54 protein-coding genes and 3 tRNA genes are annotated in these 55,869 nt (G+C 62.3%); 26 read left to right on the top strand and 31 right to left on the bottom strand.

Features of this window, described 5'->3' with window-relative positions; translation table 11 throughout:
- Nucleotides 1–484 precede the first annotated feature (484 nt).
- Together AB7I51_RS07175 and AB7I51_RS07170 are read right to left on the bottom strand one after the other, a co-directional pair.
- Nucleotides 485–907: a type II toxin-antitoxin system VapC family toxin gene (locus AB7I51_RS07175; RefSeq protein WP_428403592.1), complete on the bottom strand. Its 423-nt coding sequence runs from the start codon at nt 905–907 to the stop codon at nt 485–487.
- Nucleotides 904–1,158 carry a FitA-like ribbon-helix-helix domain-containing protein gene (locus tag AB7I51_RS07170; RefSeq protein ID WP_428403591.1) on the bottom strand — a complete coding sequence of 85 codons (255 nt, stop codon included), beginning with the start codon at nt 1,156–1,158 and terminating at the stop codon, nt 904–906. Before AB7I51_RS07170 ends, AB7I51_RS07175 begins: the two co-directional genes overlap by 4 nt.
- 503 nt (nt 1,159–1,661) lie before the next feature.
- On the opposite strand from AB7I51_RS07170, the gene AB7I51_RS07165 reads away from it, so the two are divergent.
- Together AB7I51_RS07165 and AB7I51_RS07160 are read left to right on the top strand one after the other, a co-directional pair.
- A complete protein-coding gene (locus AB7I51_RS07165) occupies nt 1,662–4,193 on the top strand; it encodes a TOTE conflict system archaeo-eukaryotic primase domain-containing protein (protein WP_428403590.1) in 2,532 nt (843 codons plus the stop codon).
- A 6-nt stretch (nt 4,194–4,199) separates the two neighbouring features.
- The gene (locus tag AB7I51_RS07160; RefSeq protein WP_428403589.1) at nt 4,200–6,698 is read left to right on the top strand and encodes a DEAD/DEAH box helicase; all 2,499 of its coding nucleotides are present in this window, start codon (nt 4,200–4,202) and stop codon (nt 6,696–6,698) included.
- Between the two features lie 588 nt (nt 6,699–7,286).
- Here the strand turns inward: AB7I51_RS07160 and AB7I51_RS07155 are convergent.
- The 5 genes from AB7I51_RS07155 to AB7I51_RS07135 all read right to left on the bottom strand — a co-directional run bounded on the left by AB7I51_RS07155 (nt 7,287) and on the right by AB7I51_RS07135 (nt 9,542).
- Nucleotides 7,287–7,362 (bottom strand) — tRNA-Thr (locus tag AB7I51_RS07155).
- Between the two features lie 80 nt (nt 7,363–7,442).
- Nucleotides 7,443–8,255 (bottom strand): TrmH family RNA methyltransferase, encoded by an 813-nt coding sequence (locus AB7I51_RS07150; protein WP_428403588.1) that lies wholly within the window; start codon nt 8,253–8,255, stop codon nt 7,443–7,445.
- Nucleotides 8,252–9,118: a 4-(cytidine 5'-diphospho)-2-C-methyl-D-erythritol kinase gene (locus AB7I51_RS07145; RefSeq protein WP_428403587.1), complete on the bottom strand. Its 867-nt coding sequence runs from the start codon at nt 9,116–9,118 to the stop codon at nt 8,252–8,254. Before AB7I51_RS07145 ends, AB7I51_RS07150 begins: the two co-directional genes overlap by 4 nt.
- 50 nt (nt 9,119–9,168) lie before the next feature.
- A tRNA-Gly gene (locus AB7I51_RS07140) sits at nt 9,169–9,243 on the bottom strand.
- Between the two features lie 134 nt (nt 9,244–9,377).
- Nucleotides 9,378–9,542, bottom strand: coding sequence for a hypothetical protein (locus tag AB7I51_RS07135; protein WP_428403586.1), 165 nt, complete (start codon nt 9,540–9,542; stop codon nt 9,378–9,380).
- Between the two features lie 226 nt (nt 9,543–9,768).
- Between AB7I51_RS07135 and AB7I51_RS07130 the strand changes: the two genes are divergently transcribed.
- On the top strand, nt 9,769–10,314 hold the full coding sequence (locus AB7I51_RS07130) for a cupin domain-containing protein (protein WP_428403585.1): 546 nt from the start codon (nt 9,769–9,771) through the stop codon (nt 10,312–10,314).
- A 3-nt stretch (nt 10,315–10,317) separates the two neighbouring features.
- Here the strand turns inward: AB7I51_RS07130 and AB7I51_RS07125 are convergent, their stop codons facing one another.
- The gene (locus AB7I51_RS07125; RefSeq protein WP_428403584.1) at nt 10,318–10,917 is read right to left on the bottom strand and encodes an invasion associated locus B family protein; all 600 of its coding nucleotides are present in this window, start codon (nt 10,915–10,917) and stop codon (nt 10,318–10,320) included.
- Between the two features lie 215 nt (nt 10,918–11,132).
- Here AB7I51_RS07125 and AB7I51_RS07120 point away from each other — a divergent pair, with 215 nt between their 5' ends.
- Nucleotides 11,133–14,618, top strand: a complete 3,486-nt coding sequence (locus AB7I51_RS07120; protein WP_428403583.1) for an autotransporter domain-containing protein — start codon at nt 11,133–11,135, stop codon at nt 14,616–14,618.
- 58 nt (nt 14,619–14,676) lie between these two features.
- On the opposite strand, the gene ubiG is transcribed toward AB7I51_RS07120, so the two are convergent.
- Nucleotides 14,677–15,462 carry a bifunctional 2-polyprenyl-6-hydroxyphenol methylase/3-demethylubiquinol 3-O-methyltransferase UbiG gene (ubiG, locus tag AB7I51_RS07115; protein ID WP_428403582.1) on the bottom strand — a complete coding sequence of 262 codons (786 nt, stop codon included), beginning with the start codon at nt 15,460–15,462 and terminating at the stop codon, nt 14,677–14,679.
- 146 nt (nt 15,463–15,608) lie between these two features.
- On the opposite strand from ubiG, the gene AB7I51_RS07110 reads away from it, so the two are divergent.
- From AB7I51_RS07110 to AB7I51_RS07100, 3 genes are all read left to right on the top strand, one after another.
- Nucleotides 15,609–16,841 carry an aspartate kinase gene (locus tag AB7I51_RS07110; protein ID WP_428403581.1) on the top strand — a complete coding sequence of 411 codons (1,233 nt, stop codon included), beginning with the start codon at nt 15,609–15,611 and terminating at the stop codon, nt 16,839–16,841.
- An 82-nt stretch (nt 16,842–16,923) separates the two neighbouring features.
- Nucleotides 16,924–17,355, top strand: a complete 432-nt coding sequence (locus tag AB7I51_RS07105; RefSeq protein WP_428403580.1) for a hypothetical protein — start codon at nt 16,924–16,926, stop codon at nt 17,353–17,355.
- Between the two features lie 140 nt (nt 17,356–17,495).
- Entirely contained in the window at nt 17,496–17,876 is a 381-nt protein-coding gene (locus tag AB7I51_RS07100; protein ID WP_428403579.1) for a DUF2267 domain-containing protein, read from the top strand.
- On the opposite strand, the gene murJ is transcribed toward AB7I51_RS07100, so the two are convergent.
- From murJ to AB7I51_RS07085, 3 genes are all read right to left on the bottom strand, one after another.
- On the bottom strand, nt 17,873–19,402 hold the full coding sequence (murJ, locus tag AB7I51_RS07095) for a murein biosynthesis integral membrane protein MurJ (RefSeq protein WP_428403578.1): 1,530 nt from the start codon (nt 19,400–19,402) through the stop codon (nt 17,873–17,875). The genes AB7I51_RS07100 and murJ overlap by 4 nt on opposite strands.
- Nucleotides 19,403–19,443: 41 nt before the next feature.
- Nucleotides 19,444–19,860 carry a hypothetical protein gene (locus AB7I51_RS07090; RefSeq protein WP_428403577.1) on the bottom strand — a complete coding sequence of 139 codons (417 nt, stop codon included), beginning with the start codon at nt 19,858–19,860 and terminating at the stop codon, nt 19,444–19,446.
- A 223-nt stretch (nt 19,861–20,083) separates the two neighbouring features.
- Nucleotides 20,084–21,052 carry a glycosyltransferase family 2 protein gene (locus tag AB7I51_RS07085; RefSeq protein WP_428403576.1) on the bottom strand — a complete coding sequence of 323 codons (969 nt, stop codon included), beginning with the start codon at nt 21,050–21,052 and terminating at the stop codon, nt 20,084–20,086.
- Nucleotides 21,053–21,119: 67 nt separating this feature from the next.
- Here AB7I51_RS07085 and AB7I51_RS07080 point away from each other — a divergent pair, with 67 nt between their 5' ends.
- The gene (locus tag AB7I51_RS07080) at nt 21,120–22,007 is read left to right on the top strand and encodes a ChbG/HpnK family deacetylase (protein ID WP_428403575.1); all 888 of its coding nucleotides are present in this window, start codon (nt 21,120–21,122) and stop codon (nt 22,005–22,007) included.
- Here the strand turns inward: AB7I51_RS07080 and AB7I51_RS07075 are convergent.
- From AB7I51_RS07075 to nadA, 5 genes are all read right to left on the bottom strand, one after another.
- A complete protein-coding gene (locus tag AB7I51_RS07075; RefSeq protein ID WP_428403574.1) occupies nt 22,001–22,711 on the bottom strand; it encodes a class I SAM-dependent methyltransferase in 711 nt (236 codons plus the stop codon). The two genes, AB7I51_RS07080 and AB7I51_RS07075, sit on opposite strands and share 7 nt — an antisense overlap.
- Before the next feature lie 177 nt (nt 22,712–22,888).
- Entirely contained in the window at nt 22,889–23,740 is an 852-nt protein-coding gene (nadC, locus tag AB7I51_RS07070) for a carboxylating nicotinate-nucleotide diphosphorylase (RefSeq protein WP_428403573.1), read from the bottom strand.
- Nucleotides 23,737–25,281: an L-aspartate oxidase gene (locus tag AB7I51_RS07065; RefSeq protein ID WP_428403572.1), complete on the bottom strand. Its 1,545-nt coding sequence runs from the start codon at nt 25,279–25,281 to the stop codon at nt 23,737–23,739. Before AB7I51_RS07065 ends, nadC begins: the two co-directional genes overlap by 4 nt.
- A 6-nt stretch (nt 25,282–25,287) precedes the next feature.
- A complete protein-coding gene (locus AB7I51_RS07060; RefSeq protein WP_428403571.1) occupies nt 25,288–25,908 on the bottom strand; it encodes a DUF4202 domain-containing protein in 621 nt (206 codons plus the stop codon).
- 39 nt (nt 25,909–25,947) lie between these two features.
- Nucleotides 25,948–27,048 carry a quinolinate synthase NadA gene (gene nadA / locus AB7I51_RS07055; protein WP_428403596.1) on the bottom strand — a complete coding sequence of 367 codons (1,101 nt, stop codon included), beginning with the start codon at nt 27,046–27,048 and terminating at the stop codon, nt 25,948–25,950.
- Between the two features lie 245 nt (nt 27,049–27,293).
- On the opposite strand from nadA, the gene AB7I51_RS07050 reads away from it, so the two are divergent.
- Both AB7I51_RS07050 and AB7I51_RS07045 read left to right on the top strand, forming a co-directional pair.
- Nucleotides 27,294–28,244, top strand: a complete 951-nt coding sequence (locus AB7I51_RS07050; RefSeq protein WP_428403595.1) for an aspartate carbamoyltransferase catalytic subunit — start codon at nt 27,294–27,296, stop codon at nt 28,242–28,244.
- Nucleotides 28,245–28,278: 34 nt separating this feature from the next.
- On the top strand, nt 28,279–28,692 hold the full coding sequence (locus AB7I51_RS07045) for a hypothetical protein (RefSeq protein ID WP_428403570.1): 414 nt from the start codon (nt 28,279–28,281) through the stop codon (nt 28,690–28,692).
- 31 nt (nt 28,693–28,723) lie between these two features.
- Here AB7I51_RS07045 and cysK read toward each other — a convergent pair whose 3' ends face one another.
- Together cysK and AB7I51_RS07035 are read right to left on the bottom strand one after the other, a co-directional pair.
- On the bottom strand, nt 28,724–29,707 hold the full coding sequence (gene cysK / locus AB7I51_RS07040; RefSeq protein WP_428403569.1) for a cysteine synthase A: 984 nt from the start codon (nt 29,705–29,707) through the stop codon (nt 28,724–28,726).
- A 25-nt stretch (nt 29,708–29,732) separates the two neighbouring features.
- Nucleotides 29,733–30,536, bottom strand: a complete 804-nt coding sequence (locus AB7I51_RS07035; protein WP_428403568.1) for a sulfite exporter TauE/SafE family protein — start codon at nt 30,534–30,536, stop codon at nt 29,733–29,735.
- Nucleotides 30,537–30,705: 169 nt separating this feature from the next.
- Between AB7I51_RS07035 and AB7I51_RS07030 the strand changes: the two genes are divergently transcribed.
- The 5 genes from AB7I51_RS07030 to AB7I51_RS07010 all read left to right on the top strand — a co-directional run bounded on the left by AB7I51_RS07030 (nt 30,706) and on the right by AB7I51_RS07010 (nt 34,724).
- Complete coding sequence (locus tag AB7I51_RS07030; RefSeq protein ID WP_428403566.1) at nt 30,706–31,164, top strand: RrF2 family transcriptional regulator; 459 nt, start codon at nt 30,706–30,708, stop codon at nt 31,162–31,164.
- A 105-nt stretch (nt 31,165–31,269) separates the two neighbouring features.
- Nucleotides 31,270–31,974 (top strand): protein-L-isoaspartate O-methyltransferase family protein, encoded by a 705-nt coding sequence (locus AB7I51_RS07025; protein ID WP_428403565.1) that lies wholly within the window; start codon nt 31,270–31,272, stop codon nt 31,972–31,974.
- Between the two features lie 99 nt (nt 31,975–32,073).
- Nucleotides 32,074–33,543 (top strand): TolC family outer membrane protein, encoded by a 1,470-nt coding sequence (locus AB7I51_RS07020; protein WP_428403564.1) that lies wholly within the window; start codon nt 32,074–32,076, stop codon nt 33,541–33,543.
- Between the two features lie 135 nt (nt 33,544–33,678).
- A complete protein-coding gene (locus AB7I51_RS07015) occupies nt 33,679–34,359 on the top strand; it encodes a PopZ family protein (RefSeq protein ID WP_428403563.1) in 681 nt (226 codons plus the stop codon).
- 35 nt (nt 34,360–34,394) lie between these two features.
- Entirely contained in the window at nt 34,395–34,724 is a 330-nt protein-coding gene (locus AB7I51_RS07010) for an FtsB family cell division protein (protein WP_428403562.1), read from the top strand.
- On the opposite strand, the gene AB7I51_RS07005 is transcribed toward AB7I51_RS07010, so the two are convergent.
- From AB7I51_RS07005 to AB7I51_RS06985, 5 genes are all read right to left on the bottom strand, one after another.
- On the bottom strand, nt 34,721–35,644 hold the full coding sequence (locus AB7I51_RS07005) for an MBL fold metallo-hydrolase (protein WP_428403561.1): 924 nt from the start codon (nt 35,642–35,644) through the stop codon (nt 34,721–34,723). The genes AB7I51_RS07010 and AB7I51_RS07005 overlap by 4 nt on opposite strands.
- Before the next feature lie 75 nt (nt 35,645–35,719).
- Complete coding sequence (locus AB7I51_RS07000; RefSeq protein ID WP_428403560.1) at nt 35,720–36,202, bottom strand: SH3 domain-containing protein; 483 nt, start codon at nt 36,200–36,202, stop codon at nt 35,720–35,722.
- Nucleotides 36,203–36,642: 440 nt separating this feature from the next.
- Entirely contained in the window at nt 36,643–36,843 is a 201-nt protein-coding gene (locus AB7I51_RS06995; protein ID WP_428403559.1) for a hypothetical protein, read from the bottom strand.
- Between the two features lie 189 nt (nt 36,844–37,032).
- Nucleotides 37,033–37,467, bottom strand: coding sequence for a universal stress protein (locus AB7I51_RS06990; protein WP_428403558.1), 435 nt, complete (start codon nt 37,465–37,467; stop codon nt 37,033–37,035).
- A 353-nt stretch (nt 37,468–37,820) separates the two neighbouring features.
- Nucleotides 37,821–37,896, bottom strand: a tRNA-Ala gene (locus AB7I51_RS06985).
- A gap of 149 nt (nt 37,897–38,045) precedes the next feature.
- On the opposite strand from AB7I51_RS06985, the gene AB7I51_RS06980 reads away from it, so the two are divergent.
- The 5 genes from AB7I51_RS06980 to AB7I51_RS06960 all read left to right on the top strand — a co-directional run bounded on the left by AB7I51_RS06980 (nt 38,046) and on the right by AB7I51_RS06960 (nt 40,693).
- Entirely contained in the window at nt 38,046–38,342 is a 297-nt protein-coding gene (locus AB7I51_RS06980) for a YggT family protein (protein ID WP_428403557.1), read from the top strand.
- A complete protein-coding gene (locus AB7I51_RS06975; RefSeq protein ID WP_428403556.1) occupies nt 38,335–38,679 on the top strand; it encodes a DUF167 family protein in 345 nt (114 codons plus the stop codon). Before AB7I51_RS06980 ends, AB7I51_RS06975 begins: the two co-directional genes overlap by 8 nt.
- A gap of 3 nt (nt 38,680–38,682) precedes the next feature.
- Nucleotides 38,683–39,741: a MaoC family dehydratase gene (locus tag AB7I51_RS06970; protein WP_428403555.1), complete on the top strand. Its 1,059-nt coding sequence runs from the start codon at nt 38,683–38,685 to the stop codon at nt 39,739–39,741.
- 48 nt (nt 39,742–39,789) lie between these two features.
- Entirely contained in the window at nt 39,790–40,206 is a 417-nt protein-coding gene (locus tag AB7I51_RS06965; RefSeq protein ID WP_428403554.1) for a PRC-barrel domain-containing protein, read from the top strand.
- A 67-nt stretch (nt 40,207–40,273) separates the two neighbouring features.
- Entirely contained in the window at nt 40,274–40,693 is a 420-nt protein-coding gene (locus AB7I51_RS06960; protein WP_428403553.1) for a PRC-barrel domain-containing protein, read from the top strand.
- 161 nt (nt 40,694–40,854) lie between these two features.
- Here the strand turns inward: AB7I51_RS06960 and AB7I51_RS06955 are convergent, their stop codons facing one another.
- From AB7I51_RS06955 to AB7I51_RS06945, 3 genes are all read right to left on the bottom strand, one after another.
- A complete protein-coding gene (locus AB7I51_RS06955) occupies nt 40,855–42,360 on the bottom strand; it encodes a replicative DNA helicase (protein WP_428403552.1) in 1,506 nt (501 codons plus the stop codon).
- A 456-nt stretch (nt 42,361–42,816) separates the two neighbouring features.
- Nucleotides 42,817–43,380, bottom strand: coding sequence for a 50S ribosomal protein L9 (gene rplI, locus AB7I51_RS06950; RefSeq protein WP_428403551.1), 564 nt, complete (start codon nt 43,378–43,380; stop codon nt 42,817–42,819).
- Between the two features lie 52 nt (nt 43,381–43,432).
- Nucleotides 43,433–44,419, bottom strand: a complete 987-nt coding sequence (locus tag AB7I51_RS06945) for a DUF2232 domain-containing protein (RefSeq protein ID WP_428403550.1) — start codon at nt 44,417–44,419, stop codon at nt 43,433–43,435.
- 250 nt (nt 44,420–44,669) lie between these two features.
- Here AB7I51_RS06945 and AB7I51_RS06940 point away from each other — a divergent pair, with 250 nt between their 5' ends.
- The 3 genes from AB7I51_RS06940 to AB7I51_RS06930 all read left to right on the top strand — a co-directional run bounded on the left by AB7I51_RS06940 (nt 44,670) and on the right by AB7I51_RS06930 (nt 47,118).
- The gene (locus AB7I51_RS06940; RefSeq protein ID WP_428403549.1) at nt 44,670–45,236 is read left to right on the top strand and encodes a Uma2 family endonuclease; all 567 of its coding nucleotides are present in this window, start codon (nt 44,670–44,672) and stop codon (nt 45,234–45,236) included.
- Nucleotides 45,229–45,429, top strand: coding sequence for a hypothetical protein (locus tag AB7I51_RS06935; protein ID WP_428403548.1), 201 nt, complete (start codon nt 45,229–45,231; stop codon nt 45,427–45,429). Before AB7I51_RS06940 ends, AB7I51_RS06935 begins: the two co-directional genes overlap by 8 nt.
- Before the next feature lie 144 nt (nt 45,430–45,573).
- Complete coding sequence (locus AB7I51_RS06930) at nt 45,574–47,118, top strand: outer membrane beta-barrel protein (RefSeq protein ID WP_428403594.1); 1,545 nt, start codon at nt 45,574–45,576, stop codon at nt 47,116–47,118.
- 85 nt (nt 47,119–47,203) lie between these two features.
- On the opposite strand, the gene AB7I51_RS06925 is transcribed toward AB7I51_RS06930, so the two are convergent.
- Complete coding sequence (locus AB7I51_RS06925; RefSeq protein ID WP_428403547.1) at nt 47,204–49,762, bottom strand: ABC transporter permease; 2,559 nt, start codon at nt 49,760–49,762, stop codon at nt 47,204–47,206.
- Nucleotides 49,759–50,448, bottom strand: a complete 690-nt coding sequence (locus tag AB7I51_RS06920) for an ABC transporter ATP-binding protein (RefSeq protein WP_428403546.1) — start codon at nt 50,446–50,448, stop codon at nt 49,759–49,761. Before AB7I51_RS06920 ends, AB7I51_RS06925 begins: the two co-directional genes overlap by 4 nt.
- Before the next feature lie 11 nt (nt 50,449–50,459).
- On the opposite strand from AB7I51_RS06920, the gene AB7I51_RS06915 reads away from it, so the two are divergent.
- Together AB7I51_RS06915 and thpR are read left to right on the top strand one after the other, a co-directional pair.
- Nucleotides 50,460–51,167, top strand: coding sequence for an arylesterase (locus AB7I51_RS06915; protein WP_428403545.1), 708 nt, complete (start codon nt 50,460–50,462; stop codon nt 51,165–51,167).
- Nucleotides 51,168–51,197: 30 nt separating this feature from the next.
- A complete protein-coding gene (thpR, locus tag AB7I51_RS06910) occupies nt 51,198–51,767 on the top strand; it encodes an RNA 2',3'-cyclic phosphodiesterase (RefSeq protein WP_428403544.1) in 570 nt (189 codons plus the stop codon).
- 15 nt (nt 51,768–51,782) lie between these two features.
- On the opposite strand, the gene AB7I51_RS06905 is transcribed toward thpR, so the two are convergent.
- Together AB7I51_RS06905 and AB7I51_RS06900 are read right to left on the bottom strand one after the other, a co-directional pair.
- Nucleotides 51,783–53,027 (bottom strand): class I SAM-dependent methyltransferase, encoded by a 1,245-nt coding sequence (locus AB7I51_RS06905; protein ID WP_428403543.1) that lies wholly within the window; start codon nt 53,025–53,027, stop codon nt 51,783–51,785.
- A gap of 85 nt (nt 53,028–53,112) precedes the next feature.
- Complete coding sequence (locus AB7I51_RS06900; protein WP_428403542.1) at nt 53,113–53,913, bottom strand: lysophospholipid acyltransferase family protein; 801 nt, start codon at nt 53,911–53,913, stop codon at nt 53,113–53,115.
- 243 nt (nt 53,914–54,156) lie between these two features.
- On the opposite strand from AB7I51_RS06900, the gene guaB reads away from it, so the two are divergent.
- Nucleotides 54,157–55,644, top strand: coding sequence for an IMP dehydrogenase (guaB, locus tag AB7I51_RS06895; protein WP_428403541.1), 1,488 nt, complete (start codon nt 54,157–54,159; stop codon nt 55,642–55,644).
- Nucleotides 55,645–55,869 lie beyond the last annotated feature (225 nt).

The raw sequence follows: 55,869 nt of genomic DNA, 5'->3' as shown, positions 1-55,869 counted from the left end.
GGTTGGAGTTATGACCGTCAACCGATTATCGCAGGTGTGTGCTGGATTTCGATATGTTCTTGAATGCTCTCGATATTTATTTTGAATTGGTTGACGGGGTAGCTTAGTAGAGAGAGTTGTTAACGGTATTTTTGACGGTTTTTTGTCGAGAGTAAATTGCGGCTGAAGCCTATGCCGTCAAATTGACTCGGCTCGCCTGACGGTATTTTGCGACCATCCTCCAGCCGCCATTCATGTGAATATAGGGGCAGCTTGGATCTTTACGGTCTTACTCGGTTGTCGAGCTCCGTCGTGTGTTACGGCAAGAAGCCACAAGGGCTTCAAATTTGATTGCGTGCCGGTCGGAACCGTCGGCTGGATTGCGTCGGAATTCGCGCGCCACTTTACGCCTCAAAAAGAATGGCCGATCCCACAAAAATCTGCCGGATTGGTGTTGTTTTGCGACGGATCGTTACACGATCGTCCTGATTTCGTGGGCTGCAGCTCAAATAGCCGTCGTCCATGGTTCGATGACAGTGAGACCAGCGGCCGCGAATGCGCTGGCGTCGCGCGAAGCGACCACGAAATCGTGCGAGGCGGCAATCGCGGCGATATAGCCATCAGGCGTCGGGAAGCCTTTTCCGGCGACGCGCGCCTTTACCGCAAGATCTGCATAGCGGCGCGCCGCGTTGGTATCGAACGGCAGTGTTCGATCCACAAACAAATCTAGCACTCCATTAAGCGCGGTGGTGAGCTTGTCCTTGCGCTTGCCCTTGGGAAGCGTGCCAATTCCGAACATCAGCTCAGCGATGGTAACGCTGGAGATATAGAGCGTCTCCGCGGCCTGTTCATCGAGCCACTGGCGAACCAGTGGATTCGGCTCGGGTTTCATTGCCTCGGAGACGACGTTGGTGTCGAGCAGGATCATTCGAAACGGAGTGGCTGAGCGGGGTTGGTGTCGCGGGCCTGCTCGAGGGCCGCGACATCGGCGTTGGTGAGTCCGATTTTCCGGCTTATCTCTGCAATCGCAGTGCCGAGACGCACCCGCCCCTCCGGTCTCACAGCGGCCTCCAGGATGGCGCGCATTTCGGCTTCAGCGCTGCGATTGTGCTGCGCAGCGCGGACCTTTAAGGCGCGATGGGCCTCCTCGGAAAGATTGCGAATGGTCACGGCGGCCATGATGGCGGCTCCAAAAAAACGATAGCGCTGATAGCAGCGTAGGAAATATGCTATCATTAGTCAAGGGAGAGATGCGGCGCTTTCTCGCTGTCGAATTTCCAGACGGGGGGAGGTTCTCTCCGTGTCGGCGAGGTTCGCCGGGGCCTGATGGCAAGGAAAAATCTGGCGGCGCCATTGGCAACACGTCCTGCCTCTTATTATTGCGCTTGAACGTGCGGCAGACCGCTTCTCGCCGCGTGGGCCCCAATGATGATCGGCGACACTCCGTGGTCGTCGGCTCAGCGGGAGCGTGGCTGCGCCCCGAAGTGATTCCGGATTTCCGTGAGTGAATTGACGAGCGATCAATGTCGACAGGAAAGGGGGCAGGCTCCCGGTAATCTAAAGCGAGAGTAGACAACAAATGAGCAGGTTTGCACAGGGCTAAGAAATGTATGGATGGTGGACGGGCTCTGGCAAGGATTGCCGTGGGGAAGCCCAAGGGTTTGTAGAAGGAGGACTCCGTGTTGGGCGAGAGCGCCAAAAGTAGGCGCGAATTCGAACTTCAGATCGAGCAAACCCGAACTCGCCTAGCCGCAAATGAGGTCGAGCGGATGGAGCTTGAGGCTCTGCTTGCCGATCTACTGAGCCGGCAGGCGAAGCAACCGCCCGAAACGCGTCAAGAAAACGTTTTTGCGGACAAGGTCATCATTAGCAGCGCATCCTCCAGCGTTGATAAGATTACGTTATTCCGGCGCCTGTTCGCCGGTCGCCCTGACGTATTCCCCGCTCGCTGGGAAAATCGGAAGACCGGTAAATCCGGCTATGCGCCGGCATGCGCCAACGAGTGGTTCAGAGGGATTTGCGGAAAGCCCCGGGTGAAATGCGGGGAGTGCCCCCATCAAGCCTTCATCCCGGTCACTGACGAAATCATCGAAAAGCATCTGCGCGGCGGCGACGGGTCACGCACTCTTGGCGGTGACTTCGTGGCGGGCGTTTATCCGCTGCTTCCCGACGAAACCTGTTGGTTTCTGGCCGCCGATTTCGATAAGGAAAATTGGGCGGCTGATGCGTTGGCTATGTTGGAGACGTGCCGCGCCAAAGGGGTGCCTGCCGCGCTTGAGCGTTCACGATCCGGCAATGGCGGTCATGTCTGGATTTTCTTCTCGGAGCCGGTTCCTGCACGCACAGCCAGGCAACTTGGCGCCGCAATGCTGACGGAGACGATGGAACGCCGCCCCGAGATAGGGTTTGGCTCGTACGATCGGTTCTTTCCAAGCCAGGACAACATGCCTGTCGGTGGCTTCGGCAACCTGATCGCGTTGCCTTTGCAGCGCAGGGCGCGCGAGCTTGACAACAGCGTTTTCATCGACGAGGACCTTCGCCCATATGAGGATCAATGGGCTTTCCTGGCGGCGATACCAAGACTATCTGCCAATGCCGCGGCGAAAATTGCTGGTGCCGCAGAGATGCGAGGCCGTGTCCTCGGGGTCCGCATGCCGGTCGAAGACGAGGATGCAGACGAACCGTGGCGCATGACGCCGTCGCGACGTCCGAAGGCTGGCCCGCTCGGCGTACCGCTTCCCAGCAAGATCACGATCGTCATGGCCGACCAGCTGTATATCGATCGGACCAATTTGCCGCAGGCGATGACGGCACGGCTTATACGCTTAGCAGCCTTTCAGAACCCCGAGTTCTATCGTGCGCAATCCATGCGGTTCCCGACCTTTGGCAAGCCGCGGATCATCTCTTGCGCTGAACTCCATCCGCGTCATGTGGGATTGCCACGAGGGTGTCTCGACGAAGTTGTCGAACTGATCCGCGGTGAGGGTGCCGAGGTTGAGTTAGACGATCAAAGAGCGATCGGTAACCCGCTTCCGAGCGGGGTGCAATTCCAGGGAACGCTGCACAGCCTGCAAATAAATGCATTCGACGCCTTGGCGCCGCATGACTATGGCGTGCTTGCGGCGACCACTGCATTCGGCAAAACGGTTGTGGCCGCTGCGCTCATTGCTCAACGGGCCCGTAATACGCTTGTTCTTGTGCATCGTCGAGAGTTGCTGAGCCAATGGGTGGAACGCCTCAAGGCATTTCTCGATATCGATCCGAAGGATATCGGCATCATCGGCGGCGGGCGCCGCAGGCCGACCGGAATCATTGACGTCGCGCTGATCCAGAGCCTCGTACGGCAAGGGGAAGTATCCGACCTGGTGGCGGACTATGGTCATCTTGTCGTTGACGAATGCCACCATCTGTCAGCGGCGAGCTTTGAGCTTGTGGCCCGTCGGGCAAAGGCGCGATTTGTCCTCGGCCTGTCCGCAACCGTGGCGCGTAAGGATGGCCACCACCCGATCATTTTCATGCAATGCGGTCCGGTTCGACATCGTGTTGACGCGCGCGCGCAGGCGGCCGGTCGAGGAGTCGCTCACCGCGCGAAACTTCAGTCGACCGAATTTCAGTTACCGCAGCCGCTGGCTGCCGCGGACCGTCCTTCCATGTCGGCGGTCTACGGTGCAATCGTCCAGGACGAGTCGCGCAACAATTTGATCTTCGACGATGTGCTGAAGGCATTGGAAGCCAAGCGTTCCCCGGTTGTGCTGACGGAGCGGAGGGACCATCTCGAATACCTCCAAAGGCGCTTCTCGCACTTCGTGCGCAATCTCGTTGTCCTTCGGGGTGGGATGTCTGCCGGCGAACGCAAGGCGGCTGAGGCTGCCCTACAAGTAGCCGATGGCCAGGAACGGCTTATTCTTGCTACAGGGCGGTATCTCGGTGAGGGTTTCGATGATCAAAGGCTCGACACGCTCTTCCTCACGATGCCCATATCCTGGAAGGGTACGCTGGCCCAGTATGTAGGTCGCCTCCACCGCCAACACGCCGGAAAGACCGAGGTTCTGGTCGTCGACTATGTCGACGAGCTGGTCCCAGTTCTGGCGCGCATGGCTACAAAGCGGCGACTTGGATATCGGGCGCTTGGCTACACCGTTGATCAGGTCGTGTCCAAATGGGACTCTAGATCTACGAATGTTGAAAATGATTTGCTGAACGGAACGGAATGAATTTCGATGAAATCTAAGCGCCGCACCATGAATTCCGCCACCAAGCGGAACAAGGAACCCAAACTCTCGCGGACCCATGCTCCCCCCAATCTTTCGCCGGTGGATTGGCAACGTGGCTTGCGCCGGCAGTTCGGCCGCGAGCAAGCCTTCGGCCTCGAAAATCTCTACAGCGAACCTTTTTTCTCGGAGTTTAGAGTCAGCAATCCTGTTTCCAAATCCAGCTATCGCGTGGTGATTCGGGGCTTGGGGGCAGGCGGCAATTTCTGTTCCTGCCGGGATTACGCCACGAGCGAGCTGGGAACTTGCAAGCATATTGAGTTCACGCTCGCCCGACTGGAGAAAAAGCGCGGTGCCAAGACGGCGTTTGCGCGGGGCTACCAGCCCGCCTTTTCCGAACTGTATCTGCGCAATGAAGGGAAACGCAGCTTGCATTTTAGGGCTGGAACGGATTGCCCGCCTGCATTGAGGAAGGCCGCTGCCGGTTTGTTCGACGCCGAACACAATGGGAGGCTGCCCGACGAGCGCCTTGGCGAACTCGAGCATTTCATGGCCATAGCATCTAAGGCCCGTCACGAGTTGCGCGCCTACGACGACGCTCTCGATTTCGTGGCCGGACGGCGAGATGCGGACCGACGAGTAGCCAAGCTCGCGCAATTGTTCCCGCGCGGTGCCGCCGATCCGAAGCTGCGGGCGCTATTGAAGGCGCCGCTGTATCCCTATCAGGCGGAGGGCGCGCTATTTGCGGCGAGAGCCGGGCGGGCGCTGATCGGCGACGATATGGGCCTAGGGAAGACGATACAGGCGATCGCCGCGGCAGAAATACTGGCAAGGCATTTTGGCGTCTCAAAAGTACTGGTGGTCTGCCCGACCTCGCTCAAATACCAGTGGCAAAGCGAGATCGTGCGTTTCACTGGCCGAAAAGGCGGAAATGCTGCGCGCGTGATCAGCGGCGGTCGAGGGCAGCGGCAGAAGGACTACGCCCTCGATGATTTCTGCAAGATCACGAACTACGAGAAGCTCAGTCCGGATCTTGACCTTATCGCCGCTTGGGCGCCCGAGCTGGTGATCGTCGATGAAGCACAAAGGGTGAAAAACTGGAACACGATCGCGGCGCGCGCTTTGAAACGGGTCGATAGCCCATATGCCATCGTGCTTACTGGTACGCCATTAGAAAACAAGCTGGAAGAGCTGATTTCAATTGTCCAGTTTGTCGATCAGCACCGGCTTGGACCAACCTGGAAGCTGCTGCATGAGCATCAGGTCAAGGACGAAGCCGGGCGCATCACCGGTTATACCGGCCTTGAGAAAATCGGTCAGACTTTGGCGCCAGTCATGATCCGCCGGCGCAAATCGGAGGTGTTGAAGCAGTTGCCCAGCCGGACCGATCAAAACCTACTGGTGCCGATGACCGAGATGCAAATGCTCTATCATCAGGAAAACGCCGACGTGGTGGCTAGGATCGTCAAGCGCTGGCATAAGACCGGATTCTTGTCCGACAAGGACCAGCGGCGGCTGACCTGTGCGCTGCAGAACATGCGGATGTCGTGCAACAGCACGTATCTGCTCGACCTGGAAACTGATCATGGTGTCAAGGCTGACGAATTGGCTGAGTTGTTCGAGGAGTTGTTAGTCGAGCCTGCGGCCAAGGTGGTGGTGTTTTCCCAGTGGACACGGACCCATGAAATTATCATCCGCCGACTCGAAAAACGTGATCTCGGCTACGTCAGCTTCCACGGGGGCGTGCCATCGGACAAACGGCCGGCATTAGTTGAGCGGTTCCGTGACGACCCCGCCTGCCGCGTGTTCCTATCTACCGACGCGGGTAGCACTGGCCTCAATCTGCAACATGCCTCCACACTGGTGAACATGGATTTGCCGTGGAACCCAGCCGTTCTCGAACAGCGCATCGCGCGCATCCATCGCATGGGTCAAATTCGGCCGGTCAGAGTCATCAATTTTGTGGCGAAGGGCACCATTGAGGAGGGTATGCTTTCGGTGCTGGCTTTCAAGCGTTCTTTATCAGCGGGCATTCTCGACGGCGGCAGCAGCGAGATTTCGCTCGGCGGATCGCGGCTCAACCGTTTCATGAAGGACGTGGAAAACGTCACCGGGCGCATGGGTGAGGGTGAGGCCGTGACGGCAGCTGAGGAAATAAGGAATATCGGCACTGCTGGAGACTCTGGATATGGGGAAGATGCAAATTCGGAAGCGAATATCGAAGCAAGTGAAATGGCGATCGCACGGGCTGATGAGGCTGGATCATCACCCCGCGAGGTAAGTCCCAATCCGTGGCAGGCCTTAGCGCAGGTGGGTGCGCAGTTTGTTGCTGCTCTCGCGGCCGCCAACGATCCCAGTGCTCCCGCACATCCATGGATTGAGCGGGATGCAGCCACCGGCGCACGAAGCCTCAAAATACCTCTGCCGCCGCCAGAGACCGCGAGACAACTCGCCGATGCGTTTTCCGCGCTCGCGGACCGATTGGGAGGCAAGACCGCGGGTACCTGAGCATCATCATCGGGACCCCGCAGTCTGGGTCAAGCCCCATGACCAATCCAGTCCAGCATCGGGAGCAAACAAGCGAATGAATCCTTCCAGCGAGATAGCGGATGACTTGTCAGGGTGCCCGTTCCAGTTGTTGCGAACACACTTGCCCGATTTCCATTCCAACTTGATGCACCCGTAGCGGCGTCTCGCATCACGTTTTGCTTGTCGCTGACGGTATTTTCATCTACCGGGTCTGGATGGTCGACGGTGAGCTGAAAGGACGAAATTCGTCCGGAAGATGCCGATAGATGCTGAAATCTCGGAAAATTTTTTCGGCCGGTTTTCCCTTTGAAATCAAGAGCGTTTCATTTTGACGGCACGTCTGCCAGTATTTATGGCGTATCCAGCAGAAATGTTCTATCTATATCAATTGCTTACAGACAATGTTAATGATTGAGTGGGGGATGTTCGCGGTGACCTCAATCGATCGGAAAATGAAAGGCATTTCTTGGACCGTTAGGCAGCAGACCCATCGCTTCTAATGAGCTTCTAATTTTTAAAACACTTGCTTTGGATAGGTGTGCGTCCATCATAACTTTTTGAATCTTATGGTGCCGATTGCAGGATTCGAACCCGCGACCTACTGATTACAAATCAGTTGCTCTACCAGCTGAGCTAAACCGGCCCTGGCGTCGATAAAGGCGCGTCGCGCGACTTCTCTATGCGTCCAAGCCGGCGCGAAGGTCAATCCCGTGCTCGGGCCCATCATCCGAGTCGCGTCGTCACGACGCTCAAGGCGGCGGCGCAAGCGTTCGACACGTTGAGGCTCTTGATCGGCCCCGGCAGATCGAGCCGCGCGACGGCGTCGCAGCGCTCGCGGGTGAGACGCCGCAAGCCCTTGCCCTCGGCGCCGAGCGCCAAAGCCAGCGGCTTAGACAGCGCGATGGTCGAGAGCGAATCAGCGCCTTCCGAGTCCAGCCCGATTCGGGCATAGCCGCGCTCAGCGAGTTCGTCGAGGGCGCGCGCGAGATTGACCACCGAGACGATCGTCACGAATTCCAGCGCGCCCGATGCGGCTTTGGCGAGCGCGCCGGAGAACTCCGGACTGTGACGCTCGGTGACGATCACCGCGTCGACGTTGAAGGCGCAGGCCGTGCGCAGAATGGCGCCGACATTATGCGGATCGGTGATCTGGTCGAGCGCCAGCACGATTCCGCTGTCGCTGACGATGTCGGAAATGTCCGCTTCCGGCAGCGGACGCGCCTCGAGCATCAGGCCTTGATGCACGGCCTCGGCGCCGAGCCTGCGTTCGAGATCGCGCGCGTCGACAAGGCGCGGCTCGAGTCCCGCCGCATTGGCGAGATCCTTGATGCGCGGCAGCGCCGTTTCGGTCGCGTAAAGCGTCAGCAGCTTGCGCCTTCGCGCCGTCAGCGCGGCGCGCACCGGATGGGCGCCGTAAAGCGCGACGACATCGGGCGAGGCGGGGCGGAACGGCCCACGCGCCTCGGCCGGCGGGGCAGGGGCGTGGCGGCGCTTCTCAGCCGCGCTGCGGTCTTTCGGCGGCGCCCGGCGAGTCATCGCAGCATGGCCGTCTTGACCCACCATCCGGGATGTTGGGCGCGGATGACTCGCGCCGCGCGGACGGCGTCGCGCCGCGTCGCAAACAGCGCGAAGCAGGTCGCGCCGGAGCCAGACATGCGCGCGAGCTTGCAGCCGCGCGCGGCGCGCAGAATCGCGAGCGCATCGACGATCACCGGCGCCTGAAGGCAGGCGGCGTCTTCGAGATCGTTGCGGCACTTTGCAAGTGCGGCGAGAAGCTCGGCTGCGCTTGGCTGCGCGTCGATCTCGATACGCGCGGCGCGCCCAAATGAAGCGCCAGGCTGCAGTCCGAGCGCGGCGAAGACCGGCGCCGTCGCGACCGGAACGCCGGGATTGATCAACACCGTCGGCAGCGGCGGCAAAACAATCGGAACGCCGAGACTTTCGCCAGCGCCGCGCATCATTCGGGCCTGCGGCTCAAGGCAGACCGGCACGTCAGAGCCGATCGCGCGCGCTGCTTCGTGAATGCGCGGGTCGTCGAGCGCGAGATCATTGGCTTTCGCCAAAAGGCGCATCGCGGCGGCGGCGTCCGACGAGCCGCCGCCGATGCCTGCCGCCACGGGCAGGCGCTTCTCAAGGCGAAATCGGCCGAGCCGCAGGCCAATTATTTCTTCTGAGAGCCTTAGCGCGGCGCGCAGCACGAGATTGTCGTCGCCGGCGCCGGCGGCCGAGGAGGTCGGTCCCGAAATGTCGAGCGACAGCGCTTCGTTCGGGACGAGGGACAGCATGTCGCCCGCGCCGGAGAAGGCCACAAGGCTTTCGAGCTCGTGGTAGCCGTCCTGCCGCCGGCCGAGCACATGAAGCGTAAGATTGATTTTCGCCGGGGCGCGAGTCGTCAGCATCTAACCCCGGTCTCCGCAAGTGGGGTGCGAATTCGCGGAGGCCGTCGAACTGGAGCGGGCGAAGGGATTCGAACCCTCGACCCCAACCTTGGCAAGGTTGTGCTCTACCCCTGAGCTACACCCGCATCCGTCGCGCCGGCAAAGCCTGTCGCCGAACCGTCGCGGGCGTCGTTATGCCGGAAACGAATTTGCTTTGCAACTGGGCGATGGGCCCGCCTTCGACGCTCCGGAAGGGACGGGCTCCCGGAGCGTCGCAGCTCTACTGGATCATGCGCGCCGTCCTGCCGGTGTGTCCTGTGATGTTTGCGCTGTCGGGCGAAATCCAATGCGGCGCCCAGGTGAGGCCGACGACGACGAAAGCTGTGATGCCGATCAGATACAGCAAGATTTTGCCGGTTTCGCGGTCGTGAACATTGACTGCCATTTGCTTCTCCCATTGTTCTCCGGCTGGCCGGAAGGAAGGGACGGCGACGGGCGATGCAGCGGTGACAGCCGCCGCCGTCCGCCAGGACAGCTACAGGGGGGACTGCCGTGGCTGACACGCAGTTTGCGGAGGCGGTTGTGAACAACAAGGACCACAGAGAGTATTTCATATAGTCAAATACTTGGTATCATCAGATTTATACTTCTTGGACCCAGGAGCCTCCGACATGTCTCACGCTTTGAGCGATCAAGACATCATCGATCTGCTCGCGCTCGAGCCGAACGCGACATGCGGCTTCGTCCGCATCACCTATATGAGCAAGCTCTCTATCGGCGCCGACGCGCTGCCGCCGCCTTTCGCACGCAGAGGACCAGCGGGTTCGGCGCTCTATTTTCTGGTGACGCCACATGCGCCGGTGCGGCTGCACCGGATTCGCAATGATCAACTCTATCATTATTACCTCGGCGACCCGCTGGAGCTATTTCTGCTCCACAACGACGGCGCCGCTGAGCGCGTCGTGGTCGGACCGGATTTGCGCGCCGGCCAGCGCGTGCAGCTGCTCATTCCCGGCGACACGTTTCACACGGCGCGGCTTTTGGGGCGCGGACGCTGGTTTCTTGGCGCAAGCACTGAATGGCCGGGCGTCACGCCGCAGGACGTCGAGATCGGCGAACTCGATCAGTTGGCGACAAAATACCCCGGCGTCGCGACTGAGATCCGCGCCATAGCGGCGTCGGTCAGAGACGTTCCGGCCGCGGGCGCTCCGAGATAACGTCTATTTGCATTCCTGCACGGCGCGGGCGAGCGCGTCCGACAGCCCTCTGAGCGAATAGGAGTCGGTGGTGTTCGTGCCTCTTGACGAAGAGGCCTTCACGATGAGCTTTGAGCCGCCGCGCAGCGCGCCGACGAATTCCCGCTCCCGCGCCTGATCCTTCACCCAGGCGTTGGCCCCCTTGGTGATCAGCTCGAAGCTGTCGCCGTCGATGTCGGCGATCGCCGCTGAGCCGTCCTTGGTCGGATAGCCCAGATTAATCGCGACTTCGTTGTGAATATTCTCGGCCGGCCGCGTCGAGATAAAGATATAGGCGGCGGAATCCTTGAGCTTCGCTTTTGGCGCGCGCTCCTTGGGCTGTCCGAGCGCATAGCAGGTCCGGCTGCGCCCGCTCTGGGCGGCGTAGGCCCCCCATTCTCCGAAACTGCCGAGCTGCTCCGGTTTTTCCGAGCCTTTTTTGGCTGAGGGCTTGTCGGTCTTTTCGCTTTTCGGGTCGTTCCTGGCCGGCTTGCGCTTGTTGGCGGACTTGCCGCCGGCGTCTTCAGCCGGCGCTTCTTCTCCCGGCTTGGGCTTCGCTTCCGCCGCGGTGAGAGCGAGGGCCACGGCCAGTCCGGCGGCGAGGGCGACGAAAAGTCTGGAGCGCGTGCGACACTTTCTAAGCATAGGCGCGGATTCTAACGATGGTGGCGGGCGCGAACAAGAGCCTAAGCGAAGCTCGAAGACATTGGGCTCCGGCACTGCTGAGCTTGGCCTTTACCATTGACAAGCACATAAGCCGCTGCTTTTTTATAGCGGAGCTATAGGCTGTGGGGTCGTCCGTGTTCGTAGCCGAATTTACCGTCGGCAGGCGCGCGCCTCGCGCCAGTTTGCGGCGTCTGCGTCGGGCAGGCGCGCGACTCACAGCCGTTGCGTTCGCACAGTTTTTTCTTGTTGCCGGCTTTACGCCGGTTTCAGCTCAGGAGAATTGCGCGCAGTTCTCCAACCCGGAGGAGCGCTATTATTGCGAGCGCCTGACAAGCGATCAATCCGCGCTGCTTCAGACTTTCGCCGGATATCCTAACTCGCCCGCGGGAAAAGACCTGCTCGACCGAAATCTCGCGGCGATTGAAGCCATCTATGCCGGCGCGACACAAAATCAGCGTGACCAAGCGAAGCTCAATCAAATTACGGGCCCCTTCATAACGGTGCAAGCCAATCTCTGGGGCATGATTTCAACATCGAGCGCATATCCGCTCAACGCCTCGTCTTTCACCAACTTTCCAAGCGTCGCGATCAACGCCCCTCTGGCGACGACGATCGTCGGCGAGATGAGCGACAACGCCCCACCTCAGGTCTACACAAAAATTGAAGACGTGCTGGCCAAGCTCAGAGACCATATTGAGCAAATCGGCACGCTTAAGGACAATTTCCACGCCTACAACGACTATTACGTACAGCAGCTCGGTCTCGTCACGAGTTGGGGCGGGTCGGTCTCCGATCCATTCACCAACGACCTGCGCCCCTACCAGGTGTCGAAAGCCATCGCCGACAATCCGTTCACGAATCCGGATTGCGCGACGGCGTCGCCGACCACGAACTGCTTGGGGTGGGACACGAACCAAACCGTGCCGTCGTTCCCCAGCGGCCATTCGATCATGGGCAACACTTCGGCCCTTTACTACGCCATGCTGATGCCTCAGGCGTATCAGAGCATGATGGTGTCGGCCCAGCAGTTCGGCCTGAGCCGGAACATTCTGGGCGTGCACTATCCGCTCGACATCATCGGCGGGCGGGTGCTGTCTTACTACCTCATGACGCAACTCATGGCCGGCGAGCCGCTCTACGCCGACGCCTACAAATTTTATACAGGCGGCGATGATTTCGCTACGCAGTTCAAGGAACTCTATAAGGATCTGCAAGAACACATCCGTGACGTGGCGGGCGCATCCGCCATTGCCGTGCCCTATGCCGATTGTGCTGGCGCGGCCGTGGCGAATTGCATCGCCAATGGCGTTTTCCCGACCGCCAGCGCGCTCACCGCCGCCAACCAGGCCTATGTGTCGCAGTCGACTTATGGTCTGCCGTCGATCTTGCCGGCGAGCAGCGGGAATGTCGCGCCGGCGAATTCCAATCTCCTGATCGCTTCACGCTTTCCCTATCTCAGTTCCTCTCAGCAGCTTGACATTTTGACGTCGACCCTGCTGCCGGCGGGCGTGCCGCTCGATGACGGCAGCGGCTGGGCGCGACTGAACCTTTACGCGGCGGCCGGCGGCTACGGCGCGTTTAATTCAGGGACGGTGTCGGTGACGATGGACGCCTCGAAGAACGGGTTCCACGCCATCGATTTTTGGACCAACAATATTAGCGGCAGCGGCGGGCTCGCGCTTTCCGGTTCCGGCACGCTGGTGCTTGGCGGCGACAACACTTACACCGGCGGCACGACGGTTGGCTGCGCTCCAGGCATCGGCTGCGCGACGCTGGCGTTGAGCGGAACGATGGTCGGCGACCTCACGACCATGCGGGGCGCGAGCTTCGTCACGGGCGGCGGCTATCAGGTGGCCCCAGGTTCGACGCTCGTCAACGGCGGCGTTTTTCAGTCAGTCAACGCTTCGCTTGTGAATCTGGGAACGCTCTCGAACACCGGCGACATGCTGAGCAACCTCGTCAACGGCGGTGACGCGACCAATGCTGGCGTGATCTTTGGCAATGTCTACAATTTCGGATTCTTCTCCAACGCCAACAGGGTGAACGGAGACTTCGTCAACGCGGGCGTGCTGGCGGGCGGCGGCGAGATAAACGGCGACGTGCTCAACGGCGGCGCGATCGCTCCTGGCGATTCGATCGACACGCTCACGATCGCCGGCGATTATACGCAACAGGCGGGCGGCTCGTACCAGGTCCAGGTCCAAGGGGACGGCGGAAGCGATCTCATCCAGGTCGGCGGCGCGGCTGTGATCCAGGGCGGCGCGGTCAATGTCTATGCCATGCCTAGCTCCATTCTTGGCATGCGCACAACGTACCGCATCGTGAACGCCGCCGGCGGCCTCTCCGGGGCCTATGCTTCGGTCAACGAGAACTATCCCTTTCTACAATCGAGCCTGAGTTGTGATTCCAACGGCGTCTATCTGAACACGCAGGTTGGCGGGTTTGCAGCGGCGGCGCGCACGCAGACGCAGTTAGCCGTCGGCGCGGCGCTAGACGCCGGCGTCAACATGGCCATCGGCGATTTTGCCGCGGTGCTCGGCGCTCTGGCCGTCAACACCACGTCCAACGCCCAGGCCCAAGCGGCCTTGACGGCGCTGAGCGGCAATGAATACGCCGCTTTTTCGAGCGCCATGGTGCAGGGCGCGCAGCTTTTTATGAATAATTTCGCGAATATGAACAATTTCGCAGATCAGGCCAGCCGCGGCTCGACGAACGGCGCTTGGTATGCGCTGGCCGAACCGTGCAAATACGCTTGCGATGCCACGTCCCGTCCGGTTTGGAGCGTTTGGGGCGGTCCCCTAGGGGGACTAGGCTCCATCGGCGCAGACGGGAGCACCGGCAAGGTCACCTACAATTTCGGCGGCTTCGCCGCTGGGGTTGACCGGACGATCACGCCCAATGTGCGGGTCGGCGTCACAGCGGGTTATCTCGCGGGCAGTCAATGGATCGGCGGCTTCAACGCCAAGGGCGGATCGGACACCGTTCTGGCGGGCCTCTATGGGGGTTACGCCGAAGGGCCGATTTACGCCGACGCGCTCGCCGGCTACGCCTACAGCGCCAACAAAATGTGGCGCAACATCTCGCTTCCCGGACTGCCTCAACGCGCCGTGAACGGAGTCGCAGGCGCTAACCAGTTTTACGGTCAGGCCGAGACTGGCTATCGGATCGACATTGGCGCGCCGGCAAACGCCTATGTGACGCCGTTCGCGCGCCTTCAGGCCTATACAGGCGTTCAGAACGCCCTCAGTGAGACCGGCGGGCAATCAATCAACCTTCGCCTGGCGCGGCAGACCGCCAACTCAGCGCGCACGGTGATCGGCGCTCAAGTCGGTGGTTTCATCGATCTCGGTTGGCGCGAGAAGCTCGCGTTGCAGTTCAGGCTGAACTGGAGTCATGAATTTGCCGACACGGCTCGTCCGGTAAGCGCATCATTCGTCGGCGCGCCGCTGATATCGTTCACGACCTATGGCATTGCGCCGAGGCGCGACGGCGCGGTAGTCGGCTTTTCGGCGAACACCGCGGTCGCCACCGCGACATCCCTCTATTTCCGCTACGACGGCAATTTCTCCGACCGCGACAACGCTCACGCGTTCACCGGCGGCGTACGAATGGCCTGGTGAGGAATTCGTCCCGCGGTTTTCGTTCTCGACGATAGGGCCTTGTTCGCAACCAGATGGTTCAGTCCCGGCGCAAGCGTTCCTCTTTTTTGGCCGCCATCAGATAATTAACGTCGGTGTCATGGCTCTTGCGCCAACGTCTGGTCAGCGGCTGGTAGCTCATCCCGGCGCGATCTATTTCCCGCATGCCGCCCTGGCGCAGCCATGACGAAAGCTCGTCCGGGCGGATGAATTTGTCATGGTTGTGCGTGCCTTTCGGCACCCAGCCGATCACATATTCGGCGGCGACGATCGCCAGCAGATAGCTCTTCATGGTCCGGTCGATCGTCGCCAGGAAGAGGAGTCCGCCGGGCTTCAGCAGCCGCCCGAGCATCGCGACGAATTCGCGCGGCCCTTCGACATGTTCGATGACTTCAAGCGCCGCCACCGCGTCGAACTGCTCGCCGGCTCCGGCAAGGTCTTCGGCGGTAATATTACGATAGTCGATGTCCAGTCCGGATTTTTCGGCGTGCCGTTTCGCGATGGCGATGTTGTTGGGCGCCGGATCGACCCCCGTGACTTGCGCGCCGAGCTGCGCCAGTGATTCGCTCAATATGCCGCCGCCGCAGCCGATGTCGGCGACGCGCACGCCCTCCAGAGGTCTTTCGCTCCGCGCATTCAACGCGCCGGAATCATGCTGGATGAAGCGGCGCACGTGGTCGCGAATGTAAGCCACTCGAACGGGGTTGATCTCGTGGAGAATCCCCATCTTGCCACTCTTGTCCCACCAGAGTTCGGCCAACCGGTTGAAGCGCGCGACGTCTTCAGGGTCGACGCTGGCGGAGTGGGGAGGAGACTGTTCGGGCAAAAGGAAGCCTCGCGAAGATGCGGAGAAATTAGGTAATTGCACCGGCCTGGTCCCTTGCGCCGCCGCCGTTGACAGGCCTGCCGGCGCGGACACATATAGCGCCGCTTCCCGCGGGACGCGAGAGTCCCGCCTAATTTCCGGTCTTCATGTCACGCCTGGTCATGAAATTCGGCGGCACGTCGGTCGCCACAGTCGAACGCATCCACAATGTCGCGCGCCACGTCAAACGCGAGGTCGACGCCGGGCATCAGGTCGCGGTCGTCGTCTCGGCGATGGCCGGAAAGACCAATGAACTTGTCGCCTGGTGCAAAGAGGCGGCGCCGCTCTGCGATCAGCGCGAATATGACGTCGTCGTCGCCTCGGGAGAACAGGTGACGGCCGGGCTTCTCGCAATGGCCCTGCAGAAGGCGGGCGTGCCGGCGCGCTCCTGGCTCGGCTGGCAGGCGCCAATCTACACGACCGCCACGCATGGCGCGGCCCGCATCGAGTCGATCGACGGCGCAGGCATCGTCGACGGTTTCGGCCGCGGCGAAGTCGCGGTCGTCGCCGGCTTTCAGGGCGTGCATCGCGAAAGCGGCCGCATCACGACGCTCGGGCGCGGCGGCTCGGACACAAGCGCCGTCGCGCTTGCCGCGGCGATCAGAGCGAATCGGTGCGACATCTATACGGACGTCGACGGCGTCTACACAACCGATCCGCGCGTCGTGCCGAAGGCGCGCCGCATGGACAAGGTCGCCTTTGAAGAAATGTTAGAGATGGCGTCGTTGGGCGCGAAGGTTCTGCAAGTGCGCTCCGTCGAAGTCGCCATGGTGCATGGCGTGCCGACCTATGTGCGCTCGTCCTTCGACGATCCGGAGAATCCGGGGCAGGGCACGCTGATCTGCAACGAGGAGGACATTGTGGAAGCCCAGATCGTCACAGGCATCGCCTTCTCGCGCGACGAAGCGCAGATCACGCTTCGGCGCGTCGCCGATAAACCGGGAGTCGCCGCCGCGGTGTTCATGCCGCTGGCCGAGGCCGGGATCAACGTCGACATGATCGTCCAGGTCGTTTCCGAAGAGGGCATGACGGACATGACCTTCACAGTGGGAACGACCGATTATGAGCGCGCCTTCGACATCATCGAAAAGGTCAGGGATGCGGTCGGTTTCGCGCATATCACCGGCGAGAAGGACGTCGCGAAGATTTCGGCGATCGGCATCGGCATGCGTAGCCACGCCGGCGTCGCGGCCCGGGCATTCCGCGCGCTCTCCGAAAAGGGCGTCAATATCCGCGCGATTACCACGTCGGAAATCAAATTTTCGGTGCTGATCGACGAGGCCTACACCGAACTCGCCGTTCGCACGCTACATTCGCTCTACGGGCTCGACGCCGCATAGCTTGCAGGTATGGCCACGCTTGAAGCCGGGACTTGCCGCGACATCTCTCCCCGCAATGCAATGTTTGCGTGGAGGACGTCCAATGGAAGAACTCACCACCAACGTCGTCGCCGATACGAATCTCGATCCGAGGATCGCCAAGGCGGCGCTCGGCCTCGTGCTTGGTTTCCTGCGAGACAAGGATAAGACCGGCAATATTGAGGTCATGATCGCCAAGATGCCGCGCGCCCAGGAAGTCATCGAAGCGTCGCAATTTGTCGGCGATGGCGGCGTCACTCAAGTGATCGAAGGCATGACAAGCTTCATCGGTCATGGCCGAGCTGACCTAAACATTCTCGCCGGACAGCTCGAAAAGCTCGGGATCAGCGAAGCTCAAACCGACGCCCTGGTGCGCCAGGTTCTGAAGCGCGCCGAGGTTGTCATTGGCGCCGATGGCGCTGAGAAGATTCGGAGAATCTTGCCCGCGCTACGCGAGCGCACCGATTTGCCGACTGATTTGCGTCATTCAGCGTAATGCTCCCGCTGGCGCGCGGGCCGCGCGCCAGCCTTTTCCGATCTCGCTGGCGCCCGAAGCGCGAACGGAGCGACGCTTGCTTTTCCTCCCCGTCGCGGCGACATTCCTCGCGTTTTCAGACTGCGAAGTGGGAGTCCACTATGGATGAACTTGTGGCGCGCGTTTCCGCGGCGCTTGGGGTTGACGCGCAGGTTGCGCGGACCGCGATCGGCATCGTGCTGGGCTTCCTTCAAAAGGAGTCGCCAGACGGCGCAGTCGCGGAATTGCTGGACAAGCTTCCTGGCGCGCGCGAGGCGATCGAGTCTGCTGAATCTGCCGGCCGCGGAGGCGGTCTCGGCGGATTGATGGGGGGCATGGGCGGGCTGATGGGGCTCGGCGCCAAGCTTAACAGCGCCGGCATTGGCATGAATCAGATCCAAGCGCTCGGTCATGAGATTTTCGGTTATGCCGAAGCCGAGATCGGTCCGGAAAAGCTCCGCGAGATCGTCGACTCAGTTCCTGGCCTCGCGCAGTTCGTTTAACGCCTGAGACTTCCGATCGTCACGCCGCCAGCGCGAAGCGCGCCGATAAGCGCGCCGGCGTAAACGAGCGCGCCGGCGAGGCCGAGCGCCGCCAGCGCGATGAGATTGGCGAGCGCGCCAAAATGCGCGCCGAGCGCCAGCGCCGATGAACGGCCGAAAATGGCGACGGCGGTCAGAAAGGCGCAGGCGATGAATGTCGCGCCGAGCGTTTTGACGAAAACGCCGTCAAAGCGCATCCAGTGCTGGCCGAGCGCGACGCCGACGAGCGCGGCGAGATTGATCCACAATCCGACGGATGTCGCCGTCGCGAGTCCGACGGCGCCAAGCGGGCGAAACAGCGCGACTTTCAATGCGACATTCGCGGCGAGCGCCGCAAGAGCGATGAGCATCGGCGTCCTGGTGTCGCCGCGCGCCTGAAAGCTCGCCCGCGCCGAGGCGATCAGCACCAGCGCCATCAGACCTGCGCCATAGGCGGCGAGCACGTCGCCCGCGGCATAGGCGTCGGCGGCTGAAAATTTTCCGCGTTGGAAGAGTCCTGCGACGATCAGTTCCGGAATCGTGTCGAAGGCGATGAAGAACGGCGCCGCGAGCGCGACGGTGAGCGCCATGGTTCGGCTCTGTGCGTGATGCGCGCCATCTTCGTCGCCTGCGGCGAGGCGCCGGCTCATTTCCGGCAACAACACAGTGCCGGCGGCGATGCCGATCACGCCGACGGGAAGCTGGTAGAGCCGCTCCGCATAGGAGATCGACGAAACGCCGCCGTCCGGAAGCATCGAAGAGAGAATCGTATCGGCGAGCACGGCGATCTGCGGGCTCGCCGAACCGATGATCGCCGGCCCAAGGCGGATAAAAAAATCGCGCACGCGCGGCCAATGCGGCTTGCGCAGGCGCTTCAGGACGCCGATGCGCCGCGCCTGCCACATCAACAATCCGAGCTCAAGAACGCCGGAGACCGTAATCCCCCAACTTGCCGCATAGCCGGCGTTGGGAAAAAGAAAGGCGACCGCGAGCGCGGCCATCACCGAAAGATTCATCAGATTGGGCGCAAAGGCCGGAAGCGCGAAACGGCCATGCGCGTTCAGCGCGCCCATATGCAGAACGAAGAGCGTGATGAACAGCAAATAGGGAAAGGTGATGCGGGTGAGATTGACGGCCAGAGCGAATTTTTCCGGACGGTCGTCGAGGCCCGGCGCGAGCAGCGAGACGAATTGCGGCGTCAGCGTCCAGACGATTGCGAGCAAAATGATCTGCGAGGCAAGAAGCAGCGTGTAGACTTCTCCGGCAAATTCTTCGGCCGCCACGTCGCCCTCCTGCTCGATCGCCATCGAATAGGATGGAACGAAGGCCGCATTGAACGCGCCTTCCCCGAAGATGGAGCGAAAGCTGTTCGGCAGGCGTTGGGCGATAAAAAAAGCGTCGGAGATGGCGCCGGCGCCCATGATCGCCGACTGCATCGCGAGCGACAGAAATCCTGTCACGCGAGAGAGCAGGGTGAAGCCGCCGACCGAGAGCAGATTGCGAATCATCGCAACCGTCCTAGCAGGATTCCGTTAAGCCTGCGCTCCCCTCAATGTTCGGGGCAATGCAGAGAATATCCGCCGGTTATGGTGGCGAGTTCATCGCCTTCGCCGCGCGACCAGCGAATATTCGCGCTCCGGCGGCACTTGTCGGAAATGCCCGCGCCACGCTCATAGGTCGCGATGTCCTTCTCGGCGTCGACCGTAAAGCCATCGTCGCGCAATTCGTCGATGAGATCGTCGACCTCGGTCGATCCGACGTGGAAGCGTTCGGCGAGCCGCGACAGGAACACCTGCTGGTCGGCCTCTGTCTTTGATTGTGGCAGGCCCTCGAGCAGGCTCGGAACGCCGCTGGCCGCCGCGAAGCGCCAGATGCGCACGCCGAAGGCGGCGAACAGCGCGATCAGCGCCGCCGCGATGATGAGGTTTCTGCCGCGCAAGGGCGAGCGGCTGGCGTTGGAACTCATGAAATTGCGTCTCGTTAGTGATGTGCGGCGGTGGCGCATTAAGTCGGCGCCGCGAACTAAATGCGCCAACTCCGGCTTATTCGCGACCATGCGAGCCTGGAGGCTCGCGGTTCAGGATACGCCCGCCCTTGGAACGCGAGCCTCCTGGCTCGCTATAGCTCCAGCGACCGATTCAGTTATGTCACGGCTTCGCCGAACCGGCTCGGCAATCCGGTCCCTGCGCCTATTGCGACGGGTCGCTCGCCTTTGCCTTGGCCTCCCGTGCGCCCAGCCTCTCGGCGACGAGATAGAGCGGCCTTCCCTTTACCTCATTAAAGATGCGCGCGACATATTCGCCGATCACGCCGAGCGAAATCAGCTGAATGCCGGAAAAGAAGGCGATCGAGACCACCAGAGTCGGAAAACCCGGCGTATCGACGCCAAACAGCATGGTGCGGGCCCAGTAGTAGCCAGCCATGGCGAGGGCGAAGGCCGAAATCAACAGTCCGACATAAGTCCAGACCTTGAGCGGAATCGAGGAGAAGGACATCAGGCCGTCGAGCGCGAAACGCGTCAGCCGCGCGAAGTTGAATGTCGACCTTCCGGCCGCGCGTTCGTCGACGTCGAACGGCACCCCGATCGACTTGAAGCCGATCCAGGCGAAAAGGCCCTTATTGAAGCGGGCGCGTTCGCGCATGGTGAGAAGCGCATCGACCGCCTGCCGGTCGAGGAGACGGAAGTCGCCGGCGCCGGGCGGCAGCCGCACGTCGCCAAACTTTTCCAAAAGGTGGTAGAAGACGCCGGTCAGCGCCACGCGCAGCTTTGGGTCGGTCGCGCGATCGATGCGCTGGCCATAGACGTTCTTGTAGCCTTCCCGCCATTTTTCGATGAATTTCGCGATGACTTCCGGCGGGTGCTGCAGGTCGGCGTCCATGATCACGACCGCGCGTCCTTTGGCGTGATCGAGTCCGGCGGCGATCGCCACCTCCTTGCCGAAATTGCGCGACAGCGACAGGGCGCAAAAGCGCGGCTCCTCGGTGCAAAGGTCGCGCAGAATATCCAGGCTCTCGTCGGCCGACCCGTCGTCGACAAAGACGGCCTCGTAGGAGACGTCGCAGGCGCCGAGGGCAGCCTCGATTCTGGCGGCCAGCGGCCGAAGGTTTTGCGCTTCGTTAAAAAGTGGGATGACAAGCGAGACATCTGGGCTGTTCATGGCTGGGTTAAACCAATATTTAATGGAGCGGCATAGGGATCATCGCCGGATTCGGAGAGGCAGGCCGATGGCTAAGGAGCAGGTTGTTGCACTGTGCGCGGACGATTATGGCCTGTCTTACGGGGTGAGCGCCGGTATTTTGGAGGCGCTCGACGCGGGAAGGATTACCGCCGTCTCGGCGCTGGTGAACGGTCCTCTGTGGCCTGCGATGGGGCTAGAGCTGGTTCGCCACGGACGAGACGCCGACGTTGGCCTGCATTTCAATCTCACCTTGGGCCGGCCGCTCTCGTCGATGCCCAAATTCGCGCCCGATGGCGAATTCTCGCCGCTCGCCCAAGTCGTCAAGATGGCCTATGGCAGGCGGCTGCCGTTGGACGAAATCCGCGTGGAAATTGACCGGCAGTTCGACAGGTTCGAAGCCGTCATGGATCGCCCGCCGGACCATGTCGACGGCCATCAGCATATCCACGTGCTTCCCGGCATCAGAACGGCGCTGCTTGACGCCATGGCGGCGCGAAAATTTGGCGGCCGGGTCTGGCTACGGGATGCGGGAGACGGCGTGCATCGCATTCTTGCGCGCCGCGCCAACGCCCGCAAAGCGCTCTCCGCGCTTTCGCTGGCCAGCGGTTTTCGCCGGGAGGCGCGCCGGCGCGGTTTCAGCGTCAACGACGGCTTCGCGGGATTTTCGGATTTCCATCCAAGCTTCGATTACGCGAAAATCTTTCAAAGCTATCTTCGGGCGCCTGGCCGTCGACATCTCATCATGTGCCATCCCGGCCATGTGGATGAAGACCTGCGAAATCTCGACCCGGTGACGATCACCCGCGAACAGGAGCTCGCCTTTCTTCTGTCGTCCAAACTGCCGGAGATGCTGGAGAAGCGCGGCCTTCGTCTGGCCCGTCTATCGCAAGCGGATAAAAGGCCGTCAGTCGCGCAAGCGGCCGCGGCTCAGTAGATTCCCTCAAAGGAGATCGGCGTCCGCTTCTTGCCGTCCTTGAGATAAATGTCTTTCAAGAAGGACGCGCGCCGGCGGTTGAAATCCTGAAGCCACCAGCCGTCGCCCAGTGGATCGAAAACCGGCGCGTCGGTCCGACGAAATATGCCGGTCGAGCCAACGAACTCCAGCTTCTCGAACATGCGGTCTTCGCTCAGGAAGTCGGCGAGCCGGCTGATGGTCGGAATATGAATGTCGTCGACGACCAGAAGTCCGTCGGTCTTCAGATGGGGATAGAAGTAGTAATATTCGAGATCGGGAAACGGAAAGCCGTGCGGCCCGTCGATCAGGACGAGGTCGTAAGGTACATGATCCTCGTAGCGCGGCAGCGTGAACTGAGTCGGACCGAAAACGAGGTCGAGACGATCTTGCCGTGTCGCCGGACAGTTCAAGAAATAGTCGACGCTGGAGTTTTCCTGTCCGCGATCGTCATAGCAGAAGACCTTATGCCGATCGGCGACGCGCGACAGAAATATTGTCGATTTGCCGCAGCCCGTTTCCGCCGAAGCGATCGAGGTTCCGGTCAGTAGCCGCTCGATGCGCAGCAAAGTCCGCAGCGGCATCGATCCCGCGCTGTGCGCGAAGCCGTGGTCGCGCTCATAGTCGCCGATTTCGGCGGCGATAGTTTTGTCGCGCGTCGCCTCGGCCCGTAGCGGACCCGGCATCGACGAGATCGGGGAGCTCCATAGCCTTCGCCGAGCGCGGCTGATCAGCTTGCGAAGGAAGGAAGGCATGGCTCCTGAGGGTTTTTGAGTTTCGGGAGAGGGTTTATAGCAGCGGCGGCGGCGCCAAGAAAGCGATCGGCGGCTTTTCGCTTCGATCGCCTGTCCGATACGAAATCTTCAACTGATTTCAATATCTAAGCCGACGTCGAACGCCGGGGCCGAGTGCGTCAGCGCGCCGACGGAGATGAGATCAACCGCCGTCTTGGCGATCTCGGCGACGTTCGAGAGCGTGACGCCGCCGGAGGCTTCACAGATCATTCGACCGCCGACGAGCGCGACGGCGCGGCGCAGATCGTCAACCGTCATATTGTCGAGCAGCACGGCGTCCGCTCCCTCTTCGAGAACTTCCCGCAGTTGGTCGAGGGTGTCGACTTCGATTTCCACTTTCACGAGATGGCCGACATTCGCTTTGGCCGCTCTGAGCGCGGCAGTGACGCCGCCGGCGACGGCGATGTGATTGTCCTTGATGAGCACGGCGTCGTCGAGGCCGAAGCGATGATTGACTCCGCCGCCGCAGCGCACGGCGTATTTTTCCATGGCGCGCAGCATCGGCGTGGTTTTGCGCGTATCGCAGATGCGCGCCGACGCGCCGGCGACCGCGTCGACGTAGCGTGCGGTGAGCGTGGCGACGCCTGAGAGCCGGCCAAGAAAATTAAGCGCGACGCGTTCGGCGGAGAGGATCGCGCGAGCTGGGCCGGACACGAGCGCGATCAGCGTTTCCGGCGCAATTCGGTCGCCGTCGTTCGCCTGCGCCTCGAACATTATGTCTCTGTGCGTCAGCGCGAAGGCGGCGCGCGCCGCTGCAAGTCCGGCGACGACGCCGCGGTCGCGGGCGATGATGGCCGCCTGCGCCTCCGCGTTCGCGGGGATAGTCGCCTGCGTCGTCACGTCGCCGACGCGGCCCAGATCTTCGGCGAGCGCGGCGCGCACCGCCGCCTCAACCAGCATCGGCTGCAATTCGAAAATCATGCCTCGACCTCGTCGGCGATACGCAGGATGGCGTCGAGCGTTTTGAGAGAACGTCGCGCGAGCGCCGCGTCCTGCTGCGGAAAATCGGCGCGGAAATGCGCGCCGCGGCTCTCGCGCCGCGCTAGCGCCGCCGTCGCGATGATGAGGCTCGTCGTCAGCATGTTATGGGCCTCGATGTCGCTCGTGCGCGACATCATCCGGCGGATCGATCGCACCGCGACGGCCAGTCCCGCGCCAGTGCGGATGACGCCGACATGCGCGGACATCAGGTCGCGCAGCTCCTCGATCACGGCAAAATCGCGGTTGCGCGGTGCGGACTCAATTCGATCCGCCTGCGGCCGGCGCTCGAATGGCGAATGCAGAGTCGCGCGCACATCCGCCGCGACGCGCGCGCCGAACACGATCGCTTCGAGCAGAGAATTCGACGCGAGGCGGTTCGCGCCGTGAACGCCAGTCGACGCCACTTCGCCGACCGCCCAAAGCCCGTCGAGGGTGGTGCGTCCGCAGGCGTCGGTCCAGACGCCCCCCATATGGTAATGCGCCGCGGGCGCGATCGGGATCAGTTGGCGCGAAGGATCGATTCCGGCGCTCATGCAGCTTCCGTAGACCGTGGGAAAGCGCGTCGGGAATTCAGCGCCTACCGCAGATCTGGCGTCAAGGAAGGCGCCATTGCCGGCCTCGATGCTGGCGAAGACTCCCCTCGCGACGATGTCGCGGGGCGCGAGTTCGCCGGCTGGATCGATGTCGAGCAAAAAGCGTCGGCCGTTGCGGTCGACGATCGCCGCGCCTTCGCCCCTGAGGGCTTCCGTCGCGAGCGGCGCGGGATCGGCGTCGATGTCGATCGCCGTCGGGTGAAACTGAACGAATTCCGCGTCGGCGATCGCCGCGCCGGCCCGCGCCGCCATGGCGACGCCGATCCCGCGCGCCTCCAAAGGATTGGTCGTGACCCGGTAAAGATGGCCGATTCCGCCGGTCGCGAGAATGAGCGCCGCGCAGGGCATGTCATGGATTATGCCGGCGTTGTCGCGGGCGCGAACGCCGACCGCGCGACCGGCGCGCATCACGATTTCCTGCGCCGAATGGCCTTCGAAGACATGGATTGACGGGGTTCTGGCGACTTCCTTCGCCAGCGTATCCATGATCGCTCGCCCGGCGACGTCGCCTTGGACGCGGACGATCCGCCGGCGCGAATGCGCCGCCTCCTGCGACGGGAGGAAGCCGCCGACGGCCGATCGATCGAAGGGCGTTCCCATCGCCGCCAAATCTTCGACGCGCGCGCGCGCTTCCTGCGCCATGCCGAGCGCGATGTCGCGCTCGACGATTCCGCCGCCCGCCGCCACCGTGTCATTGGCGTGGTTTTCGGGCGTGTCGCCTTCTTCGACGGCGGCGGCGATGCCGCCCTGCGCCCAAAAGGACGCGCCGCTGTATCCGATCGGCGTCGGCGCAAAGATCGCCACCGGCGTCGGCGCCAGCTTTAGCGCGCAGAATACGCCTGCGAGCCCGCCGCCGACGATAATGATGGAGGGCAAATCCTCGCGCATTTTCCGCTAGTCGATCGCGACTGCGGCGAGCCGGGCCAGCGCTCCGGCTTCGCGGGCGACAGCTGATTCGACAAGACTGCGCCCCCGCGGCGGCAAGGCCAGGGCGAGGGCCGCCGCATGGCCCCTGGGCGACATTTTGCACAAGGTCTTGCCGAGAATGTCGACGAGCTTGTCGTCAGGGTAATCGCGGTGCTTTTCGAGAAAATCGTCGAAGTAATGTTCGAGAAAGACGATCGCGGCGATATTTTCGAGCGCTTGCGACTCAGGGTCTTTCTTGAGTTGCTCCTTGCGGATCAGCGCGCCAACATGAGCGATCGCCGGCGCGTCATAGCCATGTGCGCGCATGATGTCGGCGACGAGATTGGCGTGATGGATGCGGCAGGCGCGCCGCCAGTCGTTGTAGCCGCGACGGCCTTCGTCATAGTCCGCGCGTTCGATCTCCCAGCGGCGCAGATGCTGCGCGCGCGCCGCGATTTTGAGCAGGTCCGAGGCGTCGGGGTAGAGCGCGGCTAGCCGCGCGCTCATGCGCTCGGCATAGACAAGTTCGAAGGCGCGGCCCTCGATCTGGCGAGGATCGTCGGCATTGGCGGCGTCGATGGCCGCAATCGTCGCATCGAGCGCCGGCATGGTCCGCCCTGTTCAAGAGAGGTCGAAGCGGCCCGCAGTCTAGCCCAGATCGATCATCCGTTGCACGCTGCGGCGCGCGCGCGCGGCGATTGCGGGATCGACGGTGACTTCTTCACGGACGTAAAGCAGGCTGTCGAGGATTTTCGGCAGCGTGATCCGCTTCATATGCGGGCAGAAGTTGCAGGGCCGCACGAATTCGACGTCAGGCGTTTCGGCGGCGACATTGTCGGCCATCGAGCATTCGGTGACGAGTAGCACGCGGGCTGGCTTCCTGCTGCGCACGAAGTCGATCATCGCCGCCGTCGAGCCGGCGAAATCGGCGACCTCGACCACTTCGCGCGGACATTCCGGATGCGCCAGCACCTGCACGCCCGGGTGATCGGCGCGATAATTCTCGATCTCTTCGGCAGTGAAGCGCTCATGCACCTCGCAGGCGCCATGCCAGGCGATGATTTTCACCTTCGTCTGCGCGGCGACGTTCTGCGCCAGATAGCGGTCGGGGACCATGATCACGCGATCGGCGCCGAGGCTCTCGACGACTTTGACCGCGTTCGACGAGGTGCAGCAGATGTCAACTTCGGCCTTCACGTCGGCTGATGTGTTCACATAGGCGACGACGGGAACGCCGGGATATTTCTTGCGCAAGGCGCGCACGTCGGCGCCGGTGATCGACTCCGCAAGCGAGCAGCCGGCTTTAAGGTCGGGCATGAGCACGACCTTGTCCGGATTAAGCAGCTTCGACGTCTCGGCCATGAAATGCACGCCGCCCTGGACGATGATCTCGGCGTCGGATTTCGCCGCGAGCTTGGCGAGCTGCAGGCTGTCGCCGATGTGATCGGCGACGCAATGGTAGATTTCCGGCGTCATGTAATTGTGCGCGAGAATGGTGGCGTTGCGCACATGTTTGAGATCGTTGATCGCCTTGACGTAGGGCGCGTGGAAAGGCCATTCGACCGGCGGAATGACTCTCGCCACGCGTTCGTAAAGATGCGCGGTCGCGGCCTGAACCTCTGGCGTCCATTCAAGAACTGGGCGGGGCAGGACCGGAAACCGGCCGTTCGGGCCGACGCAAAGCGCGTTTGCAGGAGGCTCGCGCAGGGGGCTCGACCCGCTGCGCACATCGCCGATCAGTTGAGTCATCATTCAACGCCTCGTACTTATACTCAAAGTGAGTATAAGTAGACCCGATAAAATCTCCGAGACGGGTCCCCGCCCGGAGCGTTCAAGCCTTCAAGACTAAGCCGCGATTAACGATCTCGCAACCGTCGTCGCAAAAGACATGTGCTCGGCGCGAGCATATGTCAAGAGAAAGACAGGCGCGGGAGAGCTTCAACGACAAGGCGACAGGCGCTTCCGGCGCCGGGCAAAGCTGCTATAGACGGCGCATGCAAACTGGGACGACGCAGGCTTTTTTCCCACACCGGCACCTTCTCGGCATCGAAGGGCTGAGCCGTCCCGACATTGAGACGCTGCTCGACATGGCCGAGGAGGCGATCGAAGTGTCCCGGCGGGTCGATAAAAAGCGTTCGAATCTGCGCGGACGCACGCAAATCAATCTGTTCTACGAACCCTCGACCCGCACCCAGGCGTCCTTCGAAATCGCCGGCAAGCGTCTGGGCGCCGATGTGATGAACATGTCGGTGGCGCGCTCCTCGGAATCGAAGGGCGAGACGCTGATCGACACGGCGGTGACGCTCAATGCGATGCGGCCCGACATTATCGTCGTCCGTCATTCGCACGCCGGTGCCGTCCATCTTCTGGCGCGGAAGGTCGATTGTTCGGTGGTCAACGCCGGCGACGGCGCCCACGAGCATCCGACGCAGGCGCTGCTCGACGCGCTGACGATCAGGCGCAACAAAGGCCGCATCGAAGGGCTGACGGTGGCGATCTGCGGCGACGTTCTGCATTCGCGCGTCGCTCGCTCGAACATTCTTCTCCTCGGTGCGCTCGGCGCCGTCGTGCGGTTGATCGGGCCCTCGACGCTCGTGCCGGACAGCCTGTCGAGGCTCGGCGTCGACGTATTTCACGACATGCGACGCGGGCTCGACGGCGCCGACATTGTCATGATGCTGCGGCTTCAGCGCGAGCGCATGGCCGGCGCGATGACGCCGAGCGCGCGCGAATATTTCCATTTCTTCGGGCTTGACGAGGACAAGCTCGCCTGCGCCGCGCCGGATGCGCTGGTGATGCACCCGGGGCCGATGAACCGCGGCGTCGAAATCGACACCAACGTCGCCGACGGCGCGCGCTCGCTCATTCGCGAACAGGTCGAGATGGGCGTCGCGGTGCGGATGGCGGTGCTGGAAGCGCTCGCGCAGCATCTGCCAAATGTGTAAGCTTGGCGAAAATCAATGATCCCAGGGGAGTAATATGGTCAAGCTCGTCCGCTTCGTAGGACTCATCATTCAGTCGATCCTGATCGAGTTCTTGCACGTCTTCGGGCTTGTCGCTTTCCTCCTGGCGGTGGCGCTCGGCTACTTCCGGCTGCCGTCCTGGATCGTGCCTGTCGTCGGCATCGTCTGCGGCGTCATCGCCGACAAATTCGTCGATCAAACCGAAGTGATCAGTCTTTTGGAGAAGGCGGCGTCCGCCAATCAGCGCGGCGGCTTTTTGGTAATCGTCTATATCGTGATCGTTGCGGTCGGCTATGTCGTCGGCGCCTATACGAGACAGGCGCTGCATGGCCGCAAGACGGCGCAGGCCGCGCCGCCCCCCGCGCCGAAGCCGAGTCCCGCGCCGAAGTCGCAGCAAAAGCGCAACCGAGGCGGATCGTCGAAACGCTGAAACGCGCTGGCGCTCGCGCGGCGCCGACGCCTTACAGTCCTTCGAAGAGCGCCGTCGAGAGATAGCGCTCCGCGAAGGAGGGGATAATCACGACGATATTCTTGCCAGCGGCTTCGGGTCGCCCGGCGATTTCCAGCGCGGCGGCGACCGCGGCGCCGGACGAGATGCCGACCGGAATGCCCTCGATCCGGGCCAGCAGCCGCGCCGTCTCAAACGCCGTCTGATTGCCGATGGTGACGATCTCGTCGATGACGCTGCGGTCGAGAATCGGCGGCACGAAGCCCGCGCCGATGCCCTGAATTTTATGCGGACCCGGCGGGCGTCCGGACAGCACCGCCGAATCTTCCGGCTCCACGGCGACGACGCGCAGGGCGGGGCGGCGCGCCTTGAGCGCCTGGCCGACGCCGGTGATCGTGCCGCCAGTGCCGACGCCGGAAACGAAATAGTCGACTTCGCCATTGGTGTCGTTCCAGATTTCCTCCGCGGTCGTCGCGCGGTGAATTTCGGGATTGGCGGGATTTTCGAACTGCTGCGGGATGATGGCGTCGGGGTTCTCGGCGGCGAGTTCGCTGGCCTTGGCGAGCGCGCCCTTCATGCCCTGCGAGGCGGGGGTGAGCACCAGTTCGGCGCCGAGCAGCGCCAGCATCTTGCGCCGCTCGAGCGACATCGACTCCGGCATGACGAGGATCAGACGATAGCCGCGCGCCGCCGCGACGAAGGCCAGCGCGATCCCGGTATTGCCCGATGTCGGCTCGATCAACACCGATTTGCCCGGCGCGATCCTGCCGCTGTTCTCCAGCGCCTCGATCATGCTGACGCCGATGCGATCCTTGACGCTGGCGATCGGATTGAAGAATTCGAGCTTGGCGAGGAGATTTGCCTCGACGCCGCGCTCTCGCGCCAGCCGGTCAAGCCGAACGAGCGGCGTATCGCCGATCGTTTGGGTGATTGAATCATAGATTCGGCCTCTGCCGGGTTTCGTCGGCGGGGTGAACTTCGGCGCTGGCTGCAACATGTCGAACTCCTGAAGGAAATCGGGACTAGATCGAGAGTTTGATTCCGACGAAGGCCATGACGCTGGCCAGCGCCGGGCGCAAATAGCGATCTGGAACGCGGGCGGCCAGATGGGCGCCGATGGCGATTCCAGGAATTGAGCCGACGAGCAGCGAGAGCAGAAGCAGCCAGTCGACGCCGCCCATCAACCAATGCCCAAAGCCGGCGATCAGAGTTAGCGGCACCGCGTGGGCGATGTCGGAGCCGACGAGGCGCGCAGTTGGCGTATGCGAATACAGGGCCAGCAGCACGGTCATGCCGATCGCGCCCGCGCCGACCGAGGAAATCGACACCAGGACGCCGAGAAAGGCGCCAAGGGTCACCGTCAAGCCGAGCAGGCGCTTGTCGCTCATGTCGCTGACGTGTTTCGCGATATGATCGAGTAGCCACCGACGAAAGAAGATAGAGGCGGCGGTGAGCAGGAGGGCGAATCCCAGAGCCGAGGTGATCAGTCCATTGGCCGCGTGACCGCTCGACTTGCCCAGCCAGGAGAGAAGAACAAGGCTTGCGATGGTCGCCGGCACGCTGCCATAGGCCAGCCGGCGCGTGATGCGCCAATCGACCGTGCCATGCAGGGCGTGAACGAGCGTGCCATTGGTTTTGGTGACGGCGGCATAGAGCAGGTCGGTGCCGACGGCTGTGGACGGGACCACGCCGAACACGAGCACCAAAAGCGGCGTCATCAGCGCGCCGCCGCCGACGCCGGTGAATCCTACAAGCGCGCCAACCGCGAAGCCGGAAATGGAATAGAGCGGATTGATTGCGCTCAACGCGTCGAAAATTGCCGCCATTTCCCTTTTCCCGCCGAGGCCCAGAACATACTCTATAAAATGGGTCGACTTTGTCAACTCGAGCCGTTGGCCCGGCAGTCCCAAATTATAGCAAACCGGCAGACTTGCAGTAGAATGCCGGCGAAGCAGGCAATCCGGGCGATCGCCGCCGACCCCAAAGGCCGAGAGGATGCTGACGAAAAAAGCCAAATACGGTCTCAAGGCGATGGTTCATCTCGCCGGGGTGCGGCCGGGAGAGACCGCCCTGGTCGCGGACATCGCCGCCTCAAACCAAATTCCAAAAAAATTTCTCGACGCAATTTTAGGAGAGCTGCGCAACGCCGGATTCGTGCATTCCAAAAAGGGCAAGGGCGGCGGCTATATGTTGGCGCGCCCGCCCGAGGAGATCGGCGTCGGCAATATTGTGCGCGCGCTCGACGGGCCGCTGGCGCCCATCCAATGCGCAAGCAAGACCGTCTATCGTCGATGCGACGACTGCGTCGATGAGACGCGCTGCGCGGTGCGTCTCGTCATGCTCCGCGCGCGCGACGCGATCGCCGAAGTGCTCGATAAGACGTCGCTTGAACAGATGCGCCGTTTGGGGGTCAGCGGCGATGGCGTCCCGCTGCTCGTCGACGCGGAGTTGTGAGCCGCTAGCCATGGACATGTCGCAAGCCGGTGCCTATAAAGCGCCGGCGGCGTTTCCTGCGCTGCAGCATCTCCCTTAAGGGGACGGCCGGCGGCCGGAAATCGAATGTTGGACATGGTGGCGCGAGTGGCGAAGACTGGCGAGGCGACGGCGACGCTCCGGCACACCATGGTTGAGCGCCAGCTCCGTCCTTTCGACGTGACAGATGTTCCCTTGCTCCAGCGCTTCCTGGATGTTCCGCGCGAAGTTTTCCTTTCCGACTCGCTCTCGCCGCTCGCTTATTCGGATCTCGCGGTCGCCGTGAAATCCGCCGGCGGACGCAAGCGCAATCTGCTGCCGCCGCTCGTGCTGGCGCGCATGCTGCAAGCCGCGGACATCCAGGCGACCGACAAGGCGCTCGTGATCGGCGGCGCCGGCTATTCTGCGGCGCTGCTTGCCGGACTTGCCGGAAAAGTCGTCGCGCTCGAATGCGATCCCGATCTTTTGGCGCGCGCCAAGTCAGGACTCGATGCGATTGGCGGCGAAAACGTGCAATTGGAGCTGGGGCCGCTGGAAGCGGGCTGCCGCGCCTCTGCGCCTTACGACGTCATCATCGTCGAGGGCCATGCCGAGGCAGGCCTTGACGCATTGTTCGAGCAGCTGACGCCAGACGGGCGCCTTCTGGCCATCGTCACGCCGGAGCCGCGCGGCGGCCAGCAGGCCGTGCGTTTCGAGCGACAGGCCGGTCGCGCCGCGGGAGAGCGGCCGCTGTTCTCGGCTAACGCGCCGATTCTCGACGGTTTCGCCCAGGCGCCGGAATTCATTTTGTAGCGCCGCCAATTCGCCCAAATCATACTTAGCGTTGCGTTAGGCGTTCATCGTAGCGATTCACCTGCGGCGGAGCGGCCGGCGCGAGGACAGGTTGAAAAAATGGCGACTGACGGGCATGGCTATGGAGAGCGGCGATCGGCCAACTTCCTGTCTTGCGCGTCCGCCGCACTGGCGCTTGCATTCGTCGCCGTTGCGCCTGATCGCGCTTCGGCCGAAAGCCTGAAGTCGGCTCTCGCCCGCGCCTATTACGGCAATCCGGACCTCAACCAAAGCCGCGCCAATGTGCGCGTGCGGGACGAGGACGCGCCGAAAGCCAAGGCGGGACTCCGGCCAAAAGCGAGCATCACGGCCCAGTACGGCGCGCAATACGCCGCGGTTAGAATTCCCTTTGGCGTGCTTAGCAGTCAGCAATCTGGCGCGCAGTCTGGCGCGAGCGGCGATATCCAAGGCACTTACACTGGCTATCCGCGCGGCGCGACTTTGAACCTGTCGCAGACGCTGTTCGATGGCTTCCGGACCGAAAATTCGGTGCGTCAGGCGGAGTCCGGCGTGCTAGCGGCGCGATCCACGATGCGGCTGACCGAACAGGCGACGCTTCAGAACGGCGCGACCGCCTATATGAATGTGCTGCGCGACACAGCGGTCGTGTCGCTGCGCAAGAACAACATTACGGTGCTGGACGAGCAGCTCAAGCAGACGCGCGACCGTTTCCAGGTCGGCGAGGTGACGCGAACCGACGTCGCCCAGGCGGAGTCCTCGGTCGCTTTGGCGCGTACGGAATTTTACGCCGCGCAGGCGCAGCTCAAAAACAGCATGGCGAACTATCGCCAGATCATCGGCGCCGAGCCAAAACGTCTTGAGCCTGGGCGCAGCCTTGAGCCTTTGCTGCCAAAGTCGCTGGAAGCGGCGATCGCCGTCGCTCTCGTGGAACATCCCGGCGTGACGGCGGCGCTGTATCAGGTCGACGCGGCTGCGCTCGCGGTCAAGGTCGCCGAAGCTGCATTGATGCCGAATCTTTCGGTCACCGGGCAAGTTTCGAATCAATATGATTCATTTCTGGGACTGCCGGGCTCCAGGCAGTTCACCGCCGCAGCGTCAGGACAATTGAACGTGCCGCTCTATCAGGGCGGCTCAGAATACGCCTCAATCCGGCAGGCGAAGGAGCAACTTGGACAGGCGAGGCTCAACGCCGACGTTCAGCGCGATAGCGTGCGCGCCAGCGTCGTTTCGAGCTACGGACTGCTCGAGACCGCTAAGGCGTCGATCATCTCCGGCCAGGCGGCCGTCAAGGCCGCTGAGACGGCGCTCGCTGGGGTGCGCGAAGAAGCCAAGGTCGGTCAGCGCACGACCCTCGACGTATTGAATGCGCAGCAGGCGCTTCTGAACGCCAGAGTCAATCTCATAATTTCCCAGCGCGATCGGGTTGTCGCCTCCTATGCCGCATTGGGCTCGATCGGCCGCTTGTCGGCGCAAGAGCTCGACCTTGCCGTCGCGCTCTATGATCCGAATGTTCATCTCAATCAGGTGCAGGAAAAGTGGTTTGGTCTCGACACGCCCGACGGACGATAGAATTTTGCGAATGCGGATGACATCATAGAGCGAAACGTGTCGAATTCATTCAGGCCGAGTTGATTCGCCGTTTGGCGCAGTCGGAGATCCGGTCACCCCATGCGCGGCGGTTTCCGCGCAACCCGGCGGAATGTCATGAGCGCAGCGAACGCCTCCGCTTCTTCGCACACGTTTCAGGACGAAACGCGTGCGAACGAGCCGTCGATGGAGGAAATTCTGGCTTCCATCCGTCGCATCATCGCCGACGACGAGGGGATGCCGGGCGTGCGTCGCGACGTCCGCCGCCGCGCGCGCGCCGATATTGACGCGGCGTCCTCGGCGCGCGGCGCCTATTCGGCGCCCGTGCTCGAGCGCTTTAGCGACGAGACGCCGCGTTCGACCGCCGACGCATCTCGCAGCGAGAGGGACGACGCAGGGGCGCCTCGGCTGACTTATGGCGCGGACGATGCGAGGCCGGAGCTGGAGAAAGCATCGTCGGAAGCCAAGGAGCCGTCGGCACGCGAAAGCGTGATCGAGCGGCAAAGTCTCGACGTTAAGATCGCCGACCGGGCGTCCGGCCCGGATCGTCCGCTGCTGTCGCCCGAGTCGGCCGCGACGGTCGCATCGCAGTTTCGGGCCCTCGCGGCAGGCGTGGCGTTCAGCGAAAGCGACATTCTCGACCGATGCGCGCAGGACATGCTGCGGCCGATGGTGGAGAAATGGCTCAACGAGAATCTGCCTTCGCTCGTGGAACGGCTCGTGCGCGGCGAAATTGAGCGGATCACGCGGGCAGGAAGCCGCGTTCCGCCGTCAGCAACGAAATCCATTCAGCCTTAACGGCGCATAAACGCGTGAGAGCTAGAGTGGCGGTCATGCATCGCCTTCGAGTTCTGGTTCGCGCGCTTGTACTTCCGCTTTGCCTCTACACAGTGGCGGGCGTCACGGCGGCATATTTCGTCTGGCACGGGGTCAATGGCCAGCGGGGGCTGAAGACCGGCGAGGAATATGAGCAAAAGCTCGAACAGCTACGTCTCGAGCGCAATATCCTCAAGCTTCAACGCATGCTTTGGGAAAGCCGTCTGGCGCTCATCAAAGGCCAGACGGTCGACGCCGACATTCTGGATGAAGAGGTGCGCAAGCGGCTGGGGCGCGCCCACAAGAACGACGTTGTGATATTTCTGCCGCCTTCGAACCCGCCCTAAACCAAACGGAGCCGGAAACGCGCCTGCAGGAAGGGTTGTCCCGCGCAATCGACGAGTTCGCGCGCGATCAGGTCTTCAAGATGTGCGAGGGCGGTCATCGCCGCAGCGGGATGGAGGCGCTTGTCAACGCCCTCGTAAATATGCGCCACGATTTCGGCGATCGTTTCGTCCCCCGCTTCGAGCCGCTGGAGAATCGCGGCTTCGCGCGCGCGCCGATGATGAATCAACGCGCGCAGAAAGCGGGGGGGATCGCGCACCGGCTCGCCGTGCGCGGGCCAATAAATGTGGTCATCTCGTCTGCGCAGCCGCTCGACCGAAGTCAGGTAGTCGCGCATTGAGCCGTCGGGCGGCGCAATCACGGTTGTCGCCCAGGCCATGACATGGTCGCCCGTGAAGAGCGCCTGCTCTTCGGCAAGCGCGAAGCAGAGATGGTTTGCGGTGTGACCTGGGGTCGCCAGGGCCAGGAGCGAAATGTCGCCGACCGGGAGCGCGTCGCCGTCTTTCAGCACAATATCCGGCGCATAGGCGAGATCATGGACGGCGTCGAGATTGGGGCCGCCAACGCTTGCCGAATCGCAGGGCGCGTAGGGCGCGCATCCGGCGATCGTGGCGCCGGTCGCTTCCTTTAGGAGGCGAGCCGCCGGTGAGTGGTCGCGATGCGTATGAGTGACCAGCACATAGCGCAGTCTTTCGCCGCCAATCGCGGCAAGCAGCGCTTCGATATGACGCGGATCGTCAGGCCCGGGGTCGATGATCGCCACGTCGCCCGATCCGACGATGTAGCTGCAGGTACCTGTAAAGGTGAAGGGGCCGGGATTAGGAGCGAGCGCGCGCCGCGTCAGCGGCGAGACCTGCGCTGCAGCGGCTCGGGTAGTTTCTGCGCGAATGACCGGGCCCTCGCTGCGGCAGAGCGACCGCAAGCCATCTTAGGGCGTAAGACGATGTCACGAAAGAGCGGCGCGGCGATGGAGAATCCCACCGCCGCAATCCGCAGATTACATCGGGAAAAGCGAGTTCTGGCGCTGCAGCTCTGACTGGATGGCGTAGCCCGATTTGCCCCCGTAAGTTACCTTGCACCACACGGTCTCGCCCCATCCGTAAACACATGCGCCCTGGTTGACCGTTTGATTTTCGGGAATCATCCCAATGATTTTATAATTGACGCCAGGGCCCCTGTAGATTGCAACGTCATTATTGGTGACGACCGGCGCGACGAGGACATTATTTCCCTGCGTGCCGAGCACGCCCGCCGCCACGAAGCCGTGAACGGCGCCGGCCTGAATTTCGCACCAGCCGCGCTTCCAGCCTGCGCCGCAGTCGATCACCGTTACGTCAGTGCCGGCCGGCAAGCTCGCGATGACGCGCCATTTCGGGCCGGGACCGGACCTGACATTGGCGGGACTGGTCACCGGATTGGCGAACGCGGCGCTCCCGAACAGAACGGCGGCTGCTGCGGCGAAGCCAAGAACTTTATTCATTTTTTCCTCCCAGTTGAAAACTTGGCCTTATCAGGGCGAGGCTTTGGCTTTGAGGAGTAACGAAAACGAAACCAAACGGTTCCGCCCAAGGCCAAAATCCCAAGGCGATTCTGATATTCCCACGCTTCGATATAGCAAAGGCAGCGCCGGGAGCGCCAGAAGCAGTTCGATTTAAGGTTATTCGCTATGGCGCAGCTCGCGAAAAGCTTCACGCCGAGCGCGTGCTAAACTATTGGAATTTATCACGTCATCTGCGTTTGAGCGATTCCGCGTGAACGCGGCATGCTCGGGCGATAGAGAAGAGCCGCGATTTCCACAAAAAAAGCGGCTTCGCCTTCAACGAAGACCAAGCCGCCCAGTTTTTCACGCGCGAAACTCAAAAACACGCACGCTCCGAGCCGGACCCCACTCTGCATGTGGCGCCCGGCGCGAACTCCTCCTCAGTCGAACACCGCGCCGAGCGCGACGCCGAGCAGACCCACGACGACCGCCGCCGGCAGCACGGCGTAGCCGCCGAGCAGCAGCGCGCCGATCACGCCGCCGATCGCCGCCGCGACGGCGCCGCCAACGATTTTGCCGGTGTGGCTCTCAGCCTTTTCGGTCGCCGAACCGTCGGCGTTCTGCATCGCCTCTTTCGACATGGAATCCTCCCGCGACATCGAGTGACCGCCGCATCGACGGGTCGGTAGCAAAGTCATGTGAGGGCGTGATGAGAGTTTCGTGAAAACGCCGTCATCGCGGCGCCATCATAGGTTCATCGCGGCGACAGCGACGCGCCGCCGGCGCAAGCGATTTTTAAACTCACGTCTGAGCGCGCGAATGACGAAGCCTTAGGGCGCCCCGCCGCGCACGACCAGCACCGAACATTGTGCGTGATTGACGATCGTCGTGGCGTTGGAGCCGATGAGAAACCGATCCATGCCGGGCCGATGCGAGCACAAAACGATAAGATCGGCGCCCCATTCCTCAGCTTCGGCCAGAACCCTTTGGTAGACCGGCCCAAACAGCACGATGGTGGACACGCGTTCCGGCGCGCAGTCGATCTTGGAGGCGACCGCCGCGATCTCCTTCTCGAGTCCTTGACGCATCTGTAGATCGAAATTCTCGGGCACATAATCGAGAAAAGCGATCGGCAGGAGCGACTGCACGTTGACGAGCCGCAGTTCGCTGTCGAAGGGTTTCGCCAATGCTTGCGCAACGGCGACCGCGCGGTCGGTCATCGCGGATTCAGTGATATCGATCGGCAGAAGAATTTTGCGATACATCGGCGCGCTCCGGAGCGATTCTCCTTCCGGATATGGCGCAGTCTCCCTTCGAAACAATCGATAAGAATTGAGTTTCGGATCGGCCAGCGCGCGTCTCGTTCAGTCATTTGCATGTGATCGGCGAGCGACCTGAGACATGGGTCGCGGCGACCGGCGCGCTAGTTTGGACAAGCTATAGGCGCGACCAAATCATTGCGGCTGCAGGCGCGCCAATCGCCGGGGACCAGCGGCGCATGCTCGGGAGGCGCGGCGACCTTGTCTTTCGCTGTCCCCGCGCCAAAAAGTCGGGTCTGCGACGCCCAAGACGCGACGACCCCGGCGAACACAATAGGCGAGATTTGGCGAGACGATTCTGGTGGAGCTGGGGGGATTCGAACCCCCGACCTCTGCAGTGCGATTGCAGCGCTCTCCCATCTGAGCTACAGCCCCGCTCCGGCGCGTGGGGTACACGGGGGGCGATATCCTGTCAATCGAATGCTGTGCGCTTAAGCGCGCCGGACTTGGACGCCGTTCAGGATTGCCGTAGCGCGACGGGGAGGCTAGACAGTCGGCAGCCTCATTCCCCTGGAAGTCCGGTCATGTCCTACGCTGTGGTCAAACTCCTTCTCACGATCATCGACATTTACTGGTGGATTCTGCTCGCCACGGTGGTCATCTCCTGGCTCATCGCCTTCGACGTCATCAATATGCGCTCGAACGCCGCCTATTCGATCTGGAAATGGCTGAACGCCGTTACTGAGCCGCTGCTCGGCCCCATCCGCGCGGTGCTGCCGAGCGTCGGCGGCCTCGACATTTCTCCGCTTATCCTGCTGCTGCTCATGCAATTTCTGCGCAATCTCATTGTCAGCAGCGCCGGCGCCTACACGCTTGAGTAAAGGAGGCGGGGAGAAAGCTTCTTCCCCTTGGGTTGCAGAGTCGGAAGGCGTCGCCCTTTACGTGCGGCTGACGCCAAAGGGCGGACGAGACGCGCTTGACGGCGTGGAGTCTCTCGCCGATGGCCGCAGCGTGTTGAAGGCGCGGGTGCGCGCCGCGCCGGAAAACGGACGGGCGAATGAAGCGTTGATCGCGCTGATCGCCGCCGCGTTGCGCGTCCCCAAAAGCGCGGTGACGATCCGCGCCGGCGCGACAAGCCGGGTCAAGACAGTTTTCATCGCGGGCGCGCCCGCGGCTTATCTCGACGCGCTGGCGAGGCTGGCGCCAACAAGCGGTTAGGACATGAGCAAGTCGAAGATCAACGTCGGCAATTTTTTCGAAGACTTCAAAATCGGCCAGATTATCCGTCACGCCGCGCCGCGTACGGTCACGGTGGGCGAGGTTGCGCTCTATACGGCGCTTTATCTGCCGCGCTTCGCCGTCCAGTCGTCGACAGCCTTCGCGCAGGCGATCGGCTATGAGCGCGCGCCGATCGACGATCTCTTGGTCTTTCATCTCGTGCTCGGTAAGACCGTGCCGGACGTTTCCCTCAACGCCATCGCCAATCTCGGCTATGCGGACTTCAAATTTCTCGTGCCTGTCTATCCTGGCGACACGCTGTCAGCGACTTCCGAGGTCATCGGCCTTAAGGAAAATTCGAATAAGGAGACGGGCGTCGTCTATGTGCGCACGTCCGGCGCCAACCAGCGCGGCGAAACCGTGCTGAGCTATGCGCGATGGGTCATGGTGAAGAAACGCGACAAGGACGCGCCCGTAGGACCGGACATCGTTCCCGATCTGCCGAAGTCCGTCGCGCCGTCGGAACTCGGCAAGGCGGCGCCGCCGATCAATGTCGCCGCCTATGACACGGCGCTCGCCGGTTCGCCCTATATCTGGGGCGATTACGAAAAGGGCGAGAAGATCGACCATATCGACGGCATGACGGTCGAGGAGGCGGAACACCAGCTGGCGACGCGGCTCTATCAGAACAACTCAAAAGTTCATTTCAATCAGTATTATGAGTCGCAGGGCCGGTTCGGCAAACGCATCATTTACGGTGGCCACGTCATATCGCTTGCCCGCGCCCTGTCCTTCAATGGGCTCGAAAACGTCTTCCATATCTCAGCCGTGAACGGCGGGCGCCACGTCAATCCGCTGTTTGCCGGAGGGACGGTCTTCGCCTGGTCGGAAGTGCTGGACAAGGTGGAGATTCCCGGGCGCGCCGATATCGGCGCGCTGCGCCTGCGGCTCGTCGCGGCGAAGGACAGGCCCTGCGCGGAATTTCCGCTCCAGGGCGCCGACGGCAAGCCCGACCCGGCGGTGTTGCTCGATCTCGATTATTGGGGCGTGCTGCCGCGGTGAATCAGCTATAATGCGCGGTCCTATCAGCGATCTGGGGGGATTGGTCGAATGAAGAAAACTTTGCTTTTTGCGCTCTCGTTCAGCATGGCCATTGCGGTCGCGCAGCCGGTCGTCGCCCAGACGCCCGCGCCGGAACCTAAGCTCTCCGTGCCCTTGGAAGCATTGCCGCGCTATGGTTCGCTCGTATCCGCCTGGTACAAAAAGCCAGTCTACGACACCAACGAGAAGAAAGTCGGCGTGATCAGCGACATGTTGTTTTCCGGCGGCGAGATCGACGCGGTCATGCTCGATGTCGGCGGCTTTCTCGGCATCGGCGCCAAGCATGTCGCGATTCCGGCGAACGACATCACGGTCACCGAAAAGAACAACAAGACTTGGCTGACCATCAACACGACGAAGGACATCGTGAAGAAGGCGACCGGCTACAAATATAACGCGAAGGAACACGCCTGGAAGAAAATGTAGGGAACGGCCGAGCGAGATTTTCGCTCAAGCCGCGCCGGGTCATGCCCTTTGGCAAGAGGATTTTTTCATGTTGAAACGCACCGCCTTCGCAGCATCATTCGCCCTTGTCGCCTTCGCGCCCTTGCCGGCCGGCGCGCAAAAGCCCGAAACCGAAACCATGGTCATCGTTCCGCTTGAACGGCTGCCGGTCTATGGTTCGGTGGTCTCTGCGTGGTACAAGCAACCAGTTTACGACGCCAATGAAAAGAAGCTCGGCACGATCGCCGACATGCTGTTTTCCGCCGACGGGTCCATCAATGCGGTGATGCTGAATGTCGGCGGCTTTCTGGGAATCGGCGTGAAGCACATCGCCATTCCGGTTTCCGCGATCACCATCACCCAGAAGAACAACAAGACCTGGCTGACGCTGAACACGACCAAAGAGCTGCTCAAGAAGGCCGTCGCTTACAAGTTTGATAAGGCCACGGGACTGTGGGATCCGATCTGATCGCCACCCGTCAGAATCGCTCGCGTCATTCCCGACGCGCGTAACGCGCGATCGAGAATCCAGAGTAAAATCAGCATTCTTGGATTGGATCCGGATTCCCGGTCAGGCCTGCGGCCTGCCGGGAATGTCAGCCGCAGCGAACAGATTAACCGGAATTCCTCTTAAATTTGCGCCGGCAGCTTGTCCTCATCGGCAAGGTTTGAGAAGCGTGTCACTTCCGCCTCGAAGGCGAGTTGCACCGTTCCGGTCGGTCCGTGACGCTGCTTGCCGATGATCGCTTCGGCGCGGCCATGGGCGCGCTCCATCTCCGCCATCCATTGAATATGTTCTTCGGTGCCTTCGCGCGGCTCGCGATTGCGCAGATAATATTCCTCGCGAAACACAAACATGACGACGTCGGCGTCCTGCTCGATCGAACCTGACTCGCGCAAATCGGACAGTTGCGGGCGCTTATCATCGCGGCTCTCGACCTGACGCGAGAGCTGCGACAAAGCGATGATCGGCACGTTCAATTCCTTGGCGAGCGCCTTCAGGCCGGTGGTGATTTCGGTCAGCTCCTGCACGCGATTGTCATTGCGAGAACGCGAGCCGGCAAGCAATTGCAGATAGTCGACGACGAGAAGGTCGAGGCCTTTTTGGCGTTTCAGGCGCCGCGCCCGCGCCGTCAGCTGTGCGATCGAGATGCCGCCGCTCTGGTCGATATAGAAGGGGATGCTCTGCATGTGGCGTGCGGCGTCGGCGATGCGGCGAAAATCGTCTTCATTGATGTCGCCGCGCCGGATTTTATAGCTCGCCACGCCCGACTGTTCGGCGATGACGCGGGTCGCCAGCTGTTCGGCGGACATTTCCAAAGAGAAGAAGCCGACGATCCCGCCATTGACGGTTTTATGCGATCCGTCTGGTTCGGTTTCGAATTGATAGGCGTTCGCGACATTGAAGGCGATGTTGGTGGCAAGCGCCGTCTTGCCCATGCCGGGACGCCCGGCGACGATGATGAGGTCGGATTTCTGCAGACCGCCCATCTTGTCGTCGAGATCGAGAAGGCCGGTGGCGATGCCGGAGAGATGGCCGTCGCGCATATAGGCGCTGCTCGCCATATCGAGCGCGGTGGTGAGCGCATCGGCGAAGCGCTGAAAGCCGCCGTCATAACGGCCGGTCTCGGCGATCGAATAGAGCTGCCGTTCGGCCTCCTCGATCTGCGCGCGCGGCGGCGAGTCGATCGGCGAATCATAGGCGGTGTTGACGATGTCCTGGCCGATGACGATGAGCTCGCGGCGGACGGCGAGGTCATGCACGGTGCGGCCATAGTCTTCTGCGTTGATGATCGTCGTCGCTTCTGCGGCGAGCCTGGCGAGATAGGCCTGGATCGTCACGCCGGCCGGAAGCTCGATGTCGGCGAGGAACGTTTTCAGCGTTACGACGGTCGCGAGCTTGCCGGCGCGAATGAGCTGCGCCGCGACCTCATAGATGCGGCGATGCAGCTCTTCCGAGAAATGTTCGGGCTTTAAAAAGTCCGACACGCGGTCGAACGCGTCATTGTTGACGAGAATGGCGCCGAGCAGCGCCTGCTCGGCCTCGATATTGTGCGGCGGCGCGCGATAGGCGGGCGCTTCAGGCTGCGCGATCTGAATCGCGCGCCGGCCCGCCAATTGTTCGATTGGCGGCATGGAACTTTTTGACGTTGCGAGTGTGCGCCCCTCAACTCCGAACGCGACGCGCGAGTCGTAAAGGCTCGATCAACGATACATTAAAATGCGCGCGCCGCCACCGAGTTTTCGTGGCGCTGCGGTTCGACGCCGGGTTGCGAGTCCTTTGCACATTCGTCCACACCGCAAAAAAAGAATCTTCGCTTGTCGCCCGCGTCGCTCTTGCGTCGTCCGAATCGACGGATGATACGGCGTCCATTTGAACGGCTCGGATTTGTCATTCCCGACGCGCGCTTTGCGCGCGATCGGGAATCCAGAGCAAGACCAGCGTTTTTGGATTGGCTCTGGATTCCCGGTCAAGTCTTCGGCCTGCCGGGAATGACTAGGTCGAAGCGAACGGAGCAGGCGGCATTCGCATGAAACGAAAACGGCGGCCGAGACGGCCGCCGTATGAATTGAAATAAGCCTGACGCCTTCTTACAGCTCGACGTCGCCGGCTTCGGCCAGCGCCGCGCCGACTTCGAGGCCGAGATCGTCCATCGACGTCTCTTCCTTGAGGGTGACGCTCTCGCCGCGCGCCTGACGTTCGGCTTCTTCGTCCGAGCGGGCGATGTTCATCATGATGCTCACGTCGACTTCCGGATGCAGATGCACGGGGATCGAATGCAGCCCGAGCGCCTTGATCGGATGCACCAGGACGATCTGATTGCGATTGACCGAGAAACCGCCGGCGGTGGCCGCCTCGGCGATATCGCGCGCCGACACCGAGCCGTAGAGCTGACCGCTCTCGCCCGCTTGGCGAATGATGATGAAGCTCTGGCCGTTCAGCTTCTCGGCGACGGCTTCGGCCTCTTTCTTCGCTTCGAGGTTGCGCGCTTCGATCTGAGCCCGCTGCGTCTCGAAATGCTTCTTGTTGTTTTCCGTCGCCCGCAGCGCCTTGCCGCGCGCCAGCAGGAAATTGCGGGCGTAGCCGTCGCGCACCCGTACGGTGTCGCCCATCTGGCCGAGCTTGGCCACGCGTTCAAGCAGAATGACGTCCATCTGTCTTATTTCTCCAGGATTGCGGGCTATGTCGAGAAAAACCGGGCGAAAGTCAATCCGGTTTTTGCATCGCGGCCGGCCCGGCGTCGGCCCGTCGGGCCCGATAGTTGAAGATGAGGTCGGCCAATCCGAGCGCGGTGAAAATGAGGATCGGCCAGCCCAGGAAGCCGAGCGTGAAATAGATAATCGCAAGGACAAGGGCGCTCGAGCGCGAACCGCGCAGGAAAATATGCGCGACGGCCAGTCCCTGGAAGGCGAGAAGCAGTCCCGTGGTCGTCGCGAGCACCAATCCGATCGGTCCCGCGACGCCTTCGAAGAAGGTGAGCGCGATCCCGCCCAGGAAAAGGCCGCCGACCGCCTTCGGAACTCGGAATTCCCGGGCGATATCCGGCCAGGGACGGCCAAGCAGCTTGGAGGCTTCGGCGATTCTGGCGGCGAGCCACAGATTGACGACGTGGATCAGGAGGCCATAGCCGGCGAGAAAGGCTGGAATGGCGCGCGCCACCGAGCCGGAAAGCGCCGTCGGGTCGATCTTGTCGCCAAGATCGCGCTCCTTGACCATGAGGTCGAGCAGGATGAAGACGCGCGCCCGGATCGGGTTCAGCGCCTCATCGAGCGAGCCGAAGATGACGCTTGCGACAATCAGCCAGAAAATGATCGCCGTCGCCAGAAAGATCGCCGGCGCGAGCGCCGCCCAGCCCGGCAGATTGCTGGTCAACCTGTCCCGGCCGCTGCGCGGCGCGCCAGACGCCGCGTAGGCGGCGGACCAGGCCGGCGCCGCAATCAGAAGGGCATAGGCCATGCCGATCACGGGGTTCGGCCAAAAGGACAAGATCACTGAGGCGAGGATCGCCGCTGTCGCGCCATGGATGAGACCGAAGGCGAAGGCGACGATCATGATCGGCAGAGGCGCAAGATGCGCCAGAAGCAGTCCGCCAATGCCGCCCCGCACGACCACGGCGAAGATCACGGCCGCCGCGACGCCGCCGAGAACCGACACGGCAAAATTCGGCCAGGAGATGACGCTCTTGTCAGACACGGGCGATTGGGCTTTCGGGTTGAGGTGGCCGGGCGCGAAAAGGGCGGGCGCGCCAAAAGCGCCGGAAGGCCAAGCCTTCGGGGCGCGCTTGGTTTTAGGCCTCAAGGGCCGGAAGGGCAAGTCTTGGAGCGTCTCCCTCGGAGCGTTTCCCTCGGAGCGTTTCCTTCGGAGCGCTTCTTTGGCCGGTTCTTTAGGCGGCTCCGTTCTCCGCCGAGCATCGAAATGATATCATGGCGCAAAGGAGCCAGTCATGCCCTCCGCTTTGACGAAAGCCGCCGAAGGCTACCTCCGCCGCGCCTTTACGGTCGATGAGATCATCGCCATGCAGGACGCCGGGATCATCTCGGAAGAAGAAAATTTCGAATTGATCGAGGGGGAGATCGTCCCGATGGGGCCGAAATATTCGGCGCGTGAGCGCATCAAGTCGAAGATGGTCATGGCGCTTTCGCGGGCATGCCCCTCTTCACTGATCGTAGGGATTGAAACATCGATCTTCCTCTCGTCGAACACCTTCGTCGAACCCGACATTTCGCTTTATCCCGAGCGCCTTCGTTCGCAAGAAGTGCGCGGCCCCAACGTGCTGCTCGCGATCGAGGTCGCGGCGTCGAGCCTCGCCTATGATCTCGATCTCAAGGCGAAGCTCTACGCGCGTCACGGCGTGCAGGACTATTGGGTCGTCGACGCCAATGAGCGATTGGCTTTTATTCACAGGGGACCGAGCGAAACCGGCTGGGCGAGCGTGACGCGCAAAGGACCAGAAGAGACGCTGAGTTGCGCAATGGCTCCCGAATTCAATTATCGCTTGGCCGATGCCTGAGATCGACTTCGATCAAGCGCCTGGCGACGCGCGCAATGCCGTCGACGATGCGCGGCGGTCGGCGATCGGCCGCGAGCCTAAACTTCCATTTCGCTTCTCAGCTGAATTGTTGCGTATTTGCCACAACATGCCGCGAAGTCGCGATGACCGCGAACTGAACGTTGCATTCATAGAGGTTATGGCTAAGCTTTAGCCTTGTTCGAGTTTAGCGCCACCGAGTTTATCGAAGCATAGATCGTTAAATACGGGCTTCCGATGAATAAAAGACTTCTCTCTGTTGCGACAGGCGCTGTCGTTATCTTAGCGGTCGTTCCCCAGCCACGCCGCTGATCCTGCAATCCTGAAAGGGCCGCCAATCTTAGCCGCCTCCGGCGTCAACTGGAGCGGCGTTTACGGCGGCGTCAATTTCGGCGTCGCGAAGGGCTACAAGTATTGGAGCGGGCCGACAGGCCCCGTCTTGCTGGCGGCGCCGCGCTTTCCGGCGCAGGGCGATCAGAACGGCATATTCGGCGGCGCGACGGCCGGTTACAATCATCAGATCGGCGCCTGGGTGTTTGGTCTGGAATCGGACGTCTCTTTCGCCTCTAATTACGGCAACGCCGTGTGCGGCGGCGCTTGGGGTTTTGGCGGCGCCGGGTGGAACTGCCAGGCGACGACAGACATCTTGGCGAGCTTCGCCCCTCGCGCGGGCTATGCGGTCAGTAACGCGCTGTTATATGTCAAAGGCGGTCTCGCATACGCTCACGGCAATTACGCCGCCGCGGCGCTTCCTGCGCCATTCGTCTTTGCGCATGTCGCAGCTTCCTCGGACCGGTGGGGTTGGACGATCGGTTCTGGCGTTGAATACGCCCTCGGCGGCCCCTGGTCGGCAAAAGCCGAGTACGATTACTATAATTTCGCGTCTCGGAATTGGGGCGTCGCAAATGTCAGCCAGGACGAGCATCTCGTAAAGTTCGGCGTGAACTATCGCGATGCCGTCATCGCGAGTGGCGACGCCTCAGCGCCGGCGTCGATGTTCGCGAGCGAGTTTTCCGGAGAATTCGGTGGCCGCGTCGGTTACACGACTGGGCGCTTTGACTTCGACCTTTGGGATCCGATCGTTCCTTATCAGCACAATTCGCGACTGGACTGGATTGACCAGAGCGGCATCGCGCTCGAAGGATTCGGCCGGGTCGACCACGTCTCCGGCATATTCGCAAAGGGCATGATCGGCGGCAACGCCCTCTTCGGCGACCACATGCATGATGAGGACTACCCGCCTGGGGAAATTCCCTACTCCAACACTTACAGCACGACCAGGAACGGCAACGGAATGTATGGGACGGCGGACCTCGGCTGGGCCTATCGCGGCCCGGGCTGGAGACTCGGCGGCTTCCTGGGCTATTGGCACAATGAGCAACAGCTTCACGCCTATGGCTGCACTCAGCTCTATCTGAGCGGCATTTGCCGACCCTCTGAGTTGGTGCCGTCCCAGATGAACATTCTCAGCCGGTTCAATAGCTGGAATGCGATGCGGATTGGCGTGGCTGCTGATTATAATGTTACGGATCGACTGAAGGTCTCTGTGGACCTCGCCTATATGCCGAGAGCCATCTTCGGCGGCCATGACAACCATTGGGCGCGATCGGATATCAATCCGCTGTCCGACACTAGCGCCGGCTATGGCTATCAGTTCGAAGGCGTCGCTTCATATCGCGTGACCGAGCGGCTCAGCGTCGGCGTCGGGGCGCGCTATTGGTATGCGGCCGCCACTGGTCATACCCAGTTTCCTTTCTTCCCATTTTCGCCGACGAAGTATGTCAGCGAGCGCACGACGGTATTCGTGCAGACCTCCTACGCTTTTGGAGAGGTTAGCTCGCCGCCGGTCGTCGCGAAATACTGATCGAGACGACGCCGGGCAGCTACGCAAGCCGGTCTTCGTGGGTCGGCTTTTTGATTTTGCGCTACGTCCAACCAGATTGGAGGGGTTATAGCTCGCGCAGCTCAGGCCCCGGCCTGCGCGAGAGAACGCGCCAGGTTCCGGCGAGTCCGAGCGCGATGGTGACGACGAGCGTCGCGAGCGTGATCAGCGCCGCCGTCGCGGGCGGAAAAATGAAGTCCACCTTCATCAAGATCGTGGTCATGGCGTAGGCGGCGCCGGCGCCGGCGGCGAGCGCGATCAGCGAGGCGGCGAGACCGACGAGGCCGAACTCCAGCGCGTAGGCGGCCGCGAGCCAGGGGCGGGCGGCGCCGAGCGTTTTCAGCACGACCGCGTCATGCAGTCGCGCGCGCTGGCCGCTCGCCAGGGCGCTCGCCAGCGCCAGGACCGCCGTGACGATGGCGAGTCCCGCCGCGGCGCGCGCGGCGAGCGCCAATTGGCCGGCGATCTTGTCGACCGCCGCCAGCGCGTCCTTGACCCGCACCGAGACGACGTTCGGGAAGCGCTTCGCCGTCTCTCGAATGAGGCGCGAATCCTTGGCGTCGCGCGCCGCGACCGACGGCGCGCCATAAGCGACGGTGAAAAGCTCGGTGTAAGGCGCGCCGGCGAAGGCGTTCGGCGAAAACACCATCACGAAATTGATCGCGTAGCTGCGCCAGTCGACTTTGCGCAGGCTGGCGATTTGCGCCGTGATCTCCCGGCCGAGCACATTGACTCGGATCGTGTCGCCGATCCGCAGCCCCATGCCCTCGGCGATCCTCTGTTCCAGAGAGACGAGCGGCGGACCGGCGTAATCCGCCGGCCACCACTCGCCTTCGGCAAGCGTGGAATTCGACGGAACCGCGGCGGAGAAGGTCACGCCGCGGTCGCCTTCGAGCGCCCATTTGGCGTCATCGGCGACGGCGATCCTGTCGACCGGCGTATCTTTCACGGCGACGATGCGGCCACGCATCATCGGCACATGTTCGATACGCGCGCCGGGCGCTTCAGCCAAAACGAAATCGGCGAAGGCTTGGGTCTGCGCCCTGGGAATGTCGATGAAGAAGAAATTGGGAATTTCCCCGGCTTCGGCGCGCGCCAGCTCATTATGAATGGCGCCTTCGACGAGCGCCAGCGCGACGAGCAGGGTCTGTGTGAGGCCGATGGAAATCATCAGCGCCGGCGTCAGGCTCTTCGGCCGCCAGATATTGGCGAGCGCGAACCGCAGTCGCGCGTCACGCAGGCGGGGCAGGGCGCGCGCCGCCCGCATGACGATCCACGCCGCGCCGCGCAGCAAAACGAAGGCCGCGACCGAGGCGGCGACATAGGCGGCGCCGAGCTTCATGTCGAAGGACGTCGCCATGACCAGCGCGGCAAGGGCGATCGCGGCCGCCCCCGCGCCGGCGCGATAGCGCTTAAGGGTCGCGCCCCTGGGATCATCGCGCAGCAGCGCCGCGACGGGCGTTTCATGGGCGCGCCCGAGCGGAACCAGCGCGAAAATGAGAACGACGAGAAAGCCGTAAAGCGCGCCGAAAAAAGCGCCGCGCGCGTCGAGGGCGGCGGATATGGGCAGGTCGGCGAGGTCGCGCAGCGCCTGCGCGCCCGCCCAGGGAATGAGCGCGCCGATCGTCAGCCCGATCAAGATCGCGAAGCACGCCGCCGCCAGAATCTGAGCGAGGGCGATTCCGAAGACGCGCGAGCCTTCCGCGCCGAGCGCCTTCAGAATCGCGAATTGCGCGCGCTTGCGCTCGACGAAGCCTTGTACGGCGTTGGCGACGCCCGCGCCGCCGGCGACGAGCGCGGTGAGCGCGACGAGGGTCAGCAATTGCGCGAAACGGTCGAGATTGCGCGAAAATTGCGGGGAGACGGCATCGCGCCGGCGTTTTTCCCATCCCGCCAGCGGAAAGACGCTTTCGGCGTCTTCGGAAAAGGCCTTCACATCCGCGTCGCTCGCTTCGCCTTTGAGCGTCACTCGGACGACATTTCTGAAGATCGAGCCCGGCGAGACCAGTTGCGCGCCCGTAAGGGCGGCGCGCGTCATCATCACACGCGGGCCGAAGCCGATTCCGCCGGAGAGCTTGTCAGGTTCGCTGCGCAGCATCGCCCGCAGCATGAAGCGCGAAACGCCGATCGTCACGGTGTCGCCGAGCCTGGCGTCGAAGCGGGCGAGCAGCATCGGGTCGACCGCGACGCCGGGAACGCCGCCCCGTTCCGCCAGCGCCTCCGCCAACGGCACGTCGGGTTCAAGCGCGACCGCCCCGAAAGCGGGATAGGTAGCGGGATCGACGGCCTTGATTTCCACCAGCGCCGCTTCGCCGTCGTCGCGACTCGCCATCGCCCGCATCAGCGAAATTTCCGACAGCTTTCCGCGCGCCTCGAAAAACGCACGCTGCTCGGACGAAAACTCCCTGGAAACGAGGCTGAAGGAGGCATCGCCGCCCAATATCGTCCGGCCCTCGCGCGCGAGCCCCTCCGCGAGCGAGCGGGAGAGGCCGGAGACGCCGGAAATCGCGGCGACGCCGATCGCGATGCAGGCGATGAAGACGCCAAAGCCGCGCGGATCGCCCAAGAGGTCGCGGAGCGCGAAGCGCAGCGAGAAGGGCAGGGCGGCGAAGCGCAAACCCCTCATGACGCCGCCGGCTCGCGCGCCTCGATCCGCCCCGAGCGCAGCAGCACGCGCCGGCTGCAGCGCGCCGCGAGCGCCGGGTCATGGGTGACGAGCACCAGCGTCGCGCCGCGGCGCCTTTGCTGCGCAAAAATAAGATCGATCACTGCGGCGCCGGTCTCGGAATCGAGATTGCCGGTAGGCTCGTCCGCCGCGAGGATGAGCGGGTCGGGAGCGAGCGCTCTTGCGAGCGCGACCCTTTGCTGCTCGCCGCCCGAAAGCTGCGCCGGATAATGGGACAGGCGTTCGGCGAGCCCGACCGCCACAAGCTCGGCCTCGGCGCGCTCGAAAGCGTCTGATTTTCCCGCCAATTCCAGCGGAACAGCGACGTTTTCGAGCGCCGTCATGGTTGGGATCAGCTGGAAAGACTGGAAGACGATTCCTATGTTTTCTCCTCGGAAACGCGCCAGCGCGTCCTCCGAAAGCGCGCCCAGATCGCGCCCGTCGATCCTGACGCTGCCGGCGTCGGGCCGCTCCAATCCGGCGAGGGTCATGAGCAAAGTCGATTTGCCCGAGCCGGAGGGACCCAGAAGAGCGACGGTCTCGCCCTGCGTCACGGCCAAGCTGATATTCTTGAGCACATGCACGCGGGCGGCGCCTTCGCCAAGCGTGAGATCGACGCCTTCAACTTCGATAACCTCTTGCCGCACGGAGCAAAACCTTGATTGATGCGCCGTCTTCGACGCCCTTGGTCCGGTCGCCTTATGGCGCTTTCCGCTATCTTCTCCAAGCGGCGCTCGCCGCATTGGCGCTACTCGCGCTCGCCCTTGCGCCGGCGCGGGCTCAGCCGATTAGAATTCTGGCGTTTGGCGACAGTCTGACGGCGGGCGCCGGAATCGCCGCCGAGGATTCGCTGCCGGCGCAGCTCAAGAGGCGCTTGAGCGCAGATGGGTTCGACGTCGAAGTCGTGCAAGGCGGCGTGTCAGGCGACACGACGACGACCGGGCTCGCGCGCCTCGACTATACGCTGGGCGCCGGGCCGTTCGACATCGCCGTGGTCGAACTGGGCGCCAACGACATGCTGAACGGGCACGACCCGAAGACGACGCGCGCCAATCTCGATCAAATTCTTGCCGTATTGCAGCAAAAAGGCGTTCGTCCGATCCTGACGGCCATGGCGTCGAGCACGAATCACGGGCAAGCTTACAAGCGGGATTTCGATTCGATTTATCCGGATCTTGCCGCCAAACATCAGGCGCCGCTGGTGCCCTTCATCCTGGAAGGCGTCTGGGGCAAGCCGGCGTTGCTCATCTGGGACGGCGTTCATCCGAATGCGGCCGGCGTGACGAAGATCGTGAATAAGCTTGCGCCCTATGTCGAAAAAACGCTCGTCTCTATGGGGGCGAGAAAGAGTTCGCGCGCGCAATGAGGCGGCGCGATCCCGCTCGGGGAGATTGTCATGCCCAGACTGTTCACGGCCTTGGAGATTCCCCGACAGATCGCTGAGAGCCTGGCGCGGCTGCGCGGCGGCGTCCCCGGCGCCCGTTGGATCGACGTTGAGAATTATCACGTTACCTTGCGCTTCATCGGGGATGTGGACGACGCTTTCGCGCGCGATGCGGCGAATGCGCTCTCCTTCATCCGACGCCCGGAAGTAACGGTGACCTTCGACCAGCTGAGCTCCTTCGGCGGGGACAAGCCGCGCGCCATCGTCGCGCGCGCAAGGCAGGAGCCGGCGCTCATTGAGATGCAGGCGGAGCAGGAGCGGCTGTTGCGTCGGCTCGGCGCGCCGCCCGAGCCGCGCAAATTCATCCCGCATGTCACGCTGGCGCGGCTGCGCGGCGCCAGCGCGGGCGCCGTCGCCGCCTATCTCGGAACGCGCGGCTATTTCCCGCCGCTGCGCTTCACCGCCGAGCGCTTCGTGCTTTATTCGTCGCGCGATTCAGTCGGCGGCGGTCCCTATATCGTCGAGGCCGAATATCCGCTGAGCGCGGCGCCGCAGGCGCTGACGGGAACGGCCGGCGGTTAAGGCGCGGCGAACGCGTTACCGCATCGCGAGCTTGCGGCCTTCCTTACGGCCGAAGAGCTCGTAATGGGCGAGGGGATTCATCCCTTTCTGCGCCACGTCAGGATTTTGTCGCAGATATCCGTCCGTCGAGAAAAACGGACCAGGATCGTGGCCCTCTTTGGCGCCGTGGAGCAGATAATGCATCGCGGCGTCGCCCGAAAAGCTGAGGCGTTCGGCATAGAAGACCGGATCGAAAAGGACCGAGCTTCTGACGGCGATATAAGGTTTGACGAGCTTCACGTCGCGTCTGCGTAACAGTAATTCGAAAGCTCTCGCCATCGCCAGGGCGCGGCCGATGCGCGAACGCGCGTAACGCTGCGACATGTTCTCGAAAATTTGAGCGATGCGCTCGGCCTCGAGGACATTCGCCTCATCGACGATGATTTGCTCAAGGATTTGCTGGCGATCGGCGTAATGCGCGGCGGTCTGCTGCGGCGAGAAGGTTTTGTAAGAGTCGAGGCGCAAATGCGCATAGAACCCGCCTTGCACTTTGTCGTCGATCACTTCCTCGACGATGAAAGGCGAGAGGCCGAGAAAATAAGCGTCGGTCAAAAGCAGTCTGAAGCTGTTCGGCGTGAAGGCGGAGCAATGAACGTCGAAATAGGCTTCGTCCTTTTCCGATCGCTTTCGAGACCAATCGTCGAACGCTTCGCGCAGGTTCCGTTCGGCGACAAAGCTGAGGGAAGCGGCGGACGCGTCGTCGCCGGCGCCTCGCGCGATCATGCTGACCTGCTCGAATATCTGCGCGTAGGTCGGACGCGTCCTCTCCTCGAAGAAGGCCTCGATCCAGGCGGTCAGGCTGGTGCGCGGCCGATAGAAATCGAGGCAGCCGCTCTTGTCGGGAACCACGATCGAGAGAAAGCCGCCGGTCTTGAGCACGCGCCCGCAGCCCTGCAGAAATTTGATTGGATTGGGAAGATGCTCGAAATTATTGGCGGAGATGATGTAATCGAAGGGCTCGGTCTCGCCGGCGCCGCGGCATAAGTCGTCGATGCGCATGGCGTCGCCGACGAGATCGACGGATTCGACCTGAGCCGCCTGTTCGCGCGTGAGAAAAGGGTCGGCGGCGGCGCGACGCCCGATGGTCTCCGTGTCGAAAACATCGAGATAGAGGCAATTGTAGCCGTCGCGCTTTGCGGCGAGGGGTGAGAAATAAGGGCCGAGTTCGATTCCCCTGGCGCCTTTCGCGGCATGTTTGAGAATCTCGCTTTTGCGGCTCATGTCCTGCTCAATCGCTTTCGCGGCGAAACTCATCAGCACGCAAGGGCCGCGGCTGTGCGCTAGCCTGACGAAGCGCAAGGACCGGTCAAGTTTCCGGCGCTTCCTTCACCGTCCGCGCGGGCGCCGCCTTGGCGCGGCCCTTTTCGACGATCGTCGCGAGCGACGGATCTTTCGCCACCGCCTCCTCGATCAGCCGGTTTGACGTTTCCTCAATGTCGCTCGTCAGCCGATCGAAAAAATCGTGCATCTCCATGCCCGGCGCGATGAGCGGCAAGAATTCGATCACCGCCGTTCCTGGCCGAACGATAAAAGACCGTCGCGGCCAAAAAAGACCGGAATTCACCGCGACCGGCAACACCGGCGTATCCGTCGCGGCGTAAAGCTGAGCGACGCCGAACCTGTAGTGTGGCGGCGCGCCGGCCGGACGGCGCGTGCCTTCAGGGAAAATGAAGAGCTGACGCCCCTGAGTGAAAATCTTTTTCGCCTTGGCGATCAGCTGCGGCAGGAGCTTGCCGCCCTTGGCGCGATCGATGGCGATCTGCTCGGCGGCCAGGAGATACCAGCCAAAGAAAGGCAGCCAGATCAGCTCATGCTTCAAAATATAGCTGAAGTCGGGAAAGCGGATCGGCAGAACGAATGTCTCCCAGATCGACTGATGCTTGCAGGCGACGATCACCGCACCTTTCGGAATGTTCTCGAGCCCGCGCCAGTCGATCTTTAGCCCGCAGATTTTGTCGAGCAGCCAGAGAGTCGTGCGCCCCCAGGTGCGTCCGAGCTCCTGATTGATCTGCCGGCGCATCGGCATCGCCGGCAGCCAGATGATCATGATGGCGAACATGTTCAGGAAGAACAGGATCTGAAAAACGAGCGAGCGCAGGACGAGCATGGCGAGATCGGGGCGAAGAGGCGTCGCGGGCCTTTTAAGGCGCCAGGGCGCGCCGAAACAAGGCTTATCGCGGTCGCGCCGACGCGGATCAGCTCCTGGCCTGTCGATCCGACCGCCGTCGCCTGTCATTTGCCTTCGGCCTGAATGATGCTAAGAGCACCCGCCAACCCCTGACGGCGCAGGCCGTCACATAACCCTCCACGGCTGACGCTTTCGCGCCGCCGCGCAAAGGAGTTGGCGCCAATGGCCATATCGCCCGTCACGTTGACCGAAGCGCTCACCTTCGATGACGTGCTGCTGCGGCCCGGCCATTCGAGGGTGATGCCTTCGGGTGTCGACGTCACCACGCGCCTGACCCGCGAAATATCGCTCAATCTGCCAATCGTTTCGGCCGCCATGGACACCGTCACCGAGGCGCGTCTCGCCATCGCCATGGCGCAGGCGGGCGGCATCGGCGTCATCCATCAGAACCTGTCGCCCGCCGCGCAGGCGGCGGAAGTGCGCAAGGTCAAGCGCTACGAAAGCGGCATGGTGATCGACCCGATCACCATTTTCCCCGACGAAACGCTCGCCGATGCGCTCGCCCTGATGGCCGGCCATGGCATTTCGGGAATTCCGGTCGTGGAACGCGCCGGCGACGGCGCCAAGGGCAGACTTGTCGGCATTCTCACCAATCGCGACGTGCGCTTCGCCCAGGACCGCAGCCAGCCGGTGGCCGAGCTGATGACGAAAAAGCTCGTCACTGTCCGCGAAGGCGTCGGGCAGGCGGAGGCGCAACGTCTGCTCCACGAACATCGCATCGAGAAGCTCCTTGTCGTCGACGAAGACTATCACTGCGTCGGACTGGTCACGGTCAAGGACATCGAGAAGGCGACGCTTCACCCTTACGCCTGCAAGGATCATGAAGGGCGATTGCGCGTCGCCGCGGCCTCGACCGTCGGCGATCATGGCTTCGAGCGCGCGCTTCAACTCATCGATGCCGGCGTCGATTGCGTGGTGATCGATACCGCGCATGGTCATTCGCAGGCGGTGATCGATCAGGTGGCGCGGGTGAAGAAATCCTCGAACAAAGTGTCGATCATTGCCGGCAACATCGCCACCGCCGAAGCGGCCAAGGCGCTGATCGACGCCGGCGCCGACGCGATCAAGGTGGGCATCGGCCCAGGCTCGATCTGCACGACGCGGATCGTCGCGGGCGTCGGCGTGCCGCAGCTCACCGCAATCATGGAAGTCGCTGAACAGGCGCGCAAAGCCGACGTGCCGGTCATCGGCGACGGCGGCGTCAAATATTCGGGCGATCTTGCGAAGGCGATCGCGGCGGGCGCCGATGTCGTGATGATCGGCTCACTCTTCGCCGGCGCAGAGGAATCGCCCGGCGAGGTGTTTTTATATCAGGGCCGCTCGTTCAAGGCCTATCGCGGCATGGGATCAGTGGGCGCGATGACCGCAGGATCGGCGACGCGCTATTTTCAGGGCGATGTGAAGGAGCAGCTCAAACTCGTGCCCGAGGGCATCGAGGGGCAGGTGCCCTATCGCGGCCCGATCGCGCCGATTCTTTATCAGTTGGCGGGGGGGCTGCGCGCGGCGATGGGCTATGTCGGCGCGCCGACAATCAAGGAGTTTCAAGAGCGCGCGCAATTCGTGCGGATCACCAATGCCGGATTGCGCGAAAGCCATGTCCATGACGTCGCGATCACGCGCGAAAGCCCGAACTATCCGACAGGCGTGTGACACGCGCAAAAAAGGGCCGCGCAACGGCCCCTAAGGCATGGGAGAAAAGTGAAGGAGGAAACTCTGGTTTGCAATAGGGCCTGAAAACTGAGCGTGAAATAGTCGCCCGTGAAGAACGCGATTTAAGCGGCGATTAGTCGGCGATTTGAGGCGTTGGCGTCGTCGAGGACGCTCAGGAACAAGGCCCACAGAAGCGCCAGCCATGCGAGCAGGCGGCGGAAGTTG

The sequence above is a fragment of the Methylocystis sp. genome (genome assembly GCF_050246715.1).
Classification (GTDB): domain Bacteria; phylum Pseudomonadota; class Alphaproteobacteria; order Rhizobiales; family Beijerinckiaceae; genus Methylocystis.
The sequence above is the reverse complement of the archived record's forward strand: the minus strand, read 5'-3'. Positions and strand labels throughout refer to the sequence as shown.

Coding starts and splice junctions, on each gene's coding strand:
- AB7I51_RS07050 (WP_428403595.1), top strand. CDS start 27,294: ATGCAAACTGGGACGACGCAGGCTTTTTTCCCACACCGGCACCTTCTC.
- AB7I51_RS07150 (WP_428403588.1), bottom strand. CDS start 8,255: ATGACTCGCCGGGCGCCGCCGAAAGACCGCAGCGCGGCTGAGAAGCGC.
- AB7I51_RS07130 (WP_428403585.1), top strand. CDS start 9,769: ATGTCTCACGCTTTGAGCGATCAAGACATCATCGATCTGCTCGCGCTC.
- AB7I51_RS07000 (WP_428403560.1), bottom strand. CDS start 36,202: ATGAATAAAGTTCTTGGCTTCGCCGCAGCAGCCGCCGTTCTGTTCGGG.
- AB7I51_RS07105 (WP_428403580.1), top strand. CDS start 16,924: ATGGAAGAACTCACCACCAACGTCGTCGCCGATACGAATCTCGATCCG.
- AB7I51_RS07175 (WP_428403592.1), bottom strand. CDS start 907: ATGATCCTGCTCGACACCAACGTCGTCTCCGAGGCAATGAAACCCGAG.
- AB7I51_RS07020 (WP_428403564.1), top strand. CDS start 32,074: ATGGCGACTGACGGGCATGGCTATGGAGAGCGGCGATCGGCCAACTTC.
- AB7I51_RS07060 (WP_428403571.1), bottom strand. CDS start 25,908: ATGCCGGCGCTCGATGCGACGATTGCGGCCATCGACGCCGCCAATGCC.
- AB7I51_RS07025 (WP_428403565.1), top strand. CDS start 31,270: ATGTTGGACATGGTGGCGCGAGTGGCGAAGACTGGCGAGGCGACGGCG.
- AB7I51_RS06935 (WP_428403548.1), top strand. CDS start 45,229: ATGCCTGAGATCGACTTCGATCAAGCGCCTGGCGACGCGCGCAATGCC.
- AB7I51_RS07085 (WP_428403576.1), bottom strand. CDS start 21,052: ATGAACAGCCCAGATGTCTCGCTTGTCATCCCACTTTTTAACGAAGCG.
- AB7I51_RS07100 (WP_428403579.1), top strand. CDS start 17,496: ATGGATGAACTTGTGGCGCGCGTTTCCGCGGCGCTTGGGGTTGACGCG.
- rplI (WP_428403551.1), bottom strand. CDS start 43,380: ATGGACGTCATTCTGCTTGAACGCGTGGCCAAGCTCGGCCAGATGGGC.
- AB7I51_RS07010 (WP_428403562.1), top strand. CDS start 34,395: ATGCATCGCCTTCGAGTTCTGGTTCGCGCGCTTGTACTTCCGCTTTGC.
- nadC (WP_428403573.1), bottom strand. CDS start 23,740: ATGATTTTCGAATTGCAGCCGATGCTGGTTGAGGCGGCGGTGCGCGCC.
- nadA (WP_428403596.1), bottom strand. CDS start 27,048: ATGACTCAACTGATCGGCGATGTGCGCAGCGGGTCGAGCCCCCTGCGC.
- AB7I51_RS06955 (WP_428403552.1), bottom strand. CDS start 42,360: ATGCCGCCAATCGAACAATTGGCGGGCCGGCGCGCGATTCAGATCGCG.
- AB7I51_RS06990 (WP_428403558.1), bottom strand. CDS start 37,467: ATGTATCGCAAAATTCTTCTGCCGATCGATATCACTGAATCCGCGATG.
- AB7I51_RS07030 (WP_428403566.1), top strand. CDS start 30,706: ATGCTGACGAAAAAAGCCAAATACGGTCTCAAGGCGATGGTTCATCTC.
- AB7I51_RS07090 (WP_428403577.1), bottom strand. CDS start 19,860: ATGAGTTCCAACGCCAGCCGCTCGCCCTTGCGCGGCAGAAACCTCATC.
- AB7I51_RS07145 (WP_428403587.1), bottom strand. CDS start 9,118: ATGCTGACGACTCGCGCCCCGGCGAAAATCAATCTTACGCTTCATGTG.
- AB7I51_RS06900 (WP_428403542.1), bottom strand. CDS start 53,913: ATGCTCGTCCTGCGCTCGCTCGTTTTTCAGATCCTGTTCTTCCTGAAC.
- cysK (WP_428403569.1), bottom strand. CDS start 29,707: ATGTTGCAGCCAGCGCCGAAGTTCACCCCGCCGACGAAACCCGGCAGA.
- AB7I51_RS07015 (WP_428403563.1), top strand. CDS start 33,679: ATGAGCGCAGCGAACGCCTCCGCTTCTTCGCACACGTTTCAGGACGAA.
- AB7I51_RS06980 (WP_428403557.1), top strand. CDS start 38,046: ATGTCCTACGCTGTGGTCAAACTCCTTCTCACGATCATCGACATTTAC.
- murJ (WP_428403578.1), bottom strand. CDS start 19,402: ATGATTCGCAATCTGCTCTCGGTCGGCGGCTTCACCCTGCTCTCTCGC.
- AB7I51_RS07080 (WP_428403575.1), top strand. CDS start 21,120: ATGGCTAAGGAGCAGGTTGTTGCACTGTGCGCGGACGATTATGGCCTG.
- AB7I51_RS06905 (WP_428403543.1), bottom strand. CDS start 53,027: ATGAGCCGCAAAAGCGAGATTCTCAAACATGCCGCGAAAGGCGCCAGG.
- AB7I51_RS07170 (WP_428403591.1), bottom strand. CDS start 1,158: ATGGCCGCCGTGACCATTCGCAATCTTTCCGAGGAGGCCCATCGCGCC.
- AB7I51_RS06965 (WP_428403554.1), top strand. CDS start 39,790: ATGAAGAAAACTTTGCTTTTTGCGCTCTCGTTCAGCATGGCCATTGCG.
- AB7I51_RS07135 (WP_428403586.1), bottom strand. CDS start 9,542: ATGGCAGTCAATGTTCACGACCGCGAAACCGGCAAAATCTTGCTGTAT.
- AB7I51_RS06960 (WP_428403553.1), top strand. CDS start 40,274: ATGTTGAAACGCACCGCCTTCGCAGCATCATTCGCCCTTGTCGCCTTC.
- AB7I51_RS07065 (WP_428403572.1), bottom strand. CDS start 25,281: ATGCGCGAGGATTTGCCCTCCATCATTATCGTCGGCGGCGGGCTCGCA.
- AB7I51_RS06995 (WP_428403559.1), bottom strand. CDS start 36,843: ATGTCGAAAGAGGCGATGCAGAACGCCGACGGTTCGGCGACCGAAAAG.
- AB7I51_RS07075 (WP_428403574.1), bottom strand. CDS start 22,711: ATGCCGGGTCCGCTACGGGCCGAGGCGACGCGCGACAAAACTATCGCC.
- AB7I51_RS07160 (WP_428403589.1), top strand. CDS start 4,200: ATGAAATCTAAGCGCCGCACCATGAATTCCGCCACCAAGCGGAACAAG.
- AB7I51_RS07045 (WP_428403570.1), top strand. CDS start 28,279: ATGGTCAAGCTCGTCCGCTTCGTAGGACTCATCATTCAGTCGATCCTG.
- guaB (WP_428403541.1), top strand. CDS start 54,157: ATGGCCATATCGCCCGTCACGTTGACCGAAGCGCTCACCTTCGATGAC.
- AB7I51_RS06970 (WP_428403555.1), top strand. CDS start 38,683: ATGAGCAAGTCGAAGATCAACGTCGGCAATTTTTTCGAAGACTTCAAA.
- AB7I51_RS07110 (WP_428403581.1), top strand. CDS start 15,609: ATGTCACGCCTGGTCATGAAATTCGGCGGCACGTCGGTCGCCACAGTC.
- AB7I51_RS07035 (WP_428403568.1), bottom strand. CDS start 30,536: ATGGCGGCAATTTTCGACGCGTTGAGCGCAATCAATCCGCTCTATTCC.
- AB7I51_RS06940 (WP_428403549.1), top strand. CDS start 44,670: ATGCCCTCCGCTTTGACGAAAGCCGCCGAAGGCTACCTCCGCCGCGCC.
- thpR (WP_428403544.1), top strand. CDS start 51,198: ATGCCCAGACTGTTCACGGCCTTGGAGATTCCCCGACAGATCGCTGAG.
- AB7I51_RS06925 (WP_428403547.1), bottom strand. CDS start 49,762: ATGAGGGGTTTGCGCTTCGCCGCCCTGCCCTTCTCGCTGCGCTTCGCG.